48 protein-coding genes and 3 pseudogenes (2 of these 51 running past the window's edge) are annotated in these 57,671 nt (G+C 66.4%); 24 read left to right on the forward strand and 27 right to left on the reverse strand.

Going from position 1 to position 57,671, the window contains the following annotated elements; translation table 11 throughout:
- Positions 1-2,636: the 5' portion of an alpha-ketoglutarate dehydrogenase gene (mdeB, locus tag AB4061_RS12490; RefSeq protein WP_441634114.1), read on the reverse strand. The gene continues 40 nt to the left of window position 1, outside the view; the window shows 2,636 of its 2,676 coding nt (coding positions 1-2,636); it begins with the start codon at positions 2,634-2,636; the stop codon falls past the left edge of the window.
- 376 nt (positions 2,637-3,012) lie between these two features.
- Positions 3,013-4,533, reverse strand: coding sequence for a CoA-acylating methylmalonate-semialdehyde dehydrogenase (locus AB4061_RS12495; protein WP_441634116.1), 1,521 nt, complete (start codon positions 4,531-4,533; stop codon positions 3,013-3,015).
- Between the two features lie 137 nt (positions 4,534-4,670).
- Between AB4061_RS12495 and AB4061_RS12500 the strand changes: the two genes are divergently transcribed.
- Positions 4,671-5,606, forward strand: a complete 936-nt coding sequence (locus AB4061_RS12500; RefSeq protein ID WP_441634118.1) for a LysR family transcriptional regulator — start codon at positions 4,671-4,673, stop codon at positions 5,604-5,606.
- Between the two features lie 20 nt (positions 5,607-5,626).
- On the opposite strand, the gene AB4061_RS12505 is transcribed toward AB4061_RS12500, so the two are convergent.
- Both AB4061_RS12505 and AB4061_RS12510 read right to left on the reverse strand, forming a co-directional pair.
- Positions 5,627-6,124: a hypothetical protein gene (locus tag AB4061_RS12505; protein WP_441634120.1), complete on the reverse strand. Its 498-nt coding sequence runs from the start codon at positions 6,122-6,124 to the stop codon at positions 5,627-5,629.
- Positions 6,121-6,669 carry a hypothetical protein gene (locus AB4061_RS12510; RefSeq protein ID WP_441634122.1) on the reverse strand — a complete coding sequence of 183 codons (549 nt, stop codon included), beginning with the start codon at positions 6,667-6,669 and terminating at the stop codon, positions 6,121-6,123. Before AB4061_RS12510 ends, AB4061_RS12505 begins: the two co-directional genes overlap by 4 nt.
- Before the next feature lie 205 nt (positions 6,670-6,874).
- Here AB4061_RS12510 and AB4061_RS12515 point away from each other — a divergent pair, with 205 nt between their 5' ends.
- Complete coding sequence (locus AB4061_RS12515) at positions 6,875-7,867, forward strand: 5'-nucleotidase (RefSeq protein ID WP_441634124.1); 993 nt, start codon at positions 6,875-6,877, stop codon at positions 7,865-7,867.
- Complete coding sequence (locus AB4061_RS12520) at positions 7,864-8,181, forward strand: YnfA family protein (protein ID WP_441634126.1); 318 nt, start codon at positions 7,864-7,866, stop codon at positions 8,179-8,181. Before AB4061_RS12515 ends, AB4061_RS12520 begins: the two co-directional genes overlap by 4 nt.
- 91 nt (positions 8,182-8,272) lie before the next feature.
- On the opposite strand, the gene AB4061_RS12525 is transcribed toward AB4061_RS12520, so the two are convergent.
- On the reverse strand, positions 8,273-11,833 hold the full coding sequence (locus tag AB4061_RS12525; protein ID WP_441634127.1) for an indolepyruvate ferredoxin oxidoreductase family protein: 3,561 nt from the start codon (positions 11,831-11,833) through the stop codon (positions 8,273-8,275).
- A 116-nt stretch (positions 11,834-11,949) separates the two neighbouring features.
- Between AB4061_RS12525 and AB4061_RS12530 the strand changes: the two genes are divergently transcribed.
- From AB4061_RS12530 to AB4061_RS12545, 4 genes are all read left to right on the forward strand, one after another.
- Entirely contained in the window at positions 11,950-12,897 is a 948-nt protein-coding gene (locus tag AB4061_RS12530) for a LysR family transcriptional regulator (protein WP_441634129.1), read from the forward strand.
- A 218-nt stretch (positions 12,898-13,115) separates the two neighbouring features.
- Entirely contained in the window at positions 13,116-14,636 is a 1,521-nt protein-coding gene (gene adh, locus AB4061_RS12535) for an aldehyde dehydrogenase (RefSeq protein ID WP_441634131.1), read from the forward strand.
- A 112-nt stretch (positions 14,637-14,748) separates the two neighbouring features.
- Complete coding sequence (gene adhP / locus AB4061_RS12540) at positions 14,749-15,777, forward strand: alcohol dehydrogenase AdhP (RefSeq protein WP_441634133.1); 1,029 nt, start codon at positions 14,749-14,751, stop codon at positions 15,775-15,777.
- Between the two features lie 57 nt (positions 15,778-15,834).
- On the forward strand, positions 15,835-16,227 hold the full coding sequence (locus tag AB4061_RS12545; protein ID WP_441634135.1) for a DUF779 domain-containing protein: 393 nt from the start codon (positions 15,835-15,837) through the stop codon (positions 16,225-16,227).
- A 52-nt stretch (positions 16,228-16,279) separates the two neighbouring features.
- Here AB4061_RS12545 and AB4061_RS12550 read toward each other — a convergent pair whose 3' ends face one another.
- The gene (locus tag AB4061_RS12550; RefSeq protein ID WP_441634137.1) at positions 16,280-18,223 is read right to left on the reverse strand and encodes a sigma-54-dependent Fis family transcriptional regulator; all 1,944 of its coding nucleotides are present in this window, start codon (positions 18,221-18,223) and stop codon (positions 16,280-16,282) included.
- Positions 18,224-18,439: 216 nt separating this feature from the next.
- Here AB4061_RS12550 and AB4061_RS12555 point away from each other — a divergent pair, with 216 nt between their 5' ends.
- Positions 18,440-18,847 carry a VOC family protein gene (locus AB4061_RS12555; RefSeq protein WP_441634139.1) on the forward strand — a complete coding sequence of 136 codons (408 nt, stop codon included), beginning with the start codon at positions 18,440-18,442 and terminating at the stop codon, positions 18,845-18,847.
- A gap of 31 nt (positions 18,848-18,878) precedes the next feature.
- On the opposite strand, the gene AB4061_RS12560 is transcribed toward AB4061_RS12555, so the two are convergent.
- A complete protein-coding gene (locus AB4061_RS12560) occupies positions 18,879-19,151 on the reverse strand; it encodes a hypothetical protein (protein WP_441634141.1) in 273 nt (90 codons plus the stop codon).
- A 188-nt stretch (positions 19,152-19,339) separates the two neighbouring features.
- On the opposite strand from AB4061_RS12560, the gene AB4061_RS12565 reads away from it, so the two are divergent.
- Genes AB4061_RS12565 through AB4061_RS12575 form a run of 3 tightly spaced genes read left to right on the forward strand, consistent with a single transcriptional unit; the run spans position 19,340 to position 23,708 of the window.
- Positions 19,340-20,296: an alpha/beta hydrolase gene (locus AB4061_RS12565; RefSeq protein WP_441634143.1), complete on the forward strand. Its 957-nt coding sequence runs from the start codon at positions 19,340-19,342 to the stop codon at positions 20,294-20,296.
- 9 nt (positions 20,297-20,305) lie between these two features.
- Entirely contained in the window at positions 20,306-22,420 is a 2,115-nt protein-coding gene (locus AB4061_RS12570) for a penicillin-binding protein 1A (protein WP_441634145.1), read from the forward strand.
- 28 nt (positions 22,421-22,448) lie between these two features.
- Positions 22,449-23,708: an arsenic transporter gene (locus AB4061_RS12575; protein WP_441634147.1), complete on the forward strand. Its 1,260-nt coding sequence runs from the start codon at positions 22,449-22,451 to the stop codon at positions 23,706-23,708.
- Positions 23,709-23,720: 12 nt separating this feature from the next.
- Here AB4061_RS12575 and AB4061_RS12580 read toward each other — a convergent pair whose 3' ends face one another.
- Genes AB4061_RS12580 through AB4061_RS12595 form a run of 4 tightly spaced genes read right to left on the reverse strand, consistent with a single transcriptional unit; the run spans position 23,721 to position 27,240 of the window.
- A complete protein-coding gene (locus AB4061_RS12580; protein WP_441634149.1) occupies positions 23,721-25,040 on the reverse strand; it encodes an NAD(P)/FAD-dependent oxidoreductase in 1,320 nt (439 codons plus the stop codon).
- Positions 25,037-25,795 carry an amino acid ABC transporter ATP-binding protein gene (locus AB4061_RS12585; protein ID WP_441634150.1) on the reverse strand — a complete coding sequence of 253 codons (759 nt, stop codon included), beginning with the start codon at positions 25,793-25,795 and terminating at the stop codon, positions 25,037-25,039. The genes AB4061_RS12580 and AB4061_RS12585 overlap by 4 nt, the downstream gene beginning before the upstream one ends.
- On the reverse strand, positions 25,792-26,460 hold the full coding sequence (ehuD, locus tag AB4061_RS12590) for an ectoine/hydroxyectoine ABC transporter permease subunit EhuD (protein ID WP_441634152.1): 669 nt from the start codon (positions 26,458-26,460) through the stop codon (positions 25,792-25,794). Before ehuD ends, AB4061_RS12585 begins: the two co-directional genes overlap by 4 nt.
- 6 nt (positions 26,461-26,466) lie before the next feature.
- Complete coding sequence (locus AB4061_RS12595; RefSeq protein WP_441634154.1) at positions 26,467-27,240, reverse strand: ABC transporter substrate-binding protein; 774 nt, start codon at positions 27,238-27,240, stop codon at positions 26,467-26,469.
- Between the two features lie 185 nt (positions 27,241-27,425).
- Between AB4061_RS12595 and AB4061_RS12600 the strand changes: the two genes are divergently transcribed.
- Entirely contained in the window at positions 27,426-28,223 is a 798-nt protein-coding gene (locus tag AB4061_RS12600; RefSeq protein ID WP_441634156.1) for an IclR family transcriptional regulator, read from the forward strand.
- A gap of 67 nt (positions 28,224-28,290) precedes the next feature.
- Here AB4061_RS12600 and AB4061_RS12605 read toward each other — a convergent pair whose 3' ends face one another.
- Both AB4061_RS12605 and AB4061_RS12610 read right to left on the reverse strand, forming a co-directional pair.
- Positions 28,291-28,503 carry a nicotinamide mononucleotide transporter gene (locus AB4061_RS12605; protein ID WP_441634158.1) on the reverse strand — a complete coding sequence of 71 codons (213 nt, stop codon included), beginning with the start codon at positions 28,501-28,503 and terminating at the stop codon, positions 28,291-28,293.
- A gap of 203 nt (positions 28,504-28,706) precedes the next feature.
- Positions 28,707-28,871 (reverse strand): hypothetical protein, encoded by a 165-nt coding sequence (locus AB4061_RS12610; protein WP_441634160.1) that lies wholly within the window; start codon positions 28,869-28,871, stop codon positions 28,707-28,709.
- A 132-nt stretch (positions 28,872-29,003) separates the two neighbouring features.
- On the opposite strand from AB4061_RS12610, the gene arsN2 reads away from it, so the two are divergent.
- The 5 genes from arsN2 (at position 29,004) to AB4061_RS12635 (ending at position 32,453) form a co-directional block, all read left to right on the forward strand.
- Positions 29,004-29,432 (forward strand): arsenic resistance N-acetyltransferase ArsN2, encoded by a 429-nt coding sequence (arsN2, locus tag AB4061_RS12615; protein WP_441634162.1) that lies wholly within the window; start codon positions 29,004-29,006, stop codon positions 29,430-29,432.
- Positions 29,433-29,664: 232 nt separating this feature from the next.
- Entirely contained in the window at positions 29,665-30,390 is a 726-nt protein-coding gene (gene folE / locus AB4061_RS12620; RefSeq protein WP_441634164.1) for a GTP cyclohydrolase I, read from the forward strand.
- Positions 30,391-30,430: 40 nt separating this feature from the next.
- Entirely contained in the window at positions 30,431-30,874 is a 444-nt protein-coding gene (locus AB4061_RS12625) for a BLUF domain-containing protein (RefSeq protein WP_441634166.1), read from the forward strand.
- 86 nt (positions 30,875-30,960) lie between these two features.
- Positions 30,961-31,758, forward strand: a complete 798-nt coding sequence (locus AB4061_RS12630) for a fumarylacetoacetate hydrolase family protein (RefSeq protein ID WP_441634168.1) — start codon at positions 30,961-30,963, stop codon at positions 31,756-31,758.
- A 161-nt stretch (positions 31,759-31,919) separates the two neighbouring features.
- Positions 31,920-32,453 carry a hypothetical protein gene (locus AB4061_RS12635; protein ID WP_441634170.1) on the forward strand — a complete coding sequence of 178 codons (534 nt, stop codon included), beginning with the start codon at positions 31,920-31,922 and terminating at the stop codon, positions 32,451-32,453.
- A 53-nt stretch (positions 32,454-32,506) separates the two neighbouring features.
- On the opposite strand, the gene AB4061_RS12640 is transcribed toward AB4061_RS12635, so the two are convergent.
- From AB4061_RS12640 to AB4061_RS12655, 4 genes are all read right to left on the reverse strand, one after another.
- Positions 32,507-32,803, reverse strand: a complete 297-nt coding sequence (locus AB4061_RS12640; protein WP_441634273.1) for a YciI family protein — start codon at positions 32,801-32,803, stop codon at positions 32,507-32,509.
- 519 nt (positions 32,804-33,322) lie between these two features.
- Positions 33,323-34,192 (reverse strand): mechanosensitive ion channel family protein, encoded by an 870-nt coding sequence (locus tag AB4061_RS12645; RefSeq protein WP_441634172.1) that lies wholly within the window; start codon positions 34,190-34,192, stop codon positions 33,323-33,325.
- Between the two features lie 157 nt (positions 34,193-34,349).
- Positions 34,350-35,777: a dihydrolipoyl dehydrogenase gene (locus AB4061_RS12650; RefSeq protein ID WP_441634174.1), complete on the reverse strand. Its 1,428-nt coding sequence runs from the start codon at positions 35,775-35,777 to the stop codon at positions 34,350-34,352.
- Positions 35,778-35,926: 149 nt separating this feature from the next.
- Positions 35,927-36,658, reverse strand: a complete 732-nt coding sequence (locus AB4061_RS12655; RefSeq protein WP_150985009.1) for a glutathione peroxidase — start codon at positions 36,656-36,658, stop codon at positions 35,927-35,929.
- A gap of 547 nt (positions 36,659-37,205) precedes the next feature.
- Here AB4061_RS12655 and AB4061_RS12660 point away from each other — a divergent pair.
- Positions 37,206-40,589 carry an ATP-binding protein gene (locus tag AB4061_RS12660; protein WP_441634177.1) on the forward strand — a complete coding sequence of 1,128 codons (3,384 nt, stop codon included), beginning with the start codon at positions 37,206-37,208 and terminating at the stop codon, positions 40,587-40,589.
- A gap of 146 nt (positions 40,590-40,735) precedes the next feature.
- A pseudogene (locus AB4061_RS12665) lies at positions 40,736-41,062 on the forward strand (DUF3363 domain-containing protein); the annotation flags it as partial.
- Positions 41,063-41,079: 17 nt separating this feature from the next.
- Here the strand turns inward: AB4061_RS12665 and AB4061_RS12670 are convergent.
- The gene (locus AB4061_RS12670) at positions 41,080-42,036 is read right to left on the reverse strand and encodes a LysR family transcriptional regulator (protein ID WP_441634178.1); all 957 of its coding nucleotides are present in this window, start codon (positions 42,034-42,036) and stop codon (positions 41,080-41,082) included.
- A 119-nt stretch (positions 42,037-42,155) separates the two neighbouring features.
- Here AB4061_RS12670 and AB4061_RS12675 point away from each other — a divergent pair, with 119 nt between their 5' ends.
- The 3 genes and pseudogenes from AB4061_RS12675 to AB4061_RS12685 all read left to right on the forward strand — a co-directional run.
- Complete coding sequence (locus AB4061_RS12675) at positions 42,156-43,367, forward strand: MFS transporter (RefSeq protein ID WP_441634275.1); 1,212 nt, start codon at positions 42,156-42,158, stop codon at positions 43,365-43,367.
- 55 nt (positions 43,368-43,422) lie between these two features.
- Positions 43,423-43,629, forward strand: a pseudogene (locus AB4061_RS12680) (LysR family transcriptional regulator); the annotation flags it as partial.
- Positions 43,628-43,928, forward strand: a pseudogene (locus AB4061_RS12685) (Tn3 family transposase); the annotation flags it as partial. The pseudogenes AB4061_RS12680 and AB4061_RS12685, both read left to right, overlap by 2 nt.
- A gap of 88 nt (positions 43,929-44,016) precedes the next feature.
- Here AB4061_RS12685 and AB4061_RS12690 read toward each other — a convergent pair.
- Both AB4061_RS12690 and AB4061_RS12695 read right to left on the reverse strand, forming a co-directional pair.
- Positions 44,017-44,712, reverse strand: coding sequence for an Hpt domain-containing protein (locus AB4061_RS12690; RefSeq protein ID WP_441634180.1), 696 nt, complete (start codon positions 44,710-44,712; stop codon positions 44,017-44,019).
- A gap of 104 nt (positions 44,713-44,816) precedes the next feature.
- Positions 44,817-45,455: a response regulator gene (locus tag AB4061_RS12695; RefSeq protein ID WP_441634182.1), complete on the reverse strand. Its 639-nt coding sequence runs from the start codon at positions 45,453-45,455 to the stop codon at positions 44,817-44,819.
- Between the two features lie 692 nt (positions 45,456-46,147).
- Here AB4061_RS12695 and AB4061_RS12700 point away from each other — a divergent pair.
- Entirely contained in the window at positions 46,148-46,873 is a 726-nt protein-coding gene (locus AB4061_RS12700) for a response regulator (protein WP_441634184.1), read from the forward strand.
- A 204-nt stretch (positions 46,874-47,077) separates the two neighbouring features.
- Entirely contained in the window at positions 47,078-47,938 is an 861-nt protein-coding gene (locus tag AB4061_RS12705; protein ID WP_441634186.1) for a transglutaminase-like domain-containing protein, read from the forward strand.
- A 15-nt stretch (positions 47,939-47,953) separates the two neighbouring features.
- Here AB4061_RS12705 and AB4061_RS12710 read toward each other — a convergent pair whose 3' ends face one another.
- The 7 genes from AB4061_RS12710 to AB4061_RS12740 form a co-directional block, all read right to left on the reverse strand.
- Positions 47,954-48,892: a LysR substrate-binding domain-containing protein gene (locus AB4061_RS12710; RefSeq protein WP_441634188.1), complete on the reverse strand. Its 939-nt coding sequence runs from the start codon at positions 48,890-48,892 to the stop codon at positions 47,954-47,956.
- 91 nt (positions 48,893-48,983) lie between these two features.
- Positions 48,984-51,443, reverse strand: coding sequence for a polysaccharide biosynthesis tyrosine autokinase (locus tag AB4061_RS12715; RefSeq protein WP_441634190.1), 2,460 nt, complete (start codon positions 51,441-51,443; stop codon positions 48,984-48,986).
- 56 nt (positions 51,444-51,499) lie between these two features.
- On the reverse strand, positions 51,500-52,285 hold the full coding sequence (locus tag AB4061_RS12720) for a Crp/Fnr family transcriptional regulator (protein WP_441634192.1): 786 nt from the start codon (positions 52,283-52,285) through the stop codon (positions 51,500-51,502).
- A 58-nt stretch (positions 52,286-52,343) separates the two neighbouring features.
- A complete protein-coding gene (locus tag AB4061_RS12725; RefSeq protein ID WP_441634194.1) occupies positions 52,344-53,501 on the reverse strand; it encodes a polysaccharide biosynthesis/export family protein in 1,158 nt (385 codons plus the stop codon).
- Between the two features lie 175 nt (positions 53,502-53,676).
- Positions 53,677-55,419 (reverse strand): FAD-dependent oxidoreductase, encoded by a 1,743-nt coding sequence (locus AB4061_RS12730; protein ID WP_441634196.1) that lies wholly within the window; start codon positions 55,417-55,419, stop codon positions 53,677-53,679.
- Positions 55,420-55,567: 148 nt separating this feature from the next.
- The gene (locus AB4061_RS12735) at positions 55,568-56,776 is read right to left on the reverse strand and encodes a glycosyltransferase (protein WP_441634198.1); all 1,209 of its coding nucleotides are present in this window, start codon (positions 56,774-56,776) and stop codon (positions 55,568-55,570) included.
- Positions 56,773-57,671: the 3' portion of a hypothetical protein gene (locus AB4061_RS12740; RefSeq protein WP_441634200.1), read on the reverse strand. It continues 616 nt past the right edge of the window; the window shows 899 of its 1,515 coding nt (coding positions 617-1,515); the start codon falls outside the window, past its right edge; it ends in the stop codon at positions 56,773-56,775. Before AB4061_RS12740 ends, AB4061_RS12735 begins: the two co-directional genes overlap by 4 nt.

Raw genomic sequence — 57,671 nt, forward strand, 5'->3', positions numbered from 1 at the left:
TAGCGCTCCAGCCCCTTGGCATGCAGCGCCGGAGAAATCGACCGCAGCGCGGCAATCGCCACGTGGTAGCGGTCGATCTCGAAGAAGCGGCGCAGCGCGGCGCGCGTGTCGCTGCGCCCGAAGCCGTCCGTGCCAAGCGCGGTGAACGGCGCGCGCAGGTACGAGGCGATGAGTTGCGCATAGGCCCGCACGTAGTCGGTGGCGGCAATGACCGGGGTAGCGCCCGGCAGCGAGCGCTGCAAATGGCTTTGCGTTTCGCCGCCGCTGGCGAACAGGCTGGCGCGCTCGCATTCGCGGGCGTCCCTGGCCAGCTCGGAAAAGCTGGTTACGCTCCAGATCTCTGACTTGATATCCCAGTCGCTCGCGAGCAGGTCCGCGGCGGCGATGACTTCGCGCAGGATGGCGCCCGAGCCGAGCAGCCTCACGCTGGTGGCAGCGCCTGCGGGGCCGCGCGTGCCGAAAAGGTACATGCCCTTGATCACGTCGTCGTGCGCGTCCTCACGCAGCGGTGCCTGCACGTAGTTTTCGTTGTTGACGGTCAGGTAGTAGAACTCGTCGCGCTGTGCTTCCAGCATGCTGCGCGCGCCGTGGTGGATGATGACCGCGGCCTCGCTGGCGAACGCCGGATCGTAGGCGCGGCAGTTCGGCACCGTGGCGGCGATCAGCTGGCTGGTGCCATCCTGGTGCTGCAGGCCTTCGCCGGCAAGCGTGGTGCGCCCGGCGGTGGCGCCGATCAGGAAGCCGCGCGCGCGCTGGTCCGCCGCCGCCCAGATCAGGTCGCCGACGCGCTGGAAGCCGAACATCGAGTAGTAGATGTAGAACGGCAGCATGGCGACGCCGCTCACGCTGTACGACGTGGCCGCGGCCGTCCACGAGGCCAGTGCGCCGGCTTCGGTGATGCCTTCTTCCAGCAGTTGCCCTTGCTGGCTTTCCTTGTAGTACAGCATCGAGCCGGCGTCCTCCGGCTCGTAGAGCTGGCCCACCGGCGAGTAGATGCCGATCTGCCGGAACAGGTTGGCCATGCCGAAGGTGCGCGCCTCGTCGGCCACGATGGGCACCACGCGCGGGCCGATGGTCTTGTCCTTGATCAGGTTGGTAAACAGGCGCACCACGCCGGTGGTGGTGGAAACGGCGCGCTCGTCCGGATCCATGGCGAAGCGGCCGTACTGCATCAGCTCGGGCATGCGCAGCGCGGGCGCGGTGCGCGCGCGCGCCGGCAGGTAGCCGCCCAGCGCCTGGCGCCGGGCATGGAGGTAGGTCATCTCCGGGCTGTCGTCGGCCGGCTTGTAGAAGCGCAGATCGGCCACGGCATCGTCGTCCAGCGGCAGCGCAAAGCGGTCGCGGAAGGCGCGCAGCGCGTCGATATCGAGCTTCTTCTGCTGGTGCGCCGTCATGCGGGACTCGCCCGCTTCGCCCATGCCATAGCCCTTCTTGGTCTTGGCGAGGATCACGGTGGGCTTGCCCTTGTGCGCCTGCGCATCCAGGAATGCGGCGTACAGCTTGCGAAAGTCATGGCCGCCCCGGCGCAGCGCATCGATATCCGCGCTGCTCATGCTGGCGACCAGCGCCTTGAGCTCGGGGTCCGTGTTGAAGAAGTGGGCCAGGTTGTAGTCGCCATCCTTGGCGCCGAGGTTCTGGTACTCGCCGTCCACCATCGCAGCAAAGCGCCGCAGCAGCGCGTGATTGGTGTCGCGCGCAAACAGCGCATCCCACTCCGAGCCCCAGACCACCTTGACGACGTGCCAGCCTGCGCCGCCAAACAGCGCCTCCAGCTCGTGGATCACCTGGCCGTTGCCGCGCACCGGGCCATCGAGCCGCTGCAGGTTGCAGTTGATGACGAAGGTGAGGTTGTCGAGCTTCTCGCGCGCCGCCAGCGAGAGCGCGGCAAGCGACTCCGGCTCGTCCATCTCGCCATCCCCGAACACGCCCCACACGCGCCGCGCGGCGGTGTCGGCAATGCCGCGATGCCCGAGATAGCGCAGGAAGCGAGCCTGGTAGATGGCGCTGATCGGGCCGATGCCCATGGAGCCGGTCGGGAATTGCCAGAAATCCGGCATCAGCCAGGGATGCGGATAGGAGGAGAGGCCGCCGCCGCCGGTTTCCTGCCGGTAGCTCGCCAGCTGGGACTCGGACAGCCGTCCCTCCAGGAAGGCGCGGGCATAGACGCCCGGCGCGGAATGCGGCTGGAAGTAGACCAGGTCGCCCTTGTGCTCTCCATCGTCGGCGCGGAAGAAGTGATTGAAGCCCACCTCGAAGATCTCGGCGGCGGACGCATAGCTGGCAAGGTGGCCGCCAAGTTCGCCGTAGGCCTTGTTGGCGCGCACCACCATGGCCAGCGCGTTCCAGCGGATGATCGAGGTCAGCCGCTGTTCGATGGCAAGGTCGCCGGGATAGCGCGGCTGCTCGCCGACGCCGATGCTGTTCTGGTAGGCCGAGTACGGATGCGCCCGTTCGCCAAGGCCGAGATGGCTGGCATGCTCGGCGAGGCGCTCCAGCAAAAAGCGCGCACGCGGCGCGCCGCCGGTGCGAAAGACGCCGGACAGGGCGTCGAGCCATTCGCTGGTTTCCTCGGCGTCGGGGTCGTAGCCCTCGCCAGGGGCAATCTGGATGGCGGCTGTCTTTGGCAGGGCACGCATTGCGGTCTCCATTGGCTTTTTTCTTCGTTATTGGATTGTAGGGAGGAGGCCGCGGCAGAAGCTGCCGAATTGGCGGGCGAAGCCGGCCGCCAGCAGCGTAGCGTGCTGCGGCTGGGCGGCTGGCAGCGCAACGTGCTGTGGAGCCTGGCGCGCTGGCTGCAAGTGGTGGCAGATGGGCTTGGCGTATCGCCGGCGTGCCTATCGAGCCTATCGATTGCCCGGGCGCGGCAAAAACCCAGCGGGGACGATGATCATGCCGGGTGCTTCGGGCGTGGCTCAACGCAAAATGCGCCTGATGAGCCGGGTATTCAGTACCCTCAAACTGCAGTAAGCGGGACTGACCGGACCTGATGCATCCGGTGCAGTTGCCCGAAAATTACTTCGCCGTAGGCATGGCGAACTCGGCGCCCTTGCCGATGCTGTCGGGCCAGCGCTGCATGACCGACTTCTGCTTGGTGTAGAAGCGCACGCCTTCCTCGCCATACGCGTGGGTGTCGCCAAACAGGCTGCGCTTCCAGCCCCCAAAGCCGTGCCAGGCCATCGGCACCGGAATGGGCACGTTGATGCCGACCATGCCGACCTGGATGCGCCGCGCAAACTCACGCGCCACGCCGCCGTCGCTGGTGTAGCAGGCCACGCCGTTGCCGAACTCATGGTCGTTGACCAGTTGCACGGCCTCGGCAAAATCCTTCACGCGCACGCAGCCCAGCACCGGGCCGAAGATTTCTTCCTTGTAGATGCGCATGGCGGGGGTCACGTTGTCGAACAAGGTGCCGCCCGTGAAGAAGCCCGCTTCATGGCCGGGCACACGGCAATCGCGGCCGTCCACCACCAGCGTGGCGCCTTCCTCCACGCCGAGGCCGACGTAGCCTTCGATCCGCTCCAGGGCCTGGCGCGTGACGATGGGGCCCATCTCGGCTTGCGCATTCATGCCGTTGCCGATCACCAGCGCCTTCACGCGCTCGGCCAGCAGCGGGAGGATCTTGTCCGCGACATCGCCCACCAGCACGGCAACCGAGATCGCCATGCAACGCTCGCCGGCCGAGCCATAGCCGGCGCCGATCAAGGCGTCCACGGCTTGTTCGATATCCGCGTCGGGCATGACCACCAGGTGGTTCTTGGCGCCGCCGAGCGCCTGCACGCGCTTGCCGAAATGCGCCGAGCGCTCACTGATGTACTGGGCGATCGGGGTAGAGCCGACGAAGCTCACCGCCTTGACGTCAGGATGCTCGATCAGTGCGTCGACCACGAGCTTGTCGCCCTGCACCACGTTGAACACGCCGGCCGGCAAGCCCGCTTCGGTCAGCAGCTCCGCCATGAACAGGCTGGCGCTGGGATCGCGCTCGCTGGGCTTGAGCACGAAGGTGTTGCCGGCCGCCAGCGCGATCGGGAACATCCAGCAAGGGACCATGCAGGGGAAGTTGAACGGCGTGATGCCAACGACCACGCCCAGCGGCTGGCGCAGCGTCCAGTTGTCCATCCCGGTGCTGACCTGGTCCGTGTAGTCGCCCTTAAGCAGCTGGGGGATGCCGCAGGCGAATTCGATGATGTCGATGCCCCGGGAGACTTCGCCCTGCGCGTCGGAGAAGACCTTGCCGTGTTCCGCCGTGATCATCGCCGCGAGCGTGTCGCGATTCTGGTTCATCAGTTGCAGGAAGCGTTGCATGACCCGCGCGCGGCGGATCGGGGGCGTGTCCGCCCAGGCCGGAAAGGCCGCGGCGGCAGCGGCAACCGCGGCGCCTGCTTCGTCGGCCGAGCCCAGCGCCACGGTGCGCGCGGCGGCGCCGGTGGCGGGATTGAAGACGTCCTGCGCGCGGCCGCTGGCGCTGGCAACCCGGCTGCCGTTAATGTAGTGGCCGAGCTGGCCGCCTTCGGTGTATGCGATGGGAGTCTTCACGTTGCTGCCTTCCAGGAGAGGGGATGAGGGAGAGAGGGGGCGAGGGATTAGCCAATGCGACGAGTGTAGTCACGGCCCCTTCCCCCATCAATGCCGCGCGGCTTGACTCATTGTTTASCAAAGTAAACAATGCCGCGATGGAAGACGAAAATAAAGAGCCCAACTGGGCGCACCTTTACTCGCTGGTCGTGCTGGGTGAGCTTGGCAGCTACACGGCCGCGGCCGTGCGCCTGGGCCTGAGCAAGGGAGCCATGAGCCAGCGCATTGCGGAGCTGGAGCGCAGCGCCGGGGTGCCGCTGGTGCAGCGGACCACCCGCAGCGTCCGGCTGACCGAAGCGGGCCAGCAGCTCGCGGACACCACGCGCAACGCCTTCTCGGACATCGAGCGCAGTTTTGCAGGCGTGCGCGATCTTGCCGGCGAGCCACGCGGCTTGCTGCGGGTCACGGCGCCCGTGGCGCTGGGCCGGCAGCAGATCGTCCCGCGCATCCCGGCCTTCCTGAAGGCCTATCCGGAGGTGCGCATCGAGATGGAGTTTTCCGACAAGTTCACCGCGTTGGCGCAGGAAGGCTTCGACCTGGCCATCCGGCATGCCTCGGTGGCGCCGGATACGCATATCGCCTGGACGCTATGCCGCACGAACACGGTGCTGGTGGCAACGCGCAGCTACCTGAAGCGCCATGGCTCGCCCGAAACCCCGGCGGAACTGGCCGAGCATGCCTGCCTGCATTACTTCCGGCGGGGCGAATCGCCCACCTGGAGCTTCGAGCCGCTGCGCGGCACCGGCCCCCGGCGCAGCGTGGCCATCCACGGCAGCTTTGCCGCCAACAACAGCGAGGCCCTGCGCGAGGCGGCGCTGGGTGGACTGGGCATCGCCCTGCTGCCGGACTTCACCGCCCAGGCGGACGTGGCCGCTGGCAGGCTGGTCAAGGTCCTGCCCAACTGGCGCCCGGCGGGGGCCTTTGGCGACCACCTGTTCGCCATCCGCCCTTACAGCCCCTACCTGCCGCGCGCCGTGCGCGTGTTTGTGGACCACCTGCGCGAGACGCTGAAGGATGGCTTCACGATGGGCTGAAGCCCTGCCCTGCTGCTGCCCTACTGCAGGTTGCCCCAGCGCGGCACCGCCGGCTCCGCCGCCGCCCATTTCCAGCCAGCGGGCTGCCGGCAGGCGGTGGTCAGGAACCAGGCGCGCTGTTGCCTGGCGTCGTCGTCCACCGAGAACAGCGCCTCCCGGCATTCCGCCAGCGGCGTGCGGATGAGGCGCACCACCCGCACCCAGCCATGCTCGTTGGCATAGGGCAAGGGGTGGCGGATTTCCCAGCGCTGCTGCGCATCGACCGGCATGGCGCCGATGGTGGCGGCGATGCTGTCCTGCTCCGCCTGCTGCCAGTTGCGCAAGACGTATTTGGCGCCGGCATCCGTGGCAGCGCTGACGCCGATGGCCACGCCGGCGGCCAGGGCCGGATTGCCGGTGACCGCGCCGGTCGCCACGCCGGCCACCGCGCCGGTCAGGTCGCCGACCGACGAGCAGCCGGTGGCCAGGGCGGCCGCAAGCACGGGCACGATGACCCGCAACCGGTGCAGGCCGCTCATTGCAGCGCCCCCCAGCGCTCGGTGGCCGGCTCCGCCGATGCCCACTTCCATGTCTGGCCGTCCCGGCAGATCGCCGCGATATAGAACGCGCTGGCTTTCGCGTTGTCGTCCACCGAGAACACGATCTCCTTGCACTGCAGGGACTTGCCGCCGATCTCCCGGCTGACCGTGACCCGGCCATGCTCCGCAGGCTCGAGCGGCACGGCGTGGTCGGTCTTCCAGTCCGCCACCGCATCCACCGCCAGCGGGCCGGCGGCCATGGCGATGCGGTCTTGCGCGGCCGCGTGGATTTTGCGTTGGCTGTACTGCAAGGCCGCCCTGGCGCCCGCCTGCACACCCAGGCCGATTCCGGTCGCCACCGCCGCGTTGTCCGTCAGCGCACCGGCAATGCTGGCGCCGGCAATGCCCGCACCGGCCGCGGTGCCCTCGCTCAGCAAGGAACTGCAGCCCGTGGCGGACAAGCAAAGGGCAATCGCGGCGGCAAGCGCAGCCGGGCCACGCAGGCCGGTCCCGGGCGGTGCGCAGAGGGAATCAGGAGTGATCATGGGGGATGGGAAACCGGAGAAGGCTATGCCCGGCAGGGCCGGCGCATTCGCAAAAGCGGGCCAGCATACGCGCGCGCACTGGCGTCGCAAAGCGCAGAAATGTCAAAGATTGTAAGAACGACAGTGTGCGCCGGATGCATCCGGTGATGCGGCGCGCCCGCCCGGCGCGCCGCCAGCGCCGAATCGTCTGCCTTTATACTGCGGCATGGCCTACGATCTCACAGACAAACTCGTCATCGGCATCTCGTCCCGGGCGTTGTTCGACCTCGAGCACGAGAACGGCATCTATCAATCCGAGGGGGTGGCGTCCTACTCCGCCTACCAGCGCCAGCATGAGGACGAACCCCTGCTGCCGGGCACAGCCTTTCCGCTGGTGCAGGCGCTGCTCGGGCTCAATCACCTGATCCCGGACCGAAGGCTGGTCGAGGTCGTGGTGATCTCGCGCAATTCGCCGGACACCGGGCTGCGCGCGTTCAACGCCATCGAGACCCACCGCCTCGACATCACCCGCGCGGCGTTCACCGGCGGCGAATCGATCTCGCGCTACCTGCAAGCCTTCAAGGTGGACCTGTTCCTCTCGCGCGAGGCCAACGACGTACAAGCCGCCATCGACGGCGGCGTGGCCGCGGCCCAGTTGTACGCCGCGCCCGCCGACTATCACGCCCCCGCCGGCCAGATCCGCATTGCCTTCGACGGCGATGCCGTGCTGTTCTCGCCGGAGTCCGAGCAGATCTTCAAGCAAAAAGGGCTGGAAGCCTTCGTCCGGCATGAGCAGAAACACCGCCACAAGGCCATGGCCGAAGGGCCGTTTGCCAAGCTGCTGCTGCGGCTGGCGGAGATCCAGTCGCACTTCCCGCCCGGCAAGTGCCCGGTGCGCATCGCCATCGTGACGGCGCGCAACAGCCCGGCGCATACGCGGGTGGTGCATACCCTGCGCGCGTGGAACGTCAGCATTGATGAAGCCTTTTTCCTCGGCGGCTTGCCTAAGGATCAAGTGCTGCAGGCGTTCGGCGCGCATATGTTCTTCGACGACCAGGAAGGGCACGTGGAACTGGCGTCGGCGGTGGTGCCGTCGGGGCGGGTGCCCTACAAAGGTGGCGAGCTGGGAGGCGGCAAACGCCGGCCCGCGCGCAAGCGCGCCAGGAACGACGACACCGATGCCGCCAGCCAGGCCGGCAAAGCACCCGCCTCCGCATGAAGACCTTCGCCCTTTACCTCATCACGGCCTGCGCGGAGATCCTGGGCTGCTATTTCCCCTACCTGTGGCTGCGCCAGGGTGCCAGCGTGTGGCTGCTGGTGCCAGGCGCGCTGTCGCTGGCGCTGTTCGCCTGGCTGCTGTCGCTGCACCCGGATGCGTCCGGGCGGGTTTATGCGGCTTATGGCGGCATTTATATTGCGGTGGCGATTGTGTGGCTCTGGCTGGTGGATGGGGTCAAGCCTAGCCACTGGGATCTGGCGGGGGTGGCGGTGGCGATTGCGGGAATGGCGATCATTGTTTTTCAGCCACGTTGAAACGGCGCGGAGCATGATGGCGAGCTTGCGCCATGGCTAGCGCCCGCCCCCTCCTGATCCGCGCCCAACCAAGCATTGTGCCCGCGACCGCTCAGGCCGCGGCCCGCGCCGCCGCCCCGCGATACTGCGCCAGCAACGCCACCCGCCGCGCCGCCACCTTCTCCATGTTGGCTTCCTTGACATGCCCGAAGCCGCGGATGTCGTCGGGCAGGCTCGCCAGCGCTACAGCCGTATCCAGCCGGTCCGCATTCAGCGTCGCGCCGAACTCCTCCGCCATCGCGATGTAGTCCTCGATCAGCTTGCGTTCCGCGCGCCGCTCGGCGGTCTTGCCGAACACGTCGAAGGCGGTGCCGCGCAAGCCCTTGGCGCGTGCCAGCAGACGGAAGGCGGTCAGCATGGCCGGGCCAAAGCGGCGCTTGACCAGGTGGCCATGCGAGTCCCGCTTTGCCAGCAGCGGGGGGGCCAGGTGGAAGCTGAGCTGGTAGTCGCGGCCAGGTTCGCCTTCGAACTGCGCGCGCAGCTTGTCCAGGAAGGCGGGGTCGGCGTACAGGCGGGCGACTTCGTACTCATCCTTGTAGGCCATCAGCTTGGCGAGGTTGCGCGCCACGGCTTCGGCGAGCGGCAAGCGAGGGTTGGCGCCCACGCGCTTTTCGGCGGCACGCACGCTTTCGACCGCGGCGCGGTACCGGGCAGCGTACGCCGGGTTCTGGTAGGCCGTGAGCAGGGCTTCGCGCTGGCGGATGACGCTATCGAGCGTTTCCGGCATGGCGACCACCTGGGCACGCGGCGTGGTCTGCAATTGCGCGGCGAGCGCGGCCTCGCCGTGATGCGCCAGATAGCGGCCCCAGTCGAAGGCCAGCAGGTTCTTCTCCACGGATACGCCGTTGAGCTCGATGGCACGCACCAGGCTGTCGCGCCGCAACGGGACCCAGCCCTTTTGCCAGGCAAAGCCCAGCAGCAGCGGGTTGGAGTAGATCGAATCGGCCAGCAGCTTCACGGCCCACGCATTGGCGTCGATAAACGCGCAGGCGTCGCCGACGCTGGCGCGCAGGTCCTGCTCGGCCGAGGCGCCCGGGAATTTCCAGTTCGGGTTCTTGATGAAGTCTGCGGTAGGCGTATTGGCGCTATTGATGGCGGCTGCCGTCACGTCGATCCGGGTCTTGGACAAGACCTCGGGCGAGGCGGAGACGATCGCGTCGCAGCCGATCACCAGCCGTGCTTCGCCGGTGGCGATGCGGGTGGCGTGCAGCGCGGCCGGGGTCGGGGCGATCTGCACATGGCTGATCACCGCGCCGCCCTTCTGCGCCAGGCCCGCCATGTCGAGCACGGTCACGCCCTTTTGCTCCAGGTGGGCAGCCATGCCGAGCAGGCCGCCGATGGTGACCACGCCAGTGCCGCCAACGCCCGTAACCAGCACGCCGTAGGGCCGCTCCAGCACCGGCAGCACCGGCTGCGGCAGCGCGCTGAAATCGGCAAGCGCACCCTTGCCGCCCGCCGCGGCCGGCTTGCGCACCTGAGCGCCTTGCGCCGTGACAAAGCTCGGGCAAAAGCCGTTGACGCAGGAGAAGTCCTTGTTGCACGAGGACTGGTTGATCTTGCGCTTGGTGCCCAGCGGCGTTTCCAGCGGCTCCACCGACAGGCAATTGGACTTGACCGAGCAGTCGCCGCAGCCTTCGCAGACCGCGTCGTTGATAAACGCGCGCTTGGCGGGGTCTGCCATGGTGCCGCGCTTGCGGCGGCGGCGCTTTTCGGTGGCGCAGGTCTGGTCGTAGATCAGGATGGTGACGCCGGCGGTATCGCGCAGCTGGACCTGGATCTCATCGAGCTGATCGCGGTGGTGCACCGTGACGCCGCCGGGCAGCATGCTGCCATCGCCGTATTTCTCCGGCTCGTCGGTCACCACCACGATCTTGCTGGCGCCTTCGGCCAGCACCTGGTGCGCGATCTGCGGCACGGTCAGAATGCCATCCACGGGCTGGCCGCCGGTCATCGCCACCGCGTCGTTGAACAGGATCTTGTAGGTGATGCACGCCTTGGACGCGATGGCCGCGCGGATTGCCAGCAGTCCCGAGTGGAAATAGGTGCCGTCGCCGAGGTTGACGAACACATGCTTCTCGCCGGTGAAATGCATCTGCCCGGTCCACGCCACACCCTCGCCGCCCATCTGGCTGAAGGTGTCGGTATTGCGGTCCATCCACATCGCCATATAGTGGCAGCCGATGCCGGCCAGCGCGCGCGAGCCTTCGGGCACGCGGGTGGAGGTGTTATGCGGGCAGCCCGAGCAAAACCAGGGCTTGCGCTCCACCGAGATGCGCGGGCGCGCGGCCTCGCGCTCCTTGGCCTCGATCAGCGCCACGCGCGCGGCGATGCGCTCGCGCACGTCGGTGGGCAGGTCGCTTTTCTCCAGCCGGGTGGCGATGGCCTTGGCGATCAGCGCGGGCGATAGCTCGTAGTGCGCGGGCAGCAGCCAGTTGCCGCGCGGCAGCGACCATTCGCCCCCGTGGTTGCCGCGCTCGTCGAACTTGCCGTAGACCTTGGGGCGCACGTCGTCGCGCCAGTTGTAGAGTTCTTCCTTGAGCGCGTATTCGAGGATCTGGCGCTTTTCTTCCACCACCAGGATCTCTTCCAGGCCGGTGGCGAACTCGCGCGCGTCGTGCGCGTCCAGGGGCCACACGCAGCCCACCTTGAACACGCGGATGCCGATGCGGCGGCAGGTATCGTCGTCCAGGCCCAGGTCCGACAGTGCCTGGCGCACGTCGAGGTAGGCCTTGCCGGCGGTCATGATGCCGAAGCGCGCGTTGGGCGAATCCAGCACCACGCGGTTGAGCTTGTTGGCGCGGATATAGGCCAGCGCCGCATACCATTTGTGGTCGAGCAGGCGGGCTTCCTGCGCCAGCGGCGGATCTGGCCAGCGGATATTGAGGCCGCCCTCGGGCATGGCGAAATCCTCCGGCAGCACAATCTGCACGCGATCCGGGTCGACCTCCACCGAGGCGGTGGATTCCACCACGTCGGTCACGCATTTCATCGACACCCACAGGCCGGAGTAGCGGCTCATGGCCCAGCCATGCAGGCCGTAGTCGAGGTATTCCTGCACATTGGACGGGTACAGCACCGGGATGCCGGAGGCCAGCAGCACGTGCTCGGACTGGTGCGCCACCGAGGACGACTTGGCGGCGTGGTCGTCGCCCGCCAGCACCAGCACGCCGCCGTGCTTGGCGGAGCCGGCCGAGTTGGCGTGCTTGAGCACGTCGATGGAGCGGTCCACCCCCGGGCCCTTGCCGTACCACATCGAGAACACGCCATCGCGGGTCGCGTCGGGAAACAGGTTGACCTGCTGGGTGCCCCACACGGCGGTGGCGGCCAGGTCTTCGTTCACGCCGGGCTGGAATACCACGTCGCTGGCGGCCAGGTGCTTCTTGGCCTTCCACAGCGCCTGGTCCACGCCGCCCAGCGGGGAGCCGCGGTAGCCGGAGATAAAGCCCGCCGTATTCAGCCCGGCGGCAAGGTCGCGCGCCTTTTGCAGCATGGGCAGGCGCACCAGCGCCTGGGTGCCGCTGAGATACACGCGGCCTTTTTCCAGGGTGTATTTATCGTCAAGGGAAACCGACGCTAGCGCATCTTGCTGGGCTGAGGATAGGGGGGCATTCATCGATGCTGTCTCCGTGTGCTCTTGTGGGCTGTCGCTGAGTGTAGGAAGGCTGGCCGATATCGTAAAATCATGAATTCAGAGAGCAGGTATCTGAAAAACACATATCGGAGCGGCATATGGCGAAAGAGCGGCACGGGAAGGAAGACGGCGGGCAGCGCATCGCCAAGGAAATCACCTTGCGGCAGTTCCGCTATTTCGCCGCGGCGGCGGAGACTGGCCAGTTCTCCATGGCCGCCACCGCCGAGCATGTGTCGCAATCGGCCATTACCAATGCCGTGCTGATGCTGGAGCAGCAGCTTGGCGTGCGCCTCTTTGACCGCCTGCCGCACGGCGTGGCCCTGACGCCGGAGGGGCACCGGCTGCACCAGCGCGCCCGGCAGATCCTGGATGCCGTGCAGGACACCCTGCGCGAGCCGCGCTTCCAGGCGCACAACCTGAGCGGCACGGTGCGCCTGGCGGCGTCCTACACCGTGCTGGGCTACCTGTTGCCGGGCCTGCTGGCGCGGTTTCGCACCAACTACCCGGATATCGATTTCGACCTGCACGACATGGACCGCCCCGGCATCGAGCGCGCGGTACTGGCCGGGGAGATCGAGCTTGGCATCGGGCTGCTGTCCAATATCGAGAGGCTGCAACGCTTTGCCCACCACACGCTGATCCGCTCGCGGCGCCAGCTATGGGCGTCGCCGTCGCATCCCCTGCTGGCGTTGCCCAGGCTGACGCTGAAGGACATTGCGGCGCATCCCTACATCCTGCTGACTGTGGATGAAGGCGAGCGCTCCACGCTGCGCTACTGGCGCAGCAAGCGGCTCGCGCCTTCGATCGCGTTTCGCACCAGTTCGATGGAGGGGCTGCGCGGGCTGGTGGCGCACGGCTTTGGCGTGACCGTGCTGTCCGACATGGTGTACCGCCCGTGGTCGCTGGAAGGCAAGCAGATCGAGGCGCGGCCGATCGCCGAAGGCGTGCCGGACATGGAGCTGGGGCTGCTATGGCAACCGGGGCGCAAGCTGGACAAGCCAGCCGACGCGCTGCGGGAGTTCCTGATCCACGCCAGCGGCAGCTAGGCGGCAAGCCCCTGTGCCAAGGCGCCACACGCTGTTCCAGATTGGTACACCTTGGCGCACGGCGGCGCACTGGAAGCCGCCTGCATAGCCCCTCGCCTGCCAGCTTTTACGTGGTTTCACCGTTTTCGCAGCGCCGTGTCCGCCAGGCACAGCTTTTGCGGATGGATGCCTGTGCGCAAACAACGCGGCACGACAGACATCACGAGACGGAGAGAGACATGAACATGGCGGAAATCGCCCAGCTGGGCGTTGCGTATCCCTACAAGGAACAGTACGAAAACTATATCGGCGGCGCCTGGGTGGCCCCGGCCGATGGCCAGTACTTTGAAGCGATCTCGCCGGTCACCGGCAAGCCCTTCACGCGCGTGCCGCGCTCCAACCAGAAGGACGTGGACGCCGCGCTGGACGCCGCGCACCGCGCCAAGGGCGCCTGGGGCCGTACCTCCACCACCGAGCGCGCCAATATCCTGAACCGCATCGCTGAGCGCATCGAGGCCAACCTGGTCACGCTGGCGGTGGCCGAGACCATCGACAACGGCAAACCCATCCGCGAAACCACGGCGGCCGACCTGCCGCTGGCGGTAGACCACTTCCGCTACTTCGCCGGCTGCATCCGCGCGCAGGAAGGCGGTATCTCCGAGATCGACCACGACACCGTGGCCTATCACTTCCATGAGCCGCTGGGCGTGGTCGGCCAGATCATCCCGTGGAATTTCCCGCTCCTGATGGCCACGTGGAAGCTCGCGCCCGCGCTGGCCGCCGGCAACTGCGTGGTGCTCAAGCCCGCGGAGCAGACCCCGGCCTCGATCCTGGTGCTGATGGAAATCATCGGCGACCTGCTGCCGCCGGGCGTGCTCAATGTGATCAACGGCTTCGGGCTCGAGGCTGGCAAGCCGCTGGCCTCCAGCTCGCGCATCAGCAAGATCGCCTTTACCGGCGAGACCACCACCGGCCGGCTGATCATGCAGTACGCCTCGCAGAACCTGATCCCGGTTACGCTGGAACTGGGTGGCAAGTCGCCCAACATCTTCTTCGAAGACGTACTGTCCGCCGACGACGCGTACTTCGACAAGGCGCTGGAAGGCTTCGCCATGTTCGCGCTGAACCAGGGCGAGGTCTGCACCTGCCCGTCGCGCGCGCTGATCCAGGAATCGATCTACGAGCGCTTCATGGAGCGCGCGCTCAAGCGCGTGGCGGCGATCAAGCAGGGCCACCCGCTCGACAAGGCCACCATGATCGGCGCGCAGGCTTCGCAGGAGCAGCTCGAGAAGATCCTGTCGTATATCGACCTGGGCAAGCAGGAAGGCGCGCAATGCCTGATCGGCGGCGAGCGCAACGCGCTGGGTGGCGACCTTGCGAGYGGCTACTACGTCAAGCCCACGGTATTCTCCGGCCATAACAAGATGCRCATTTTCCAGGAAGAGATCTTTGGCCCGGTGGTGTCGGTGACCACGTTCAAGGACGAGGAAGAAGCGCTGGAAATCGCCAACGACACGCTCTACGGGCTAGGCGCCGGCGTATGGACGCGAGACGGCGCGCGCGCCTTCCGCATGGGCCGCGGCATCCAGGCTGGCCGCRTGTGGACCAACTGCTATCACGCCTACCCGGCGCATGCGGCATTTGGCGGCTACAAGCAATCCGGCATCGGGCGCGAGAACCATCGCATGATGCTGGACCACTACCAGCAGACCAAGAACCTGCTGGTGAGCTACAGCCCGAACGCACTCGGCTTCTTTTGATACAGAGCAAGAATGGGCGCTCCCGCCCATGACATGATCGACATGGCGCCCGCCCCTGCCGGCTTACCGCCGCGCGGCGCGGGCGTCCCTGCCAACAGAACCAGGAGTCGAGATGACAGCGATGATGAAAGCCGCCGTGGTGCGGGAGTTCGGCGCCCCGCTCACGATCGATGAAGTGCCCGTGCCGCAGCCCGGGCGCGGCCAGATCCAGGTCAAGATTGAAGCCTCCGGCGTATGCCACACCGACCTCCATGCCGCCGAAGGCGACTGGCCGGTCAAGCCAACCCTGCCCTTCATTCCCGGCCACGAAGGCGTGGGCTATGTCTCGGCGGTAGGCGCGGGCGTGAGCCGCGTGAAGGAAGGCGATCGCGTCGGCGTGCCCTGGCTGTATAGCGCCTGCGGCTACTGCGAGCACTGCCTGCAAGGCTGGGAAACCCTGTGCGAGAAGCAGGAAAACACCGGTTACTCGGTCAACGGCGGCTATGGCGAATACGTGGTAGCCGATCCTAACTACGTGGGCCTGCTGCCGGACAGCGTGGGCTTCGTGGAAATCGCGCCGATCCTTTGCGCGGGCGTGACCGTCTACAAGGGCTTGAAGGTCACCGATACGCGGCCTGGCCAGTGGGTCGTGATCTCCGGCATCGGCGGGCTTGGCCATGTGGCGGTGCAATATGCGCGCGCCATGGGGCTGCGCGTGGCGGCGGTGGATATCGACGACAAGAAGCTCGAACTCGCCCGCAAGCTCGGCGCCGAGGTCACGGTCAATGCGCGCACCACCGATCCCGTGGCGTTCCTGCAGAAGGAAATCGGCGGCGCGCACGGCGCGCTGGTCACGGCGGTCTCGCCCAAGGCATTCGGCCAGGCGATCGGCATGGTCCGGCGCGGCGGCACGGTGGCGCTCAACGGCCTGCCGCCCGGCGACTTCCCCACGCCGATCTTCGACGTGGTGCTCAAGGGCATTACCATCCGCGGCTCCATCGTCGGCACCCGCAGCGACCTGCAGGAGTCGCTAGACTTTGCCGCGCATGGGGCGGTCAAGGCGACCGTGTCCACCGCGCCGCTGGAGAAGATCAACGAGATCTTCACGCGCATGCGCGCCGGCGATATCGAAGGCCGGGTCGTCATGGACTTTGCTGCTTGACGTTTGCCATCTGAAGTTGCCGTCCGAAGTTGCCAACCGAAGGCAAGGAGCCGCCCGATGCCCGACACCCAGTCACCTGACGCCGTGCAGCGCGTCGTCGCCACGCCTGCCGCGCTGGCGCTGATCGAGCGCCTGCGCGCGCAGCACGGGGCGTTGATGTTCCACCAGTCGGGCGGCTGCTGCGACGGCAGCGCGCCAATGTGCTACCCGGACGGCGACCTGATCATTGGCGAGGCCGATGTCTGCCTCGGCGAGATCGGCGGCGCGAAGTTCTACATGACGCGTGCGCAGTTCGAGTACTGGCAGCACACGCGGCTGGTGATCGACGTGGTGCCGGGATCGGGCGGGATGTTTTCGCTGGAAGGGCCGACCGGGTTGCGGTTCTTGACGCGCTCCGAATTGTTCAGCGATGACGAGGCGGCGCGCCTGGAGCGGGAGCCGGCGCCGTGAAGCGGCGGCATGACGTGAAACCGGCGCCAGTCCGCCGTGCATTTGCTGCGCTTTAGCTGCGCTTTAGCCGCCGGTAAATCGTATTGCGCGACAAGCCAAGCTCGCGCGCGGCCAGGCTGACATTGCCGCCGTGGCGCGCCAGCGCCTGGTGGATCATGGCGGCTTCCCGATCGCGCAGGCGCTCGGGGGTACCGGCGGGCATCGAGGGCGCCGGGGACATGAAGGCTGGCGCGGCGTCCCTGTCCTGCGCGAACGTCGGCTCGCGCTCAAAATCCTCCGGCAAATGCTCCGCGCGGATCTCGCCTTCGCCTTCGGCCATGATGGCCGCGGTGCGCAGCACGTTGACCATCTGGCGCAGGTTGCCCGGCCAGGGATGGCGCTGAAAATGCGCCAGCACGTCCGCGGCAACGCGGGTTGGATGCGCATCACCGTGCTCGCCATGCTCCGCCTGCGCGAGTTGCTGCGTCAGGATGCGCTCCACCAGCACCGGCAAGTCCGTGCGGTCGCGCAGCGYCGGCAGCGTCACCGATAGCGCATTGATGCGGTAGTACAGATCCTCGCGGAAGGTGCCCGCCGCGATCATCGCGCGCAGGTCGCGGTGGGTGGCGCAAATGATGCGCAAATCCACGGGGATTGCGCGGGCGCCGCCCAGCGGGGTCACCGCGCGCTCCTGCAGCACGCGCATCAGCCGCACCTGCTGCGCCAGCGGCATGTCGCCAATCTCGTCAAGGAACAAGGTGCCGCCGTGCGCCTGCACCAGCTTGCCCGGGCTGCCGCGCCGCCGCGCGCCGGTGAAGGCCCCGTCCTCGTAACCGAACAGCTCCGCCTCGATCAGGGACTCCGGGATCGACGCGCAATTGACGGCGACGAAGGGCGCGGCGCTGCGGGGCGAATCGCGATGGATGGCGCGCGCCAGCCACTCCTTGCCGGTACCGGTGCGGCCCAGCACCAGGATGGGAATATCGCGTCCGCGCACCTTGTCGACCCGCTGCAGCACGGCGGCCATGCGGGCGTCCCCGGTATCGAGAGCGGCCAGCGCCGAGGCGTGCGCGAGGGAAGATGCCGGGGCCGATGGACGTGCGGCCGGCGCGGGCGCGCGACGCAGCGGCGCGAGCAGCGCCATCCGAGCAAACACCAGCACGCGGCTTGGCAGGGTCAGCGTCAGCAACTCGCCGCACGCCTGCGCCCCCTCTTTGAGCGCGGTGCCCAGCGGCATGCCGAACAAGGCGGCAAAACTCTGGTGGTTCAGCGTATCGGGCGACAAGCCGAGCTGGAACAGCCCGCTGCGGTTGGCCGCCAGGAAGGTGCCATCGGCCGAGAACGCCGCCATGCCTTCGAACAGCGTGCCGACGAACTCCGGCCGCGCATGAAAGCGCACCAGCGCGGCATCGGTGAAATGCGTGGCGAACAGATGGTTCTCGATCATCTGCGCCGACATGCGCACCAGCGCCATGGTGTGCTTGTGGAAGCCGCGATGATCGCCGCTGACATCGAGCGCCCCCAGCACCTGGCCAAACGGCCCGGAGATCGGCACGCAGGAACAGGTCAGCGTGCGGTTGGCACGCAGGAAATGCTCGTCGGCGTGAACCACCGCGGGCTGGGCCTCGGCCAGCGCCGTGCCGATGGCGTTGGTGCCCTTGCTCGACTCCGCCCACGAGACGCCCGGCGCCAAGGCCACACGCCTGGCCCGGTCGGCAAAATCGCCGTCGCCCAGGCTGTGCAGGATCACGCCGCCGCTGTCGGTCAGCAGCACCATGCTCTCGGTATTGGCGATCTGCGCGTGCAGGGTTTCCATGACCGGCAGCGCGTGCTTGTACAGCAACTGATTGGCGTCGACCAGTTCGTGCAGCGCGCGCTTGCCCAGCGATTGGTAGTCCGCCGCATGGGTGGCTTCGAGGCCGAAGCTGGTGGAACGCGCATGCGCGCGGRCAATCAGGATGCGGCGCTCCGGATCGGCGTCCGGCGTTGCGGCGTGGCTGGCAAGCGTGCTGCTCATGACGGCAGGTCTCCTGTTCTGGATCCCGGCTTGGCCGGGTCGGGCCGTCTTTCGTGCCGGCCTGTCTGGCGGCGTGGCGACCTTGCCGCCAAACCTTATCACATGCCGCTAGCGCAACGTGCACGCACCACCCGGAAGTCGGGTGTAAAGTACTTGTTTGCCGCACGCGCGCTGCGCGCCCGGCCTCTCCCGTTTCACTCCCTCGAAAGGCGCACGATGAGCATTGTGATAGATCGCTTCGACCATATCGTCCTGAATGTGAAGGACGTGGAGACCAGCGCRGCGTGGTACGAGAGCGTGCTGGGCATGCAGCGCGAGGACTTCGAATCGCGCACCGGCAAGCGGGTCTCGGTGCGCTTCGGCCAGCAGAAGATCAACCTGCGCCCGATCGATACGGACATCGTGGCGTGGTTCACCGGCGTCCACCCGACCACCGGCAGCGACGATCTCTGCTTTATCACCCACAACACGCTGGAGAGCGTGATCGCGCACTGGCTTGCGCACCATGTGCCGATCGAGGCAGGCCCGGCGGCGCGCACCGGCGCGCTCGGCCCGATGACCTCGGTCTATTGCCGGGACCCGGACGGCAACCTGATCGAAGTGGCGGCCTATCCAGGACACTGAGCGCCGGATGCGGCGTCCACTGGCACTGGAATCAGCGCTTGCCGTCGAGCAGGTCGTTCAGCACGTCGTCAAATGCCGCTTGCGCATCTTCCAGCGCCTGCAGCGATGCATCGAAGGTCTGCAGCGCCATTTTTGACGGCTTGCCGCTGCCCTGCGGCGCAAACTGCCCCTGCAGCGCGGTAAAGGCCACCTGCACCTGGCGGGTGGCGTTGACGACGCGCTCCATCGCCTGGGCTTCCTCCGCGCGGTTTTCTACGTCGTTTTGCTGGTCTTTCGGGTCTTTCTGGTCGTTTTGTTCTGTCATGCCTTTGGCTCCGTGCGCGGCCGCACCGGCCGCTGTTGATGTGAGGCGTATCGTACAAGAATCGTACAAGAACTTGCGCACGGGTTGCCCGGTCGAATGCCGTGCCCCCCGGAAAATGATCCGGGAGACGCCAGGAAACGCTCCCCGCATTGCGCTGTAAAGCCAGGCAGAACAAACCCTCCGAAACCATGCCCCCCCATTCACGCAAGGCCCTCGCCGCCGTCCTGCTGACCGCAGGCGGCTTCACCTGCTACTGGACCTACCTGACGCTGAACCAGGACAGGCTGTTGTTTGACGCCCGCCGCCGCCCGCCGCGGGACCTGCCCGAGGGCATTTCCGCCTACTCGCACGAAGTGCCGGGCGGTTTCCTGCGCGGCTACGTCTACGGCGACCAAGGCGTCCTGGACGCGGAAACCGGGGAAACCGTGCGAAATGCACAAACCGCGCGCGACCTGCTGTTCTACCTGCCCGGGCGCGGCGAGGATGTATTGGACACCATGCAATACCTGGCCTGGCTGCCGCCAGGCGTGGGCTTTGCCACCATGGACTACCGCGGCCTGGGCCACTCGGACGGCCACCCCTCCGAGCCAGCCGCCGTGGCGGACGCCAGCCAGTTCCTGCTGCACCTGCGCCGCATGTTCCCCGGCACGCGCGTGCATGTGGTCGGCCGCAGCCTCGGCACCGGCGTAGCCATCCAGCTGGCGGACCTGCAGGATTTCGAGAGCCTGCAGCTGATCACGCCTTACGACTCCTTGCTGGAGATCGTGCGCAAGCGCTTCCCGCTGGTGCCGCTGCGGCAACTGATGCGCCATCACTTCGACTCGATCTCCCACTGCAAGAAGGTGGTGCAAAGCACCAAGGTGCTGCTGGCCGAGGTCGACGAGGTGGTGCCCCACGAATGCTCGGAGCGCCTGATCGCAGCCTGGCCCGGCCAGGTAGCGCGGCAGATGATGCCGGGCACCAACCATTTCACCATCATCGAGCAGCCCGAGACCTGGCACGCGCTGGCGGAATTCGCGCAGCAGGTTAGCCGGCCCGGTGCCCGGCCGGTTGCACCGGAAGTGCCGCAGGCCAATGGCGTGGAACCGGCGGCGGTGCAAGCCCCGGATGGCATGCCCGGCTTCCCGGTCTTCGCCCCAAGGTAGAATGCGCGCATGAAAAGAGTCGTTGTAAAGGCGGCAAGCGTCACTCTGGCGCTGGCTGCAGCCTCCACCCTGCTAGTTGGGTTCGCCGCCGTGGTGAGCCTTCGTCAACTCCCCGCCGTCGATGCGCTGCGGGACTACCGCCCCGACCTGCCCCTGCGGATCTATACCAGCGACAACGTGCTGATTGGCGAGTTCGGCAACGAGCACCGCGAATTCGTCCCGCTGGAGCGCATGCCCAAGCAGATGTCCAACGCGCTGCTGGCGGCGGAAGATGATCAGTTCTACCAGCACGCCGGCGTGGATGTCCCCGGGATCTTCCGCGCCGCGCTCGCCAATATCGGCGAGGGCTACGCCCAGGGCGCCTCCACCATCACCATGCAGGTGGCGCGCAACTTCTACCTGTCTCGCGAGAAAACGCTCTCGCGCAAATGGTATGAAATCCTGCTGGCCTGGAAGATCGACCGCTCCCTGCCGAAAGACCGCATCCTCGAGCTGTACATGAACCAGGTCTACCTGGGCGAGCATGCCTATGGCTTTGGCAGTGCGGCGCAAGCGTACTTCGGCAAGCCGCTGGATGCGCTGTCGCTGGCGGAAACCGCGATGCTGGCCGGCCTGCCCAAGGCGCCGTCGACCATGAATCCCGTGGTCAATTTCCCGCGCGCCAAGCTGCGCCAGCAATATGTGCTGGGGCGCATGCAGACGCTCGGCATGATCTCGCACCAGCAGTACCAGGCGGCCCGCGCGGAAACGCTGAAGGTGGCCGGCTCGCATAACGGCCGCTTTGACGGGCACGCCGAGTACGTGGCGGAGCTGGCCCGCCAGCTTGCCTACGACCGCTTTGGCGAGGCCGCTTATACCCGCGGCCTCAATGTCTACACCACGGTATCGTCGGTGCGGCAAAGCCTGGCCTATGAGGCCGTGCACGCGGGCCTGGACCAGTATGGCAAGCGCCATGGCCAGCAGGCAGCGCCGCAGGCCGCGCTGGTCTCGCTGGATAGCAAATCGGGCGCCATCGAAGCCATGATCGGCGGCGCGGACTTTGCCACCAGCCGCTTCAACCATGCCACGCAGGCGCTGCGCCAGCCGGGCTCGACGTTCAAGCCGTTCATCTATTCCGCCGCGCTCGAGCGCGGCGTGTCGGCCACCACGCTGATCAACGATGCGCCGCTGGATGCCTCGTCGCGCTGGCAGCCGGGCAACGACGATGGCCGCTTCCTGGGCGCCGTGAGCGTGCGCCAGGCGCTGGCGCAGTCGCGCAACCTGCCTGCCATCCGGACCTTGCAGGCTATCGGCATTCCCTATGCGGTTGACTATGCCGGCAAGTTCGGCTTCTCCGAGCAGCGCCTGCCGCGCTACCTGCCGATGGCCCTGGGCACCGGCACCACCACGCCGCTGCGTCTGGCCGCCGCCTATGGCGTCTTCGCCAGCGAAGGCTACCGCACCGAGCCCTACCTGATCGAGCGCATCAGCGACGGCGCGGGCAACGTGCTGTTTACCGCCGACAGCGAACCCCAGCCGCACCGCGTGATTCCCGAGCGCAATGCCTATGTGATGAACAGCCTGCTGCGCAGCGTGGTGACCAGCGGCACCGGCGCAGGCCTGGAACGCTACCTGCGGCGCGCGGACGTGGCCGGCAAGACCGGCACCACCAACGATTCGGTCGATGGCTGGTTTGCCGGCTACGCGTCTGGCATCGTCACGGTGGCGTGGATGGGGTTCGACGATAACCGCAGCCTGGGCCGGCACGAGTTCGGCGCCACCACCGCCCTGCCGATCTGGGCCAGTTACATGGAAGGCCGCCTGGCGGGCCAGCCCGAGGCGGAATTCGTGGCGCCCAAGAACCTCGTGCGCAACGGCGACGACTGGGTCTACCCGGAGTACGCCGACGGCAGCCACGGCATTGCCGCGCTTGGCTTCCCATCCCCGCCGGCGGACGCCGATCCGGGGGCCGGGACGGCACTGACCGACACTAGCGACGCTACGGGCGCTACGGGTGTGACGGGCGTGACCAGTGCAACAAGCACCGCCGGCACCACCGGCACCACCGGCGCCGCCGAGCCCGTCAGAGCGCTGAGCCCTGCCCCGGCCGGCGTGCCGCCCCGCGCATCGCAGCCCACAACCTGAACCACCACCCGCCGCCCGCAAGGCTCCGATGCCATTCTCCCCGTACAGCAGCCCCTTGATCTGGTCGGTGGCAGCCACCGCCACCCTTGGCGTCATCACGCGGCCGTTCCGGCTGCCGGAAGCCTTCTGGGCGGTAGCCGGCGCGCTGCTGCTATGCGTGACCGGCCTGCTTGCCGTGCCCGATGCCATGGCCGCCGTGGCGCGCGGCAATGACGTCTACCTCTTTCTCGGCGGCATGATGCTGGTGTCGGAACTGGCGCGCAAGACCGGGCTGTTCGACCACGTAGCTGCCTTGGCGGTGCGCCAGGCCGGGGGATCGGCACGGCGGCTGTTCCTGCTGGTCTATGGCTTCGGCACCCTGGTCACGGTGTTCATGTCCAACGATGCCACCGCCGTGGTGCTCACGCCGGCAGTGCTGGCTGCCACCCGCGCCGCCAAGGTCAAGCATCCGCTGCCCTACCTGTACTGTTGCGCGTTCATCGCCAACGCCGCCAGCTTTGTGCTGCCGATCTCGAACCCGGCCAACCTGGTCATCTTCGGCGAGCACATGCCCTCGCTGACGGGCTGGCTGGCGCGCTTCACGCTGCCATCGCTGGTGGCCATCGTGGCCACCTTCGCCGTGCTCTACTGGACCCAGCGCGACGCGCTGCGCGAGCGCATCGCGACCGGCGTGCCAGTGCCGCCGCTGTCACTGGAGGCCAAGCTGACCGCCGCCGGCATCGTAGCCATGGGCCTGGTGCTGCTGACGGCCTCGCTGCTGGGCGCCGACCTGGGCTGGCCGACCTGCCTGGCCGGCGTGGCGACGCTGCTGCTGGTCTGCACCTGCCGGCCCGGCTTGTGCCTGCCGGCGTTGCGCGAGATTTCCTGGGGCGTGCTGCCGCTGGTGGCGGGCCTGTTCGTGCTGGTCGCGGCCCTGGAGCAGACCGGCCTGATCGGCAAGCTCGCCCACTTCGTGCAGGCGCTGTCGCAACAGTCACCCACAGCCGGCGTCTGGGTAACCGGCGGCACGGTGGCGCTGGTGTCCAACGTGGTCAACAACCTGCCGGCCGGGCTGTTCGCGTCCTCGGCGCTGGCGGCCAGCCATGCCTCCACGCAGGTCACCGACGCGGTGCTGATCGGCATCGACCTCGGGCCCAACCTGTCGGTCACCGGCTCGCTGGCGACCCTCCTATGGCTGACCGCGCTGCGGCGCGAGGGCCAGCACGTCGGCGCGCTGCAGTTCCTGCGCATCGGCGCGCTGGTGATGCCGCTGGCGTTGGTGCCGGCCCTGGCCACGCTGCTGCTTTAGGCGCTGCCGGCGTCAGCCCAGTTTGTCCAGCAGGCTGTACCAGGCCACCCCCGCGGCAATGTAGAAGCGCTGCAGGCCGTGCAGCGGAATCCCGGTCACGGGCGTGATGGGATACGGAAAATCCCCGCCCTTGCCCGCCAGCCGTGCCGCGATATGCTGGCCCAGGCTGGTGCACAGCGCGATGCCCCGCCCATTGCAGCCCAGCGCCATGACGACGCCCGGCGCGGGCTCATGCACATGGGGCATGAAATCGCGCGTGATCGCGATACGCCCTGCCCAGCGGTACTCGTAGGAGAGCGGGCCAAGTTGCGGGAACAGCAGCGCCAGCGAGCGCTCCAGGTGGGCAAAGTCCTGCGGCCCGCGCGGATCGGCGAAGAAGCCGCGGCCACCCATCAGCAGGCGCCCCTGCGCATCCTTGCGGAAATACAGCAGCAGCCGCTGCGAGGTGGATGCCGTCTCGCCTTGCGTGAGGATGCCGTGCGCCTCGGCGTCCCGGAGCGGTTGCGTGGCCACGATGAAGCTGTTGGCCGACAGCACTGTTTGCGCCAGGCCGGGCCACAGCGGGCCGGTGTAGCCGTTGGTGGCGATCACGACTTGCGTGGCCGTCACCGTGGTGCCCAAGGCCGTCGTCGCCACCCAGTGCGAGCCCTGGCGCACCAGTGCCGTCACCGCCGTGCCGCCATGCACCGTAGCGCCCGCCTGCTGTGCGGCGCGGACCAGCCCGCGTGTATAGGCCAGCGGCTGAATGGCGCCAGCGCGTCCATCCAGCCAGCCGCCGGCGAAGGCCTGCGTGCCCACGCGCCGCGCTACCGCGGCGCGGTCCAGCACCTCCACCGGCGCCCCGCGGCGCGCCCATTGCTCGGCGCGCGCATGCATGGCGGGCACGGCGCCTGGTGAATAGGAAAGCTGCAGCCAGCCGCTGCGCACGGGCTGGCAATCGATGCCGTGACGCGCGATCAGGTCGAACACCAGGTCGGCCGAGCGCGACACCGCATTGATCAACGGCTCGGCCCGGGCGGCGCCGAACAGGCGGACCAGCTCGTCGGGATCATGCTTGAGCGTGGGGTTGACCTGGCCGCCGTTGCGCCCGGACGCGCCCCAGCCCGGCTCGTTGGCTTCCAGCACGCACACGCGCGCGCCGCCCTCGGCCAGGTGCAGTGCGGTCGACAGGCCGGTGAAGCCACCGCCGATGACCAGCACGTCGGTGTTCAGCGATTCGCGCAGCGCGGGCGTGGGCGGCGCGGGCGGGGCCGTGGCCGCCCACAGGGAGGACGGCAAAGGCATCGCGGTGGCCGGGGCCGGCCGGATTGCCGTGAACTGGCTGGAGGTCATAGCGCCAGGTCCCCCGCCGCTTCCACCGGCTTATGCAGCACGCGCCGCAGGAAGTCCTGCGTGCGGGCGTGGCTGGGCGCGCCCAGCACCTGCGCGGCGGCGCCTTCCTCAACGATGGTGCCGCTGTGCAGGAAGCAAACGCGGTCCGCCACTTCCCGCGCGAACCCCATCTCGTGCGTCACCACGATCATCGTCATGCCCTCGCGCGCCAGGTTGCGCATGACCTCCAGCACGTCGCCCACCAGTTCCGGGTCGAGCGCCGAGGTGGGCTCGTCGAACAGCATGGCTTCGGGCCGCATCGCCAGCGCGCGGGCAATCGCCACGCGCTGCTGCTGCCCGCCGGAGAGCTGCGGCGGATAGGCCTGCGCCTTGGCGGCCAGGCCGACCTTTTCCAGCAGTTCCATGGCTTCGCCGCGCGCCTTGTCCCGGCTCTCGCCCTTCACGTACACCGGGCCTTCCATCACGTTTTCCAGCACGCTGCGGTGCGGGAACAGGTTGAAGCGCTGGAACACCATCCCCATGCGGCTGCGCAGCCGGTGGATGTCCTTGCCGCTGCGGTCCACGCGCTCGCCAAAGGCACGGATCTCGCCGCCCTCGTAGGACTCCAGCCCATTGATGCAACGCAGGACGGTGGACTTGCCGGMGCCGGACGGGCCGATCAGGCAGACCACCTCGCCCGCGTCGACATGCAGGCTCACGCCGCGCAGCACGTGGTGGTCGTCGAAATACTTCTGCAGGTTGTCGATCCGGATCATGGCTTTTTCCTCCCCGCGCCAAGGCGGCGTTCAAGCCGGCGCAGCCCGAACACCAGCGGCAAGCTCATCAGCAGGTAGAGCAGCGCCACCAGCGTGTACACCGTCATGTTCTGGAATGTGGACGAGGCGATCAGCTGGCCCGCACGCGTCATCTCCGCCACCGTGATGGTGGACACCAGCGACGAGTCCTTGAGCATCATCACCAGCGTGTTGCCGTACGGCGGCAGCGAGATGCGGAACGCCTGCGGCAGAATCACCCGGCGCATCACCAGCGCCGGGCGCATGCCCATGGCCTGCGCGGCCTCGCGCTGGCCCGGGTCGACGGCCTCGATGCCGGCGCGGAAATTCTCAGCCTGGTAGGCCGAGTAGGCGATGCCCAGGCCGATCACGCCGKCCTGGAAGGCCGTCAGGTGAATACCCGCATCCGGCAGCACAAAGTAGATGTAGAACAGCTGCACGATGATGGGCAGCCCGCGGATCACGTTGATCACGCCGGACGCGCCCCACGACAGCGTGCGCGCAGGCGACAGCTTCATCAGCGCCAGCGCCAGCCCGAGCAAGCTGCTGAGCACAAAGGCGAGGACGGTCACCTCGACGGTGACCACCGCGCCCTGCAGCAGGATCGGCAGGAACTCCCGCGCGTGTTGGAAGAAGTTGGCATCCATGGGAACTCACATGTTCCATTTCTGGATGATGCCGGCCAGCGTGCCATCGGCCTTGATCTTGGCGATGGCCTTGTTGATGCGGGCCAGCGTCTCGGTGTCGCCCTTGCGCACGACCAGGCAAACCTCGCCGACATTGACCGGCTTGTAGCTGGCGGCCAGCTTCACGCCCGGGAAGGCATTGTGGCGAATCTGGTAGGCGATGATGGGCTGGTCGCCCAGGCCAGCCTTGATGCGGCCCAGCGTCAGGTCGCGCGTCATGTCCGCCACCGAGTCGTAGCTGCGCACCTCCTTGAAGATGCCCTTCTTGTTGAGCATGTCGAGAAAGACCGTGCCCACCTGCGCCCCCACGACCTCGCCCTTGAGTTCGTCCAGCGAGGCATAGGGCTTGTTGTCGTCGCCCTTGACGATCAGGCCTTCGCCGTATGCATAGACCGGATCGCTGAAGTCCACCACCTGCTGGCGCRCCGGCGTCTTGAGCATGGCTGCCGAGATGATGTCGATCTTGCTGGAGGTAAGCGACGGGATCAGCGCGGAGAAGACGGTCTGCTGCACATTGACGTTGAAGCCCCCCGCCTTGCCGACGGCCGTGACCGTATCGACCATCATGCCCTGGATGGTGTTGGTCTTCACGTCCAGGAAGGTGAACGGCACGCCGGTGGCCGTCGCGCCCACGTTATAGGTCGGCGCCGCCCCCTGGGCCCAGGCGAACGAAGCGAACGAAACGGTGCTGGCGGCGCACAGGATTAGTGCGGCGCGGCGGGACATGGTGAAACGAGACATGCGGACACTCCTAGCGGAAGGGAACAAAAGGCGCCCGGGTGGGGGGCGACCCACCGACTTATGCAATGAGCATGCCAATTTTCAATTACAGATGCTCGAAATTTAATTGTCGTTAACCAGTAATTGCTTTATCAAAATCGATATGCGATTCTATGGCCTGAACAAATGCCTTTTGCAGCACACACATGTCGCAACCTGAAGCCAACGATTCCGCCAGCCTCCTGTTCAACCAGTCTTTGGAGAAAGGGCTTGCCGTGTTACGCGCGTTCAGCGCACAGCGTCGCACCATGACGATCGCGGACGTGGCCGAAGCGGCCACCATCAACAAGAGCTCGGCCCAGCGCATGGTCTTTACGCTGGAGCAGCTCGGCTACCTGCGCAAGCATCCGCAGACGCGGCGCTACCAGCTGACGCCCCGCGTGATGGAAATCGGCTTCAACTACCTGGCCGCCAACCCGCTGATCGAGGTGGCCAACCCTTTCCTGTCCGAGCTGACCAAGGTCACTACCGAGACGTCGTGCCTGACGGAGCCGGACCTGCTCGACATGGTCTATATCGCGCGCTTTGTCAGCGCCCACTTCGTGCCGGTGCATATGCCGATCGGCAGCCGTATCCCGATGTACTGCACCGGCTCGGGGCGCGCCTACCTGAGCGCGCTGCCGGAAGACGAAGCGCGCGCCATGATCGAGCGCTCGGCACGGACCGCGCATACGGTCCACACCTGCACTGCGGTGGAGGACATCATGGGAAAGCTGCGTGAGACCCGGCAGCGCGGGTACGCAGTCAATAGCGAGGAGCTGTTCCTTGGCGACATGACCCTCGCCGCGCCGGTGATCGGGGGCAATGGACGGCCGCTTGGCGCGATCCACCTGGTGGCGCCCACCGGCCGCTGGACCCGCGAGGAAGCGGAGCGCAAGCTCGGGCCGCCGCTGTTGCAGTGCGCACGGGCGGTGAGCAGTTCGTCGGCACGGGCGATGGGCTAGGCTCGGCTATTGCCGCGCGGACGATGCCGCTGGTAGGGTTGCCAACGGGGTTGCCGAGGTTAGTGCCTCAGGCCGGATCCGGCGTGGGCTGTCCGACACCTTGCCCGCTCTCTTGCTGCCGGTGAAATTGCGTGTGGCGGTACAGGCCGTAGATGCTGGTCGCGGTAAAGCCCAGCTGCTGCACGAACAGGCCGTAGGTGCCTGTCACCAGGGCAAATACGCTCCACACGATGTTGGAGCACAGGTAGGCGATCCAGCCCCAGCGCGACGAGCGGAGCAAGGGGTTTGCCGGGATAGTTGGCGCCGATGGTGCGGTTGGCTTACTTGGTCAGGCAGATGACGATCACGATGACCCCGAGGCCGGCGAGAGTGAGCAGCAAGAAGGCAAGCATTCGACGGCAAGTGGTGTTGGCGTTTCTCCAGTATGGAGCGGCTGGCACGACACTGCCGTAGGTGGGATTCTGATTCGGGTGAAGCAATGTCCTACAGGGCAGGCAGCTCGCGCAGGTGTTGCGCCAGCTGGAAGCCGTCGATGCCTGGCAGGCCGATATCGATCAGCGCCACGTCGGGCGTGAACCCTTGCGCGATCTCCAGCCGCCGCAAGCGTGCCTGCACCGCCGTGCCCAGGCCCTTGCCATCGCTGTGCACCGTGGCTTTTCAGGACGGAATCGACGATGCCTGCTGTCCAGTACGCGAATCTACTTAAGAACTATCCCTAGGCACCGTAAAGCCAGTCTGAACTTAAGATACCAATAACAGCCCGAAGGGCAGGAGGGCAACATGCGCCCGCACTATGCAAACGAAAAAGACAGTAAGGAAGTACAGGATCTGCTCCAGGCTTGCGGCTTGCCGGTTGACGGCGTAGCCGAGCAGATCGGCAATTTCCTGGTGGTACGCGACAACGCTGGCCTGCTCGGTTGCGCCGGCGTGGAGAACTATGGGCAAGTGGCCGTGCTGCGCTCGGTCGCCGTGGCCGAGCGCGCACGCTCGGCGGGCCTGGGCGAATTGCTGGTGGCTGCGATGCTGGCCGAGGCCCGCACACGCGGCGTGCAGTCCGTGGTGCTGCAAACCACCACCGCCGTCGACTATTTTGCCCGGCTGGGCTTTGAGCGCGTGGAGCGCGCCTGCATGCCCCCGGAACTGCTCAATACCGCGCTGTCCCGCGAAGCCTGCCCGGCATCGGCCACCTTGATGCAAGCCGCGCTGTAGTCATCCCTGCCAGGGGCCTGCGCCCGCGATGCGGCCCAGCCGCGGCCCCCTCTTCCCATCCCCCGCGCTGTTGCGTGCCATGCCCCATGGCACGCCGGTGCCGACGCAGGATATTGTTGTAAAGTAAGCGCAAAGCGCAGACCACAGGCGGCCAGAGGTGGATCGGCACGCCATGCCCGCCTGCTCGCCAGCCCTTCAACGATCCTTCAACGACAGCCACGAACCGCACGATATGGAATCCGACCACCAAGCACCCGACCCCGGCCTCGACGAGGCCTTGGGTAGTGTGTCGACCCGCATACGGTCGCGTTTGCAGGCGGCGCGCGAGCGCTTCCACGCCAACGACAATATCTCGGCGTATGTCGAGCCCGGCGAACTGGACGAGTTGCTCGATGAAGTGCAGTCGCGCATGGAAGAGGTGCTGCGCAGCCTGGTGATCGATATCGACCAGGATCACAACACCCGCGAGACCGCGCGCCGCGTGGCCAAGATGTACCTGAAGGAGATCTTCGCGGGCCGCTACGTCAAGCAACCCAATGTGACCGAATTCCCCAACGCGGAGCGCATCAACGAGTTGATGATCGTGGGCCCGCTGCGCGTGCGCAGCGCCTGCTCGCATCATCTGTGCCCGATCATCGGCAAGCTGTGGGTGGGGGTGATGCCCAACCAGCATTCCAACCTGATCGGCTTGTCCAAGTACGCGCGCCTGGCCGAATGGATCATGTGCCGCCCGCAGATCCAGGAGGAAGCCGTGACCCAGGTGGCTGACCTGCTGCAGGAGAAGATGAGCCCGGACGGGCTGGCCATCGTCATGGAAGCCGAGCATTTCTGCATGCACTGGCGCGGCGTGCGCGACACCGATGCAAAGATGACCAACAGCGTGATGCGCGGCTCGTTCCTCAAGGACGACAGCCTGCGCCGCGAGTTCCTGACCCTGCTGAACCGGACACGCGACTAAGCCAGCGCCATTCACCGCCTCGCAACCCAGTGGAGACAACATGCTCGTACGCCTGCTCTACGCCAGCCGCGCATGCCAGCCGGCCGATCCCGCGCTGGTAGACGCCATCGTCGCTACCAGTGTGGCGAATAACCCGAAGCACGGCATCACCGGCGTGCTTTGCTACGGCAACGGCATCTTCATGCAGGCGCTCGAAGGCGGCCGCACGGAAGTCTCACGCCTGTACCAGCAAATCGGCCGGGACGTGCGCCACGAGGACGTGGTGCTGCTGCACTACGAGGAAATCCTCGAGCGCGAGTTCGCCGGCTGGGCAATGGGCCTGGTCAATACCGGCAAGGTCAATATGGCCACCATCCTGAAGTATTCCGCCCACGGTGAGCTCGATCCCTACCGCACCAGCGGCCACGCCTCGCAAGCGCTGCTCAAGGAACTGATCGCGGGGGCGTCGATCGTGGGGCGCAGCTCGGAGCGGCATCGCCTCTGAACGCTTTCATTGCGCGGCCCGGCCAGCCCCCGCTATCCACGCTATTCAACAACCCATCATCCATCACCGATCACCCAGGAGAACTCGTGAGCGCACCCTTCAACCCCGGCCCCGCGGCGATGCTGCTGGCCGATGCCTGCCGGCGCGGCGTGCAATTCGCTGACCTGCCCGCCGACGCCAAGCCGGCGACGCTCGGCAGCGGCTATGACGTGCAGGATCGTTTCATCGCAGCGCTCGGCGATCCGGTGTTGGGCTGGAAGCTGGGTGTCGGCAGTGCCAACGCCATGCGGCGCGCAAAACTGGCGCGCCCGCTGGTGGGCCAGGTGGGGGCATCGCGCTGTTATGCCTCGGGCGACACCGTGCCGGTCCCCACGGGTGCGGTGGTGACCATCGAATTCGAGATTGCCGTGCGGCTGGCGCGCGACGTCGCGCCGCTGCAGGCCGAACTCGCGCCGGCAGCGCTGGCCGAGCTGATTGAAAGCGCGCAGGTTGCCGTCGAGGTGGTGCTGTCGCGCTATGAAGACCGCGTTGCGGTGGGCATGCCGGCTTTTGCCGGCGATAACGTGGGTTTCCATGCGCTGGTGCTGGGCGCGAGGATCGACGCCGACAGCATGGAAGACGTGCGCGCCAGCGCCAGCGTGGCGCTTGACGGCGTGGCGTGCGCGCAACCGCTTGCCGGCGACGATGCGGTCTACCCGCTGGAAGCCCTGCAATCGCTGCTGGCGCATGCCGCCGAGCGCGGCGTCACCTTGCGCAAGGGCACCGTGGTGACCACCGGCACGCTGACGCGCCCGTTCGATGTGCCGGCCGGCGCGCATACGATCCAGGCTACCTATGGCGGTGGCGAACTGATGGTAAAGCTCGCGCCGCAAGCCGCGAGCTGAAACCGGGGTCCTTGCGGCCCAATCCCTCGCGCTTCTTTCTCGTCACGCCGGCTGCCGGCCGAGGCGCTTCGCGCGCACTCGCGGACTTGGCATTTCCAGCGGATAGGCTAAAACTATCAGAAGGGCCTGGCTTTCAGGCCGCTGGTGAGAAGGAGCCGTTCATGGAACTCCATTTGCATATGCAGCCGCACCGTTTCGCCCGCCGCGCGCCGGACTGGCGCGCCGCTGCGATTGCGGGGCTGATCGCGGGCACGCTGTACGTCATACTGGAGCTGCTGACGGCACGCTTTGTGCTGTACCAGGGGGCGTGGGGCACGGTAAAGATGGTGGCGGCCCTCATGCTCGGCCGGCAGGCGCTGGCCTCCGCCGACGCGTTCAGCTGGACCATCGTGCTGGCCGCGGGCATTGTGCACTTTGGCCTGTCGATCGTGCTGGCGACGATCCTGGCCATGCTCATCGCGTCGTTCCGCTTTGATTCCAGCATCGGCATGGCCACGCTGGCGGGCGCGGTGTTCGGGGTGCTGGTCTACCTGGTGAACTTCTACGTGATGGGCCGGTACTTCAACTGGTTCGACGAGGCGCGCGGGTGGGAAAGCCTGTTCGCCCACATCATGTTCGGCGTGATCGCGGCGGATGCCTACGCCAACCTGGAACGGCATGAGCCACAGGCACCCGACATGGCACGGGGCGGCTGAGCGCGCACCCCGCCCGTCAAGGCATCAAGGCATCAAGACATCACGCCCGCTGGCTACAGGTAGCACTCGCCACCCAGATAGGCCTTGCGCCAGCGCGTGATGCGCACCTCGGCAAACAGGCCGGCCTGTGTGAATGGGTCGGCATCGATGAATTGCCGCGCCGCGTCGCGGGTGTCGAGGTCGACGATGTAGAAGCCGCCGCCGGCATCGCTGCCGTCATCGTTGAGCTTGGCCCCGCAGGCCAGCAGCAGGGCCTTCTGGGCGTCCAGGAACGCCAGGTGCCCCGCTCGGGCCGCTTGCCGCACTTGCTGGTGCTGTGGCTTGTCCCAGGTTTCGATCAGGAATGGCATGGTGTTGTCCTCGGGTGATGGCGGGTTGGAATGGGGCATGGGGTATCGCGGGATGGGCATGGCGGCAGCCAGTGCCATGCGCGTCACTCCCGGCGACGAGTTTCGCCGATTCCGCGCTGGCAGCACAAGCCGGCAGGACGTCCGCACCAGACGCCGTTGCGCCCACCGCAGCCAGTAAAAACCTGGGCCCGGGGCTTGACAAAACCACCGGGCATCAGATCTCCCCTGTTGCTGCCCGACAGTGTTATCCACACTTTATGTGGATAACACTGTCAACAAGCTCCGCAAATGGCTCTAGCACGCGGACCCCATCGGACTGCCCACAAAACGGGCAACTGCAATCCGGCCGGGCAGGCGAGTCCGTCATCCGCACTGGCTACAACGGAATCACAGCGTCGTCAACGGGGTGATAGCGCGCCGCAAGCGCCCATCCAGGGCAAGCGAAAACGACGACGGCGCCCCGCCGGACACCAGAAGCCGCAGGTGTCCGGCAGGGCGCCGTGCCGAAGTGAGTGCAGGCTAAGCTGAGGCTGCCAACAGCGCGCGCGGCGGCTCGCCAGCGTGGCTGGCCGCGGCCTGCATCACCACCAGCTGCGCCGGCATCGGCGCGGCAAAGCCGGCTTCGCCGAAGCATTCGCGGATCACGCGGTTGGTATCGAAGTAGACCTGCCAGTAGTGATCGTTGTGGCAGTGCGGGCGCACCGCCAACACCGGCCCGACGAGGGTGAATTCCAGGATTTCCACATCGACGGCCGGCGTGGCCAGCACGTTGGCGATCGCCGCCACATGCTGCTTGAGCAAGGCGATGGCGGTGGCATGGTCAGTGCTGCCGGCCAGTTGCGCCTTCAGCTCGACGCGGCGCGACGGGTTGGCCGTGAAGTTCTGAATGGTCTCGGCAAAGATCTTGTTGTTGCCGACCACGGTCAGCACGTTGTCCGGCGTATCGAGCGTAGTGGCAAACAAGCCGATCTCGCGCACGGTGCCGGTGACCCCGGCCGCGGTGACGAAGTCGCCCACCTTGAAGGGGCGCAGCACGATCAGGAAGGCACCGGCGGCGAAATTGGCCATCAGGCCGGACCATGCCATGCCGACGGCCACGCCCGCGGCGGCGATCAGCGCCGCGAAGCTGGTGGTCTGGATGCCGAAGTAGCCGAGGATGCCGATCACCAGCACCACGTTCAGCGTGACCGTGATGATCGAGCCCACGTAGCGCAGCAGCGTGGGGTCCACCTTCTGCCGCCCGAGCGAGGCCTGGACCATCCTCACCACCATGTGAATCAGCCAGCGGCCGATCACCCAGAAGGCCATCGCCGCCAGGACCTTCACGCCAAAGTCGCTGGCGTAGGCCACGGCCAGGTCCTGGTATTTCTGCAGCGTAGTCAGTTCCATCGCTTCTCCCTGTGCCCTTTCCCGGCGTTGCTTGTATCGAGCGGCAGTATCGCCGTGCGCACAGCGCAGGTACAGGACGGGATTGCAAAGAATTCTGTCGGAACCAACCCGCTGGCTGCCGCATGGACAGCCAGCTCAGCGTGGGGCGCTGGCGAGCTCAGCCGGCCAGCTTCGCGGCCGCATCGCGCAGCGCGGTGCGCAGGCCCTCTTCCACCACCGGGTGGTAGTACGGCATGGCCAGCATCTGCTCGATGGTGAGCGCTTGCTGGTAAGCCCAGGCCAGCAAGTGCGCGATATTCTCGGCGCGCGGGCCGGTCCATTCCGCACCGAGAAAGCGCCCGCTATCCTTGTCGGCGTAGACGTGCATCAGCCCACGGTTCTTGAGCATGACGCGGCTGCGGCCCTGGTCCTCGAAGCTCACCTCGCCGGTGACAAAACTGTCCGGCTCGAGGTCGGCATGGCGCTGGCCCACCATGGCGATCTGCGGGTCGGTGAAGACCACGCCGATCGGGGCGCGGCGCGACAACGGGCGCACCTTGGGATAGGCCGCGGCGTTCTCGCCGGCAGCCTTGCCTTCGTCGGCAGCTTCGTGCAGCAACGGCAGGACATCGTTGGCGTCGCCGGCGATGAAGATCGGCGCCGCGCCGCATTGCAGGGTGACCGGGTCGAATACCGGCACGCCGCGCCAATCCAATGCCAGGCCGGTGTGCTCAAGCCCGAGGCCGCGCACATTGGGCTGGCGGCCGGTGGCGGCGAGCACGTAGTCAAAGCGCTCCGTCACGGTGTTGCCCGAGAGATCGGTAAAGCGGATCACTGCCTCGTCGCCATCGCGGCCCATCTCGCCAAGCTTGGCATCCGGGTCGAGGTAGAACTCCTCGCGGTAGCTAGCCACGGCATTGGCCTTGATGGCCGGATCGGTCAGCGGGCCCACGCCGCCGCGCAAGCCGAACACGCGCACCTGCACGCCCAGGCGGGACAGTGCCTGGCCCAGTTCCAGCCCGATCACGCCAGGACCGAACACGGCGGCGCGGCGCGGCAGGTCGTCCCAGGCGAAGACGTCGTCGTTGACCACCAGGCGATCGCCGAACACTTTGAACGGCGGCGGAATCACGGGGCTGGAGCCGGTGGCGATCACCACGCGGCTGGCGCGCACGGTGGTGTGCTCGCCAACCTGCAGCACGGTGTTGTCGATGAAGCGGGCATAGCCGCTCACCTTGTCCTCGGCGGGAATGCCGTCCACGCCGCGCACCACGAAGCCGACAAACCGGTCGCGCTCGCGCTTGACGCGCGCCATGACCTCGCGCCCGTCGATGCGGATCTCGCCATCCACATGCACGCCGAAAGGGGCCGTGTGGCGCAGCTCATGCGCCGCCTCGGCCGCGGCGATCAGCAGCTTGGAGGGCATGCAGCCCACGCGGGCGCAGGTGGTGCCATAGGGGCCGCCTTCGATGATGACGGCGCGCTTGCCGGCGGCGCGGGCCGCGCGGTACGCGGCCAGGCCCGCCGTGCCGGCGCCGATCACGGCGACATCGGTCTGGATGGTTTGCACGGTCTTCATGTTTTGCACGTTCTGCGGGGTGGTCATGTCGGCGTTCCTGGTAAAGGCTGTGTCAATCAACGGACCGGATGGCACCGGGTGGCGCTGCCATCGGGTCCGCCGACTGGGGCACGGCCTCCGGCTTTGCCGGCGCCGCGCCCTGCGGCGTTCAAGCGTGTTGCGTGGCTGGCTAAGGTTTAGCGAACCAGGTAGGTCTCAAGCGCGTCGGCGCCGCCGATCAGCTTGCCGTTGATGAAAATCTGCGGCGCGGTCATATCGCCCGACAAGGCGCCCAGCACCTTGCCGCGGATCTTGTGTTCCAGCGGCACGTCGATGTATTCGAAGCCGTGGTCCGACAGCATCTGCTTGGCCTTGGCGCAGAACGAGCAACCCACCTTGGAGAACACCACGACCTGGTCGGGCTTCTTGGCGTTGGGGGCGATGTAGTTGAGCATGGTGTCAGCGTCCGACACCTTGAACGGGTCGCCCGGCTCTTCCGGCTCGATGAACATCTTGTCGACCACGCCGTCCTTGACCAGCATCGAATAGCGCCAGCTGCGCTTGCCGAAGCCCAGGTCAGCCTTGTCGACCAGCATGCCCATGCCTTCGGTGAATTCGCCGTTGCCATCGGGAATCATCACGATGTTCTCCGACTCCTGGTCCTTCGCCCACTCGTTCATCACGAACGTGTCGTTGACCGAGACGCACAGGATCGCGTCAACGCCGTGCTTGGCGAACACCGGCGCCAGCTCGTTGTAGCGCGGCAGGTGGGTGGACGAACAGGTCGGGGTGAATGCGCCCGGCAGCGAGAACAGCGCGATGGTCTTGCCTTCGAACAAGTCGGCCGTGGTCACGGTCTTCCATTCGTTGTTCTCGCGAACACGGAACGTGACATTGGGAACGCGTTGACCTTCACGGGATTGCAGCATGGTTTAGCTCCTGGATGACTGGGGGTAGATGGCCGCGTGTTGCAGCGAAGACCCGATTCTGGCCGCGCCAATGTGATTTGTACAATTCATCGTTACAAAGACAATGATTGGTTTTTACTATGGAGAGTAGTTAGACCGGCCCTATCGCGATATAAGAAGCCTCCGAAACAGGATTTTTGATACTTAAACGCCACTTCAATGAGGCGGCGTCACTGGATGTGACCTGTTCGCATCACATTTCCAGCCCGCTAGCCTCGGAAAGTTCTGCACGCCTTTTCAGACATTTCTCAAATCTGTGCGCAAGCGCGGCCCGTACATTTGGGCTAAGAGGCTGTTTCAAAATGAAGCGAAGCGGTTCTGGCTAGGCGCGCGGCCGCAGACAGTACAAGTGGATCGGCCAAGGCCGCGCAACGACGCCAGAATCTTTTTGAAATGGCCTCTAAGGCACGCACTTCCAAGCTGGCGCTCGGCGTCGCCTGAAGGCTGCAACCCCAAGCGTGCGCAGATCCGGCACGCCGCAGCGCGCCGCCCTCCACGAGAATCCCTTATGTGCATCTGCAGTTCCCCGCATCCGGCGGACGGCTCGCCCACCGCGAGCCGGTGCGTGCCGGCCAACTGGTGGCGCCGACAGTTGTTTGTGCTGCTGCTGGCGCTTTGCCAGGGCGCGCCGGCGCTGGCTGCCCTGCCTGCCGAGCCCCTGCGCACGTTGCGCCTGAACGCGCAGGTGCGCGTGGCCCCCGCTGGCACACGCGATGCCATCGACCGTGCCGCGCCGCCCCGGGGCGACGATACGGCGTTGCATGCATGGCGCCGCGCGCACAAGGCCTTGCGGGTGGGCGTGGTTGGCAACTACCTGCCGCCGTTCGACCTGGTCGACCTGAGTGGGGACTACCGCGGGATTTCCGCCGACTACCTTGCCGCGGTCGTGGCCAGGCTTGGCGTGCCGGTGCAGATCCAGCGCTACCCCTCGCACGAGCTGGCACGCAGCCATCTGGCCGGCGGCGCCATCGACCTGATCACCACGTCGCTGGACAGCCCGGGCACCGGCGTGCGAACCGCGCCGTACCACGACCATCGCCTGATCGAGGTCGTGTCCCGGCGAGACGGTGCGCGCAACCAGGACAGCCGCGCCATCGGCTACCTGGCGGGCGAAGTCTCGCCGGCCTTGCTGCAGCGGGCCTACCCTGGCGCGCGGTTGCTGCCGTTCGAGAACCTGCTCGGCGCGCTCGACCAACTCTCCCGGGACGCGGACTTCGTCATGGTCACCAACGCCACCGCGGCCGGCTACCTCGTCGAGCAATACCACTACGGCGAACTGACGGCGCGCAACTTCGCGCCGCTGGCGCACGAGGGCATCACGTTCGCAGTGAGCGACCCCGCGCTGGGCCGGATCATCGACCAGGTGCTGGCGCAGATGCCCGCGGCGCTCAAGCGCGAGATCGACACCTTCTGGACGCCCAGCTCGCTCGAATTCGATATCACCGACAAGCTCAATCTCTCCACGGCAGAGCGCGCATGGACAGCCCGGCATCCGGAAGTGCGCTACCTGGCGGCGCGCGACCTGGTTCCCTTCCAGTTCGTCGATGCCAGGCAACACCTGGGCGGACTCACCGAGCAAGTGCTGCAACTGATCGCGCAGCGCACCGGGCTGCGTTTCGTCCCCTTCTGGCCGGCCAGCGCCGCGGACGTGACTGCCGCGCTAAAGAACGGCACGCTGGACGTGGTGCCCATCCTGCCGCTGAACCATGCCGCCACCGGCAACGCCCCGCTCTCGGTCAGCGCGCCCTATTTTTCCGGCAACTGGGTCGTTGTCACGCGCGCCCGCGACGACAGCATCAAGAGCCTGCCCGACCTTGCCAACAAGGTCATCGCGGGGCCGCCGCTCAACGGGTTCTACGATCTCGTGCGGGCCAGCTACGCGGTGAGCCAGCGCGAGACCAACTCGTACGATGAGGCGTTCCGCCTGGTCGCCACGGGACGCGCGGATGCCACCATCTCCAGCGTCTTCATGGCCGACCACATGCTCAAGCAAGCCTATGCCGGCCAGCTCAAGGTCGCTGCGGCCGCGGGCGGCGTGCCGCTGGAAGTCGGCGTGGGTGTCAGCAACCAGCACCCGGAATTGCTGGGCATCATCAACAAGGCCATCCTCAGCATCTCGCGCGACGAGCTCGGCGCCATGCGCGCGCACTGGACGGAACCCAGGCCGCCGGGCTTCACCTGGCGCCAGTTCATGCCATGGCTGATGGCTGGCGCGGCCGCACTGCTGCTGGTTAGCCTGCTGTTTCTGGCCTGGGTGGCCTCGCTGCGCCGGCAGGTGACCCAGCGCACCGCGGCCGAGCGTGCCTTGCAGGACCAGGTCGCGTTCCAGACGGCAGTGCTCGACGGCATTCCCCAGCCCATCTACCTGCGCGACAACCAGTTCCGCATGATCACCTGCAATACCGCCTACGAAGCGGCGCTGGGCACGACGCGGCGGGCGCTGGCCGGGACCGGGCCGGCCTTCGTGCACCCCGCCTTCAATCCCGATATCAGCCACCAAGACTTGATGGCCGTTTATCAACGCGTGCTGCGCACCGGCCTGCCGTTCAGCGCCGATCGCCAACTGACCATCGGCAACGCGCCGCGCAGCGTGATCAGCTGGGTGGTGCCGCTGCGCCGCGCCAATGGCGGCACGGCGGGCATCGTGGGGGGCTGGATCGATGTGACGGAACGCCAGCAGATGCTGGCCGAACTGGCTGCCGCCAAGAACCGCGCCGAGGCTGCCAACCGCGCCAAGTCGACATTCCTGGCTTCGATCAGCCACGAGATACGCACGCCGATGAACGCCATCCTCGGGATGCTGGAACTGGTGCTGACGCGCCGGCACGCCCAGCACGAGGATCGCGAGCAACTCGATACGGCGCATGGCGCGGCCACATCGCTGCTGTCGCTGCTGGACGATATCCTGGACCTCTCCAAGATGGAGGCCGGCCAGTTCACGCTGCAACCCCGTGCCGCCAGCCTGCGCCAGGGCCTGCATGAAGTCACGCAGATGTTCGGTCCCGTCGCCTCCCAGAAGGGCGTGGCCTTGAACGTCTGCGTGAGCGATGACGTGGCGCCGGCGCACCGCGTGGATATCCTTCGCATGAAGCAGGTCATCAGCAACTTTCTCTCCAATGCCATCCGCTTCACCGAGCGCGGCAGCGTGGATATCCGGCTCGACGGCTGTGCCGCGCCGGGGGCCTCGCAAGCGCTGTGCCTCAGCATCAAGGACACTGGCATCGGCATTCCCGCGGAGGCGATCGGCAAGCTGTTCCGGCCCTTTTCCCAGGTGGAGTCAACGGAGCGCGCGAACACCCGCGGCACCGGCCTCGGCCTGTCCATCGCACAAAACCTGGTACGCAAGATGGGGGGCGAGATCACCCTGGAGAGCGAGCCGGGACGCGGCACGCAGGTGCTGGTGCGCCTCAGCCTGGAGGTTTCGGCTTCGCAGCCCCAGGCAGACGCGCCGCCGGCCGGCAACGCGGGCGTCGCGCTGTTTGCGCCAGGCACCCGCGTGCTCGTCGTGGACGACCACGCGCCCAACCGGTTGTTGATGGAACGCCAGCTGGAGCGGCTTGGCATTACCGTGGAGACGGCGGAGAACGGCGCCGTTGCCTTGCAGGACCTGCAGCGGCGCCCTGCGGACCTGATCATCTGCGACTGCATGATGCCGGTGATGGATGGCTTCAGCCTGGCCCGTGCGGTACGCGCGCGCAAGGATGCGCTGGGCCGCATCCCCATCATCGGCTGCACCGCGAGCGCGCAGCGCGAGGATCACCTGCGTGCGCTGGCCGCGGGAATGAGCGAAGTGATGGTCAAGCCGGTGGGACTGTCCACGCTGGAACGCGCGTTGCGCGGGCATCTGTGCAGCGGCACTCACACAGCCGAGGGCAACGCTCAACCGGGCTAGCTGCCGGGAGGCAGCGGTTGGGATCGGGCCGGCGTCACCGGCAATCCCAGTTGCACCAGGTACAGGTCGAGCGCCGAGCGTGCCAGTGGTGGTAGCGCCACTTACCCCACTCGATTTCCCTTGCCGATCAAGTGCAGCCAGTAGTCGAGCATCACGGGCAGCGCCTTGTTTTCGCACGCAACCTGTTGGCGACGCTGCGCGGGCGCGATCTGGCGCAGGCCGCGAAGGACATTGCCGCCGAAACCGGCCTGGAGCATCGGCCAGCGGCCGACGGGCAGCGCGTGTCCGGCATCTACCGGCACAACCTCATGCTCGCCAGCGGGCGCTACGCGATGCTCGATGACGGCATGGGGTTCTCGCTGTTGCCGTGGAAACCGGTAATCGAGCTGCGGCTAGACCAGCAACTCGCCGCAACGGCGCGCGGCGGAGGTGTGTCATGGGAGATTGGGCGGCAACGTGGTCCGAAAATTTGAGTGCGTGCCCGCTTGCATCAACCTGTCTTTGCGGATGTCAATGGTGAAGGGAGATCGGCCAGAATATCGTCGGATGCGTGCTGAAATCGGTCTATCAGAAAATCCAGTAACGCCCGCACGCGGGGAGTCATGTACCGATTCTGGTGGAATACAGCATAGATTCCTGGCTCGCTTTCGATCAAATCTGGTAACAGGGCCTTGAGTGTGCCAGCACGAATATCCTCAGCCGCATCCCAGATCGTCTTGCGGGCAATGCCATATCCTGCCAGTGCCCATGCACGGGCCAACGCACCGTCATTGGTTTCCCACGCATTTTCCATCGCTACCGTGTGAGTCCAGTGCCTTCCCGCTGACGCAAAATGAAATTCGTTCAGTGGGCCGGCAGCCGTGACTAGGATGACGAACTGATGTGTAACCAAGTCTGCCGGAGTACGTGGCGTACCGTGTTTAGCCAGGTATTCAGGAGACGCGCATAACACCCGCCAGTTTGGCGCGAGCCGACGTGCAATGAGCGAATCGTTATCCGGCTTTCCAAAACGAACCGCGAAGTCTACGTCATCGTGCAGCAGATCCGAGGGCGAGTCGGTCAACGTCAGGGCGACTTTCAATTCTGGCTGCGCACGGATGAAGTCTTCCAGCCATTGATTAAGCTGATGACGACCAAAATCGGCTGATGCCGAAATACGAACTTTTCCGCGCACCGCATTCTGGCTCACATGGAGCGCGTCTTCGGCGTCCTCAATGGCTCTCAGGGCGATGCAGCAATGTCGATGATATAGCCGGCCCTCTTCGGTCAAACGCAATTGCCTTGTACTGCGATCGAGCAACTTCGTGCGAAGCGCAGCTTCCAGTTTGGTCAGCCGAGCACTCGCAGCGGCTGGCGAAAAGCCCAGCTTGCGGCCCGCGGCAGACAGGCTGCCAAGTGCCGCCGCCTCTACGAACAAACGCATATCACCTAGTCGATCGGTCGCCATCTTTCATTTAGATTTGAATTTGATTCAAAATCTGCCCCAATTATCAAATCTATGTGTACCAGCCAAACTGCGTCCTTGCAACCCTGACTGAAAGGCGACAGCGAGAGGTGGACGGCATGATGGACGAGAGTAGCGGTACGGTAGTGGAGAGGATCGAGTGTGTGGCACCGGCAGGCCGGCTTCCCATGTCAGGGTTGCTGGCGTTGACGATGGCTAGTTTTATTGCCACGGCGAACGAGACAGTGCCAGCTGGCTTGCTTCCGCAGATTGCTCAAGGATTTCATGTGACCGAGGCTTGGGCTGGGCAACTTGTGACGAGTTGCGCACTCGGCTCGGGCATAGCCGCTATCCCGTTGACGGCGGCTACGAGCAAATGGCAACGGCGGCATGTCCTGTTGCTGGTGCTGATGGCATTTCTCGTTTGCAATGCGATAACGGCGGCGTCCTCGCACTATGTACTGACACTGGTTGCGCGGTTCGCAGTGGGGCTTGCCACGGGGCTTGCCTGGAGTCTCTTGGCAACCTATGCACGCCGTATGGTTCCTGTGTCCATGCAGGGCCGCGCGCTTGCGGTGGCAATGGTTGGCATCCCTTTAGCGTTATCGGTTGGCGTACCGTTGAGCGCCTGGCTCGGAACCATGATCGGCTGGCGCAGCGTTTTTGGCATCATGTCGGGAATGACCCTGGTGCTAATGGGCTGGGTTTTCTGGGCGGTTCCCGACTACCCCGGCCAGACGGCCGACGGTCGTTTGCCGATGAGGCAAGTCCTTGCCACCCCTGGCGTGCGACCTGTGCTGTTCGTCGTGATGGCTTGGATTCTTCCGCATTACATTCTCTACACCTATATCGCTCCCTTCCTGGCGTCGGTTGGGCTAGCTGGCAATGTGGACTCCGTACTGCTCATCTTTGGCATGTCTGCCATGTTCGGCATATGGCTTGTCGGTTCTCTGGTTGACCGATGGCTGCGACTTCTGGTGCTGACCGGACTGGGTGCTTTTGCCTTGGTTTCACTGACATTYGGCTTGGGAAGCACGTCACTTGTATTCATATGCGTTGGTGTGGCGATCTGGGGTTTGAGCTTTAGTGGTGCGCCGACTTTGTTGCAAACCGCATTGGCCGATGCAGCGGGTAACGGTGCTGACGTTGCGCAATCCATGCTGGTAACAGTGTTCAATCTCTCGTTCGCCGGCAGCGGGATTATTGGCGGGGTACTGCTTGAGTCCGCAGGTGCCAAATCTTTTCCTTGGGTAGTGCTGTTGATACTGATGATTGGTTTCCTCACCGCTTGGCGCGCGAACGCCTATGGGTTTACGTCTGGCCCGCGTCGATGAGCGTTTGATCTAGCGGCTAGACCGCCGGATTCATGACGGCGTTTGAGGTTTATTAATGGAGCTTCGACATCTACGCTGTTTGCTGGCCGTGGCCAAAGAACTCCATTTCGCCCGCGCGGCCGAGAAGCTGCATATCGAGCAGTCGCCGTTGTCCCGTGCGATCAAGGAACTGGAAGAAGACCTTGGTGTGCAGCGTTTTGTACGCACCACGCGCAGCACGCGACTGCCCCGTGCAGGCAAACTGTTCGTGGAGCATGTACCTGGAAATGAAGCTGGAAACCGTCAACCGGTTGGCCGCCGCCAACAAGCTGCCGGACGCGATCGTCACCGAGTCTGGCCTGAAAATCTCGCCACTCGACGCCGCCTTCCCGATGGAAGCGCAAACGCTGATCGATCAGACATCGCTTATGCTGCCGCGTGTCAAGATTACGGCACTCTCTGATGGAGGTCGATGCGTGGACCGGCTTCACCCGCCATTTCACGCACCTGAAGACGGGCGAGACTGCTAGCGACAAGACCTTGCTGCTGACGAGCATCCTCGCGGATGCCATCAACCTCGGCTAGCCGAGGAAGTTAACAGCCTCCTTCGGGGTTTTTTTTGAAATGGTCTCTAAGAGTGCTGTTTCAACATGAAGCGAAGCGGTTCTGGCTAGGCGCGCAGCCGGGGCGGGCGCAGCGCCGCCAGCGACGCGTCAAGCTGCGCCAGCGTTGGCGCAAGAATCGGCAGCAAGGCTTGCGCGGTGGCAAGGTCGCCGTGCTGGGCAACGGATTCGAGCCGGCCGCAAAGCGTGACCAGGGCCCCGCACTCCAGGATCCTGGCCGAGCCCTTGATGCGGTGCGCCCCGCTGCCGAACCGCTGCCAGGTGCCATCCGCCAGCGCCGCGCGCATCATCTCGAGATCGATGCGGTTGGTCTCGACGAGGCTGTCCACCAGGTCCCTGACAATATCCTCGTCACCGCCCGCGAGCGTATCGAGCAGCGTGCGGACGGCCGCGCATTCGCCAGGCGACACCGCGACAAACCCGTGCTCGGCCATCGCGTGCGCCAGTGCGATGACGTTGACCGGCGCGCTGAGCGTGGCATCGAAGGCGGCGCCATGGGCCGCATCAACCACGCTCGMGTCCGCGCCGGCCTGCACCACCGAAAAGAGCAGGCTGTCCGGGGACAGGCCAAAGTCGCTGCGCGCGAGCTCGCCGGCATGGTCATGAGCCAGCCAGACCAGTGCCAGCCTGGGCGGCTCGCTTTGGACGCGCCCCGCATCCGGGCTCGCCAGGTCCGCGTGCTCGACGGAAAAGCCCAGGCCCGCGAGCACGGCCGCGAGCCCGCTGATTTGCAACGCTTGCACGCCACTCTCGGTAGTGCTGAGTAATCGCGCACGGATCATGAATTTGCCTCTGTGAACATTTGCATATTGTTAACCCACTGCCGATAAGCGCCTGCTGGCTGGCCTCATTGCGCAGGCGTCAGGCGGCAGCGCCGTGCAAAGTCGACCAGGTCCACCAGCGAGGTAGCCCGCAGCTTGCCCATGATGCGGGTCTTATGACTGCTCACTGTTTTATTGCTGATAAATAAAAGCTCTCCGATCGCCTTGTTGGACAAGCCCCTGACCAGCATCTGCAGGATGACGATCTCCTTGTCCGAGAGCAAAGCGAGCCGCTCTTCATCCGCCCGCTGGTTGAAGAGCGGCAACTCGCGCTCATAGCGCATTTCGGGAAACACCGTGTAGCCGGCCATCACCCCCTCGACGCAGCGCACGATTTCCTTCATGTCCTGCATCTTGCTGACAAAGCCCTGGGCGCCCGCCTGCCGCACCCGCGGCGCGAAGATGGCCTGGTCCTGACCTGAAACCACCAGGATCCGGATCGGCGGATAGATCCGTTTCAGGCGCGGGATCACGTCCAGGCCGCTGATACGGGGAATATCCAGGTCCAGCATGGCAAGATCGGGCTCGAACTGCCGCGCGGCTTCAATCGCAGTCTGGCCGTTGTCGGCTTCCAGAATATGGCTGACCCCAAGCACTTGCGACAACTGGGCCTWGATCACCAGGCGCAGTGCGGGGTGATCGTCGACGATCAGGATTGTTGCCACTCGCGCGCTCTCCCAAGACTGCCAAAAACTGCCAAAAAAAACGAACTCACCTACGTTGGGCGACAGCCGGCAATTAGTAGGTGAAGCGCGGATTATGTGGTGAAGTTGCCCCCGAACTGGCGTGAAACTTCCGAATCAGCCGTCGGAAATTTCCCAAAGGAGGGAAAACTCAGCGTTGCATCGTGTGCAGGCACGTCGTTTCGGCACTTGGGAACACCATAAAAACAGCCAAAGAGTCACTTTCTGCACTAAACCCCGCAAGGGATGGCGACGTCCTTGCGCTTTCCGTTGGGAAGCTTCCTAGGCAATCGGAAGAAATGCCTGAGGAGAAAGACGCGAATGACGCGCCGCAGACTGCCTGGCAACGCCGCCAGCATCGGCGCCTCGGCGCAGCGGTGCCGCAGTAGATCTGTCTCCAGACAACGAAAGCACTGAATCGAACCCCGAAGATCTTGCTTTGAACACGATTTCCGCGCAGTTCCCGGCTCGCCCCCGCACCTGCGGCGAAATGCGGAAATTTCTCAAACCAGTCTCGCGTTCCCAGCGATACAGTCAGCAGTCACAAATCAGGAGCGCAAGGAACTCTGCCATGAGCGACGTCACCCCTCTTTGCCCACGCCAGTTGCCGGGACCAATGGAGCGGCCCCGGCGATGCGTGCGCCGGCGCCATTCGCCGTCGTGGATCCGTGCCCATGTCGGCTAACCGCTCGTACGCCAAATCCCACATCGTCATCGCCGACGACCATCCCGTCATGCTGCTGGGCTTGCGAGGCTTGCTGGCGCAGCTCGATGGCATAGAGATCGCCGGCAGCGCGCGGAACTCAACGGAAATCCTTGCGGCGCTCAGCCGAAAACCGTGCGACATCCTGCTGACGGACTACGCAATGCCAGGCGGCGCGCATGGCGATGGCCTGCACATGATCGAGTTTGTGCGGCGGCGCTATCCGGCCCTGTCGATCCTGGTGGTCACCATGCTGGACAACCCCGTGCAGATCGGCAGGCTGGTCCGGTTCGAGCGCTTGTCGGTGGTCAGCAAGCTCGATGATGCCTCGCATATCGCGGCTGGCCTGTCGCAGGTGCTCGACGGCGCGCGCTACCTGTCGCCGACAATCCAGCAACTGCTGGACAGCACCGGACAGGACGTGGACGTGCGCTCCCGGTTCAGCGCGCTCAGCCCGCGCGAGACCGACGTGATCCGGCTCTACCTGTCGGGCATGTCCGTCAGCCAGATCGGCCTGAGTCTCGGGCGCAGCGTCAAGACCATCAGCACCCAGAAGGTGTCCGCCATGCGCAAGCTCGGGCTGCGCGGCGACCTGGATCTCTTCAGCTACGCCGTCTCCGTCGGCCTGCTCGGCCAGCCCCGCAAGCTGGCCACGGACAAGCTGGTGCCACGGCCAAGGAACAGCGACCCGCAGTAGGCCGCGCGGGCGCCCTGACGCTGGGGGGAACAAGGGACACCTGCAAAGCGCTCTCAACGGATTCACTGGACTTTCCCATGGGGGGCGGCGACCATGGACGGGCAAGCATCCCCGCTTGACGGCTGCCGTGGCGATCCGTCGAGCCCTGTCACGAACTATTCATCAGCAAGCGCCTGTCATGCCGCGCGGGCAAGGGGGCATCAAATGAACCGTCTTCGATACTCGGTGGACCTGTCGTACGAGGTCCTGGATGCCGAGGCTGACTTCCTGTTCAACATCGAAGCCGCCCGTACCGCCCGCCAGAGCATTGTTTCCGAGCGCCTGACGGTGCCGCCCGTGCTGCGCATGGACCAGTACACCGATGCCATGCTATGCAACCGGCTGATCCGCCTGCGCGCGCCCAAGGGGCACCTGGCGATCCACTATGAAGCCGTGGTCGATATCGACCATCGCCTCGACGATCCTTCGACCTTGCACGAAGTGCCGATCGCGCAACTGCCCTTCGAGGTGCTGCCCTACCTGGCGCCTAGCCGCTACTGCGAATCCGACCGCCTGATGGAGTTCGCCCTGCGGGAGTTCGGCAAGGTGCCATGGGGCTACTCACGCATCGTGGCCATCCGGGAATGGGCACGCAACCACGTGCGTTTCCTCTCGACGTCCACCAATGAGCGCACCTCGGCCGTGGATACGATCGTCGAGCGCATCGGCGTGTGCCGGGATTTCGCGCACCTGATGATTGCCATCTGCCGGGCGCTGAGCATTCCCGCGCGCATCTCCAGCAGCCTGGACTACGGCGCGGATCCCGCTCTCGGGCCGCCGGATTTCCATGCCTTCGTGGAAGTCTTCCTGTCGGGCAGGTGGTATCTCGTCGATCCCTCCGGCACCTCCATTCCCACGGGCCTGCCGCGCATCGGCACGGGACGGGACGCGGGTGAGATCCCGTTCGCGGCGATCTTCGGCAAAGTCGAGTCCGAGCGGCCCTTCGTGCAGGTCCATGCGCTCACCGATACGGCGCTCGGCCTGGAGATGCCGCTGCACACCGACTGGGGCATCTGCACCTGGTAGGGCGTGGCGGCCGGCCTATGCATTCCCGGCTGGCCTCTGCGGGGGCATCCGGGGTGGCGTATCCGCCGCCTCCGCCAGCAGCCAGGACACGAAGATCCCGATCAATGGGCTCTGCCACTTGTCCTCAAGGCAAACAAAGTAATAGGACTTGGGCGAGACATAAGTGGCGTCCAGCAACCGCACCAACCTCCCGGCCATCAGGTCCTCCCTCACCACGTAATCGGGCAGCAGGGCGATCCCCATGCCGCTGAGCGCCGCCTGCAGCCCCATGGCCAGCGAGGCATAGCGCGGCCCGCGCAGGGCCCTGCGCGCCGCCATGCCGATCACATCGAAGTAGCCCGCCCACGCCTCCAGCGCCTCCGCCTGGTGCAGCAGCGGCAGGTGCTCCAGCGCGGCCTGGGCGGACTCCGCCTGCGCCAGTAGTTCGGGCACGCACACCGGAAACAAGGCCAGTGGCATCACCTTGACGCCGACATGCCCTTCAGGCGGGCCCATGCAAACCTGGATCGCGCCGTCCAGGCCGGACGCACGCAGATCCACCGTGCCTGCCTTGGCGGTGACGTTGACCTGGATCTGCGGATGGGCTTTGGCAAACCCTGCCAGCCTTGGCAGCAACCAGATATTGCCTAGCGAAACCGGCACGCGCAGATCGAGCCGGCCACCGCAGCCCCTGCTTGTCAGCACCTCCAGCGTGGCCTCCTCCAGTTCGGCAATCACCTTGCGGACCGCGCGCAGATATTGCTCGCCTGCCTGGGTGGGCGAGACCGCGCCCTTGCGGCGGGTCAGCATGGGCACGCCGAGGTACTCTTCGAGCTCGGTCAGTTGCTTGCTGACCGCGCTCTGCGTCAGGCATAGCTCATCGGCCGCGCCGGTCACGCTGGCTAGCCTGACGGTGGCTTCTAGCGCCACCAGGTGGGACAGCGCGGGCAGGTGCCTGCCGTTCGTGCTTCTCATGAGGCCGTTCTGGTCGATAAAGGGTGGAGAAGATGGCGGACACGCGGCCGCGCCCATGGCCGCTACGCAGGCAAAAGTCAAAGACGGCGGGTCAACCGATGCGCCAGGCCGGCACCGTGCCATCCTCCGGCGTGCTCGCGCGCAGGTAGTCGCTGGTCTCGGCGCAGCGCTCCCGGTTGCTACGGCGCACCTGCAAGCCATTGAGCACGCCGCCGATCACGTTGGCGTTGGCCCGGTCCAGGTACTTGAGCGCCTCGACCACCTTCTCCTGCGGCGTGTTGTCGGCGCGCACGAACAGCAGCGTGGCGCCGGCAACGCGGCTGACCAGCGCGGCGTCGGCCACCGCGAGGATGGGGGGCGTATCCACGAGGACCAGGTCAAAGCCCGCGGCGCACGTGAGCAGCACCTCGCGCAGGGCGGGCAGCATCAGCAGCTCGGATGGATTCGCCGGCCGCGTGCCGGCCGAGAGCAGCCACAGCCCGCCGACCGCGGTCGGCTGGATCGCATCATGCAGCGTGAGGGACCCGCCCAGCAGGTCGGCCAGCCCCAGCGTGCCCTCCAGGCCGAACTGCCCGGCCACGCGGGCGCGGCGCAGGTCGGCGTCGACCACCAGCACGCGCATGCCGGCCTGCGCCGCCAGCACGGCCAGGTTGACCGTGCCAAACGTCTTGCCCGCCCCCACGGAGGCGCTGGTGATGGCCACGATGTGGTTGGCCGCGCCGTCCATGGCGAAGTGCAGCGACGCGCGCAAGGTGCGCAGCCCCTCCACGGCCGGGGCATGCGGATACTGCCGCGCAAGCAGGTACCGGTCGTGCAGCACCGTGTCCTCATGCGCCGCGCCCGGGCGCACCGAGGCGGTGGACACGCAGTGGCGCAGGCTGGCCCGCGCCGCGTCGTCCGTGCCGCGTGCGAGCCGCACCGTCTGGCCCGGCTCGCACGCGGACAACACCGGTGCGCGCAAGGGGCGCGGCTGCGCCAGGCTCTTGCGTTCCAGCTCGAGCTGCTCGGGGCTGAACACGACCTCGCCCACCATCGGCAGCGCCAGGCTCCCCTCGATCGCGGCAGCGCTCTCCATGCCCCGGGACGCGCGGCGCTTGCACGCAGCCAGCCCGGTGCCGGCCAACAGGCCCAGCAACGCCGCCAGGCCCGTCACCAGCGCCCGATTCGGCCCGACCGGCAGCGCAGGTGCCACCGCAAGGTCCACGAGCCGCACATCGCTGCTCTGGTCCGACTGCGCCAGCGCCAGCAGCTGCGCCTGCCGGCGCAAGGACATGTACATGTCCTCGGCCACCTTCACGTCGCGGCTCAGCGCCCCCGACTCGCGCTCCGCCTCGGACAGCCCTTGGCGCCGGCTATCCATGCTGCGCCTGTCGCCGCGCAACTGCTCGATCTGCTCGTCGATCGCCCGCACTTCCTGGCTCTGCGGCATGAAATTGCGCAGCAGGCGCGCACGCTCGAGCCGTAGCCCGGAGATCTGCCGCTGGTACTCGATGCTGCCGCTGAGGTAGGACTGGGACTCCTGGGAAGGCTGCAAGGACCCGGCGCGCGTGCGAAAGCGCGCCAGAGCCGCCTCGGCCGCCTCCAGCTCGGCCTTCACGCGTGGCAGCTCGCCGGAGACGAAATCCAGCTGCTGGTTATCCTGCTCGCGCCGATGGCCGACCTGTGTATCGACAATCGAGCGCGCCACGGCATTGACCACGGCCGCGGCATGCTCCCGGTCGGCGTCGCGCCAGACGATGCGCACCGCGTCGGCGGCTGCGCCAGCCGTACCGCTATTCGGCCCGGTTGCCGTGGCCATGCCGCGCTGCGGCTCCAGCTTGAGCCCGCGCGCCAGCAGCTCGACAGCCGTGACGGCGTCGCGGCGCATCACCACGAACTCGGTCCCCGCGCGCGCGGTGAGCTGCGCCAGCTTGAGCGAAACGCCATGGCCCCGCGCAATGTCRCCAACCTTGCCCGTCAGCAGCAACACGCCGTCCTCGCCCAGCAGGCGAAAGCGCTGCTCGCCCAGTGCCACCAGCGTCAGTGGCTGGTTGAGCAGCGCGTCGGGCACGTTGAGGGCGATCAGGTCGATCCGCTCACCACCCCAGGCGTAGGCGGACAGGCTCTCCAGCGGCGCAGCTAGCGGCGTCGAAAGCGATGTCGAAAGCGGCCCGGGCTGCGCGCCACCGGCAAACCGCGCCCATAGCGCACCGGCCACGGGCACCGTACGCGGGGCCGCGGTGATATCGAGGCGGGTTTCCCGCACCACCGGCGCCAGCACCGCGCGGCTGGTCAGCGCGTCCGGCCGCAGTTCGTCGGCGGGCTGCCCCGCGCTGGCCGTGCCCTGCACATTCAGCGCAAGGCGCCTGGCAGACTCCGGGCGCACCAATACGTCCGCCTCGTACATGGCAGGCAGCGACCACGCATACAGCGCACCGCACAGCGCGCTGAACAGCATGGCGGCAAGGATCCAGCCGGCATGGTCAAGCAGTGCCCGGGCCGCGCCCGAGCGCACGCGGGAACCCGGCTGCCGGGATGCCGGAGACAAGCCCACTTCGGTAAAGGTAATCACGCTCGGCTCCCCCGCTTGCACTCCATGCCCTACATGCCCCGCAGCCCTTGCCGCGCTCAGTGCGCGTGATGCGCACAGACAGCCAGCGCGCGGGCGTGTCCCACCCGTTCCGGCAAGGCTGGCCCGTCACCCCCGGTGGACAGCAAGCGCTCGTATTCGCGCCTGACGAGGCCGTAGCACTCGCAGACGTGCAGCTCCAGCCGGACCCGGTCGATCACCGTGATGTGGCCGCGGCTGTAGTGGATCAGCCCGAGATTCGCCAGTTTCCTGGCGGCCTCGGTCACGCCCTCGCGGCGCACGCCCAGCTTGGTGGCGATGACCTGTTGGGTAATGGCGATCTCGTTCGAGCAAAGGCGGTCGACGGCGAGCAGCAGCCAGCGGCAAACCTGCTGGTTAAGCGAGTGATAGCGGTTGCACACCGCGGTCTGCGCGATCTGCGTGAGCAATGCCTGCACGTACAGCAGGGTCAGCCGCAGGATGGCCGGTGAGCGCAGCAGTTCTTGCCGCAGCTTGTTTGCCGCGAGCCGGTAGCCGAACCCGGGCGTGTGCACCTCCAGCCGGTAGGGCATGGCATTGCCCCCCGTCACCACCGGGATGCCGACCATGCCCTCGTTGCCGACCGTGGCGATCTCGACGGTGGTGGCGTCCTCCAGGAAGGACAGCATGGAGACGACCGCCGTGGTCGGGAAATACACATGATTGGTATGCTGCCCGCAATCGGTCAGCAGTTGCCCGGGGCGCAGGCGCACCAGTTCGAGGTGGTTGGAGATGGCCTCCCAGTCGCCGCGCGGCAAGCCGCGCAGGAGGTGATTGACGTCCGGAGCTAATCGCTGGCTGTGCATCACGTGTTTCCCCCTGCAAGACCCTAACTGCCCAACTGCCTGCCCCGCCAGCCCTGGTTTATTTGCCCAGCTGCTTGGTGAAGAACAGGGTCTGGATGGTCGGCGTAATCTGCTCGAGCACCCGGTTAAAGCGCACGGCATCCGACGTGCCCACGTACACCACGTCGAGCGGCTCCATGCGGAACTGCGTCGACAGCAGCAAAGCATCCACCTGTGTCATGTCAAGCCGGTACACGGCTGGCTGGGTCGGGTTCTCGCGCGCGCCGCGGATCACGAAGACCTGGCGCGGGTCGGCAGCGCGGATGTCGATGCTGTTGACGCCGGCAAGCGCGTCGGCCAGCGTGAGGCGGCCCTTGTTCATCAGCAGCGAGGTCGGCTTGACCACTTCGCCCATCACGAAGATCCGGCTGGAGAGCCGGTCGGGCACGTTGATGATGTCACCGCCCTGCAAGAGGAAATCGCCAACGCCATTGCGCCGCTCGGTCAGCGTATCGAGATCCAGCTCGTAGACCTTCTCGCCGCGCGTCAGCCTGACCTTCTGCACGTCGGCATCGGGCAATGTGCCGCCCGTGCGCGCAATGGCGTTGATCATCGAGAGCGGCACATCGGTGACTTGCAGCGATCCCGGGTTCTTCACCAACCCCGTGACGTCGATCCGGCTATTGCGGTACGACACCACGCGCACGTCGACCCGTGGGTCCCGGATCTCCTTGGACAGCGCCGTGGAGATCATGCTGCGCACCTGCTCCACGGTCTTTCCGCCAACCCGCAGCATGCCCACGGGCGGATAGTAGACCTCGCCATTGGCGCCGACGCGAAACCCGTTCTGCTCCAGCGGCGCCTGCTGTTGCCCGCCGTCGGCGCCGGGCGCGATCGGAATGGGCTGCATGTTCGCCGCGCTGGAACTCAGCTGCGGGTTGTACAGCACCGTGACGCCCAGCAGGTCCTGCGGGCCGATGCGGTACTCGTACTTCGCGATGCTCTGGGCAAGGTTCGCGCCCGTGGCAGGCGTCACCTGGCTGTTGGTCGTGGCAACCGCGTCAATCTGGCGGGAGATCACCGCCGAGTTGATCAGTTGCACCGGGTAAGCTTCCGTACCCGTCTTGGCGCCGATGTCGTCATGCAGGCGGCTGGAGTCCAGTGCCGGGCCCGGCGCCCACGCGCATCCGCCAAGCACGGCAACGAATGCAAGAGCGGGAAAGATCCTGGTTGCCATGGCAGCGTCTCCTAGTCGTGAACCGCATTCAAGTCGTTCGAGGGCGCTGTGCCTGCAACGATCCATCTGGGGTTCCGCCCCCGGATAGCCGCAAGATTCGCGCCAATACCTGGTCTTTATGTACGTTAGGCCACAGTCGTGCAGGCACGCCTGCGCCCAGGCGTGGCCCCCGAAGTCACTCCTCCCGCAAGGGCACCAGGCCCTGCGCCGCGGCCGCCATGCCTGCGCCCGCCAGCGTCATCGCTTGCTCAGGCTCGCGTGCAGGCGCCCTGCGCTGCGGCGTGCCGTCGCTCGCGTAGGTCGCGCACGGCATGCCGAGCTCCCGTGCGATGTGCCCGCCCAGGCGCAATGCCAGCGCAGCAATGGTGATGGTGGGAAAATTCGCGCCGACGGTCGGGAACACCGAACTGCCGGCCACATAGAGATTCGAGATGCCGTGGACGCGGCTATTGCGGTCCACCACTCCCATTGCTGGCGAATCATGCATGCGTGTGGTGCCCATGTGGTGCCAGGTGCCTTCGAGCGCGGCCGGCCAGGGCTGGCCCTCCACGGGTGGATCCAGCGTGACTTGCGCCACGCCGCTGCTTTGCAGCTCCTGCGCCAGCAGCGCAAAGGTGCGGTCGAAGGTACGCTGCACCAGGCTGCCCACGCGCCAGTGCACGCGCACTCGCGGCACGCCGAGCCGGTCGCGGTGTTCGGACAGCGTCACCCGGCTGTCCGGATCGGGATCGGCCTCCACGATAGCCTGCATCTTGACGTCGGTGATCAGCGAGCGCGGCTGCATCAGCCGGGTCAGCCCGAAGCCCACGGTGTCGACCGGATGCGCGGCCATGGTCAGCAGGTCCCGGGTGAGGCTGTGGCCTGGCTGGTCCTTCTTCAACAGTGCCTGCTTGGTGCGGAACAGCGCCTCCGCGCCCTTGCTGCCTTCGCCGTAGAACATCGAGAAGAACCACACCCGCGCATTGAGCAGGCCTTCGCGCTCCAGCACCGCGGGCTTGAGCGCGAACTGCGAAGACACGTAGGTGCCGTTGGCACTCACCGCGGCGTTCTGGTAGTGGTACTTGATGTCGTAGAGCTTGTTGCGCGCCCATCCCTTGTTGAAGCGGACACTGCCGGACATCAGCCGCGGATGGTCCATGAAATAGCGGCCCACCAGATCCGCGCCGTTGCCCAGGCCGGCAGGCTGCACCTTGTTCGATGCCAGCAGCAGGCGCGCGTTTTCGATGCCGCCCGTGGCCAGCACGAACAAGCGCGCCGCCACCTTGACGTGCCGCCCGCTGAGCGTGGCGACCGAGACCTCCGTCACCGCCGTGGCATCGGCATTGGTGCCGATATCGACCACGTTGGCATAGAGATACACCTTGACGCGATGCGACTGTTCCAGTGGCTCGCGGTACAGCTTGCCAAAGCGGGCCGGTGGGCTGAACTGCGAGATCGTGTCGCGGACATGCTCGCCGATCAGCGGCAGGCGCCGCACGTCCGGACGGCGGATGGCGGCCTCCCAGTATGCGGGATCGAAGTTGTTGGGCCCGAGCTTGAGCAGCGCATGGGTGCGTTCGTAGTATGGGGTGAGCTCATCGAGCCCGAACGGCCAGCCGCTGTGCGCCACCCAGCTGCGCTTTTCCAGGTCCCACGGGTCCAGCGGGCGGCACCAGCCACCCCAGCAATTGCTGCTGCCGCCGAGAAAGCGGCTGCGGCTGCCATCGGCGAAGGTGTAGGGCAGCCCGATGTTCTCGCCGCGATAGAGGTCGCGCGTGTCGTCGTCGGCCTTGTAGCCGCCGCTCTCCAGCAAGCAGGCATCGATGCCCAGCCGCTGCATCTCCAGCGCCAGCGTGATGCCAGCCACCCCGGCGCCAATGATGCAGACGGTGGCATGCACCACGGTGTCCTCTTCGAGCTTTCTGGTGTCGATGAACATCTACTGCTCCCCCTGTTGGCCGGCTTCAGAATGGATTGCCACTACCCTTCCCGCTTCCATCTTCGTACGGCGCCCTCGCTCGCGTGCGCCAACATTGCGCTAACCGCGGCCAAGCGCGTGCGCTGCCGGACCCATGCCGCATCCCGTATCAGGCATCCCGGCCCAGCCACTCGGGCTCCATCACGGCCTGCGCCGGCTCGCCGGACTGCAGCACGCGCAGCAGGTCGCGAGCCATGCTTTCCACGGTGAAGCGCCGGTTGAACGTGGCCTTGGCGCAGGCGCGCATCTGCACGCGCTGGGCGTCGTCCATGGAGAGCCAGCGGCGCAGCAGCGCCTCGCATCCTTCGACGGTGTCGGGCGCGGCAAGGCCCGCGCCGTCGCGCTCGATCTCGCGCCAGATGTTGACCTTGTCGGAGATCAGCGCGGGCACGGCGCAACCCAGCGCCTCGGCCACCGCGATGCCGAAATTCTCCTGGTGCGAGGGCAGCGCGAACACATCGCTGGCGTAGAACGCACCCCACTTCATCTCTGCGCGCAGCATGCCGGGCCAGCTCACGCGTGCGTCGATGCCACGCGCCGCGGCCTGCGATTGCAGCCGCGGCACCCATCCAGCGCTATCGGGGCCCGCGATCACGAGGTGCGCCTGCGGGTCCAGCGCCGCCACGCGGGCAAAGGCGTCGATCAGCAGGTCGCAGCCTTTCTTCTCGTGCACGCGGCCAAGAAACAAGACGATGCGCTTGCCGCGCAGCTCGGGGTATGCCGCCAGGAAGCGCTCGCGCAACGCCACGCCGTCGGCGTCGTGCTCCGGGGGCGGCGGCTGCGTGCCAAGGCTCACGACCGATTCCCTGGCGCGGTACAGCCAGAAGGACTGGCCGGCCAGGCGCCGCTCTTCCTCGGCGGTAAACAACACGGCTCGCGCGTCGCGCAGTACGCGGTACTCGGCCCACGGCCAGTAGAGCCACTTCTTCAGGTGCTTGCGCGGGTAGGCGCGCTTGAACCAGGGATCGAGCATGCCGTGCGGGTAGACGTAGTACGGCACCTGCAGCTTGCGCAGTGCGCGCCATGCGCCAAAGCCATGGTATTGCCACAGGCCGTTGATGATGACCGCATCGAACTCCTGCGCATGCTCGCGCAGCCAGGGCACCAGGCGCGGCGAGTAGTGGTAGTAGCCGCGCGCGGGGCCCAGCACATGCAAAGGCAAGGGGAAATCGGCCAGGTAGGGGGCATCCGGCGGATCGAGTGACAGCACCTCCACACGATGGCCCTGCGCGACAAGCTGGGCGCTGCCCTGGCGCACGCATTCCACCGGTCCGCCCAGCCTGGGATCGATCGATGAAAGCAGGTGAAGGATGTTCATCGGTCGACTCCTTGCGGGGCAAATCGCAGACGCTTGGGCGCGCGCTCTGGCTGGTCATCGCTGGCCGCGCTGGCAGCCGGCGCATGGGCTATTGTTCTCAGCATCGACGCATAGGGCCCGGGCCCGAGCGCGGGCGCCCCCGCCAGCGGGGCTCGTCTGGGCCTTCGCTGTCTTGCCTGTTGCGCCTGCCGCGCGCGTTCGGCCGCCGCCGCGCCCTGCGCGGCGAGCCTAGCGGCCGTCGAGCGCGCCAGCTGCGCATGCGTGGCCACCAGCAAGCCCAGCGCCACGCCGTACACCACGCCGGAGAAGCGCGGGCCCAGCGGATTGCCGCCGATCGACGTGGCCGGCAGCGCCGCCAGCACCAGCAAGGCGCGGCCCATCACGGCCAGGTTGGGCGCGTTCGGCGCCACGCGCCGCCAGTGGCGATAGGCCATGCTGCCTCGATAGAGCGAGAACAGCACGATGGCGGGAAACGCAATGCCAAACAGCAAGCCGCCCGCGAACAACTGGTAGACCCAAAAGTTATGTCCCGCCGTCCATTCGTTGATGGCGTAGAACTCTTTCTCGCTCATCTGCCCGGAGAGCGCCTTCAGGTAAGCGGGCGAGTAGCGATAGAAATGCCCGTAGCCTTTGCCGACCACGAGCGAGGTCGCGTTCGAGGTGACCTGGTCATACTGGTCCTTCAGCTCGGCGAGCCGGGTGGCGGTCGTCGGGTCGATGCCGGATGCGGTAGCCTTGCCCGCCGCAATCCGCTGGGTCCAGTGCGCGGCGACGCTCGGGAACAGCGCCGAGCCGATCAACGCGGTGCCGCCTACCAGCACCGTGGTGATGACGACCGCGCGCAGCACCGCCTTGAGCAGATGGCGCAGCGACGCCGCGCTCAACCACGTGGCAA

The sequence above is a fragment of the Cupriavidus sp. YAF13 genome (assembly GCF_052113425.1).
Lineage (GTDB): Bacteria > Pseudomonadota > Gammaproteobacteria > Burkholderiales > Burkholderiaceae > Cupriavidus.

Coding starts and splice junctions, on each gene's coding strand:
- AB4061_RS12635 (WP_441634170.1), top strand. CDS start 31,920: ATGGAACTCCATTTGCATATGCAGCCGCACCGTTTCGCCCGCCGCGCG.
- AB4061_RS12710 (WP_441634188.1), bottom strand. CDS start 48,892: ATGAGAAGCACGAACGGCAGGCACCTGCCCGCGCTGTCCCACCTGGTG.
- AB4061_RS12600 (WP_441634156.1), top strand. CDS start 27,426: ATGTCGCAACCTGAAGCCAACGATTCCGCCAGCCTCCTGTTCAACCAG.
- AB4061_RS12565 (WP_441634143.1), top strand. CDS start 19,340: ATGCCCCCCCATTCACGCAAGGCCCTCGCCGCCGTCCTGCTGACCGCA.
- AB4061_RS12570 (WP_441634145.1), top strand. CDS start 20,306: ATGAAAAGAGTCGTTGTAAAGGCGGCAAGCGTCACTCTGGCGCTGGCT.
- arsN2 (WP_441634162.1), top strand. CDS start 29,004: ATGCGCCCGCACTATGCAAACGAAAAAGACAGTAAGGAAGTACAGGAT.
- AB4061_RS12530 (WP_441634129.1), top strand. CDS start 11,950: ATGGCGAAAGAGCGGCACGGGAAGGAAGACGGCGGGCAGCGCATCGCC.
- AB4061_RS12580 (WP_441634149.1), bottom strand. CDS start 25,040: ATGACCTCCAGCCAGTTCACGGCAATCCGGCCGGCCCCGGCCACCGCG.
- AB4061_RS12515 (WP_441634124.1), top strand. CDS start 6,875: ATGGCCTACGATCTCACAGACAAACTCGTCATCGGCATCTCGTCCCGG.
- AB4061_RS12650 (WP_441634174.1), bottom strand. CDS start 35,777: ATGACCACCCCGCAGAACGTGCAAAACATGAAGACCGTGCAAACCATC.
- AB4061_RS12510 (WP_441634122.1), bottom strand. CDS start 6,669: ATGATCACTCCTGATTCCCTCTGCGCACCGCCCGGGACCGGCCTGCGT.
- AB4061_RS12705 (WP_441634186.1), top strand. CDS start 47,078: ATGAACCGTCTTCGATACTCGGTGGACCTGTCGTACGAGGTCCTGGAT.
- AB4061_RS12560 (WP_441634141.1), bottom strand. CDS start 19,151: ATGACAGAACAAAACGACCAGAAAGACCCGAAAGACCAGCAAAACGAC.
- AB4061_RS12730 (WP_441634196.1), bottom strand. CDS start 55,419: ATGTTCATCGACACCAGAAAGCTCGAAGAGGACACCGTGGTGCATGCC.
- AB4061_RS12735 (WP_441634198.1), bottom strand. CDS start 56,776: ATGAACATCCTTCACCTGCTTTCATCGATCGATCCCAGGCTGGGCGGA.
- AB4061_RS12575 (WP_441634147.1), top strand. CDS start 22,449: ATGCCATTCTCCCCGTACAGCAGCCCCTTGATCTGGTCGGTGGCAGCC.
- AB4061_RS12520 (WP_441634126.1), top strand. CDS start 7,864: ATGAAGACCTTCGCCCTTTACCTCATCACGGCCTGCGCGGAGATCCTG.
- AB4061_RS12670 (WP_441634178.1), bottom strand. CDS start 42,036: ATGGCGACCGATCGACTAGGTGATATGCGTTTGTTCGTAGAGGCGGCG.
- AB4061_RS12645 (WP_441634172.1), bottom strand. CDS start 34,192: ATGGAACTGACTACGCTGCAGAAATACCAGGACCTGGCCGTGGCCTAC.
- AB4061_RS12720 (WP_441634192.1), bottom strand. CDS start 52,285: ATGCACAGCCAGCGATTAGCTCCGGACGTCAATCACCTCCTGCGCGGC.
- adhP (WP_441634133.1), top strand. CDS start 14,749: ATGACAGCGATGATGAAAGCCGCCGTGGTGCGGGAGTTCGGCGCCCCG.
- AB4061_RS12700 (WP_441634184.1), top strand. CDS start 46,148: ATGTCGGCTAACCGCTCGTACGCCAAATCCCACATCGTCATCGCCGAC.
- AB4061_RS12655 (WP_150985009.1), bottom strand. CDS start 36,658: ATGCTGCAATCCCGTGAAGGTCAACGCGTTCCCAATGTCACGTTCCGT.
- AB4061_RS12725 (WP_441634194.1), bottom strand. CDS start 53,501: ATGGCAACCAGGATCTTTCCCGCTCTTGCATTCGTTGCCGTGCTTGGC.
- AB4061_RS12545 (WP_441634135.1), top strand. CDS start 15,835: ATGCCCGACACCCAGTCACCTGACGCCGTGCAGCGCGTCGTCGCCACG.
- folE (WP_441634164.1), top strand. CDS start 29,665: ATGGAATCCGACCACCAAGCACCCGACCCCGGCCTCGACGAGGCCTTG.
- AB4061_RS12660 (WP_441634177.1), top strand. CDS start 37,206: ATGTGCATCTGCAGTTCCCCGCATCCGGCGGACGGCTCGCCCACCGCG.
- AB4061_RS12625 (WP_441634166.1), top strand. CDS start 30,431: ATGCTCGTACGCCTGCTCTACGCCAGCCGCGCATGCCAGCCGGCCGAT.
- AB4061_RS12525 (WP_441634127.1), bottom strand. CDS start 11,833: ATGAATGCCCCCCTATCCTCAGCCCAGCAAGATGCGCTAGCGTCGGTT.
- AB4061_RS12640 (WP_441634273.1), bottom strand. CDS start 32,803: ATGCCATTCCTGATCGAAACCTGGGACAAGCCACAGCACCAGCAAGTG.
- AB4061_RS12505 (WP_441634120.1), bottom strand. CDS start 6,124: ATGAGCGGCCTGCACCGGTTGCGGGTCATCGTGCCCGTGCTTGCGGCC.
- AB4061_RS12500 (WP_441634118.1), top strand. CDS start 4,671: ATGGAAGACGAAAATAAAGAGCCCAACTGGGCGCACCTTTACTCGCTG.